Genomic DNA, 55106 nt, shown 5'->3' on the forward strand with positions numbered 1-55106 from the left:
GCTTACGGCGGCGGCGTTCACCTACATTGCGGCGGCTCTGACGGCGCTTCTGACGCTGCTGTACCTGATCCTGATCAGCCGCCAGTAGAACCGTAAGAAGGGCGGGCTCCGGGACCGGAGCCCGCCCTTCTCCCTCGCCTCGCCGGGATGCGGTCTTAGGCCACAAGCCCCTCCAGCCCCAGCTCTCCTCCCCGCTCTCCGAGCTCGTCGAGTGCGGCTCTCTCCAGCTGGCGTACCCGCTCGCGGGAGATCCCCAGACTCTCCCCGATGGCCGTCCGGCTCTCCGGCGCGCCGGAGAACCCGGCGCGCCGGCTCAAGATGGTGCGCTGCCGCTCCGGAAGCGCGGCCAGCGCCTCGGCCAGCCGGCGCCGGGCGTCGTTCCGGGCCGCCACCTCGGCCGGGTCCTCGGCCCGGTGATCCGGAAGCAGCTCCCCAAGCTCGTCTCCGTCCTCCCCGACGAGCGACTCCAGCGAGGCCACCGGCTGCAAAGCCCGGCGCACCGCCCCGAGCTCCTCGTCCGTCCAGCCCTCCCCCGGCGCCCCGTCGTAGAGCGCCCTCCACGCCCTCTCCGGCACCCTCACCGGCCCCAGCTGCGCCACGGCCGCCCGCCGGATGGCCTGCCGCGCCCACCACGCAGCATAGGTGGAGAACCGCATCTCCCGGCCCGGATCGTAGCTGTTCACCGCCTGCACGAGGGCCAGAGCCCCCTCCTGCAACAGATCATCCAGCGAAACACCCCACCTCCGGGCGTACCTCCGGGCCAAAGCCGCAACCATGCCCAGATTCCCCTCTATAAGCCGCCGCCGGGCAGCCCGGTCCCCCGCAGCCGCCCGCCGCGCCAGACGCCGCTCTACATGCTCGCTCAACACCCCACTCATAACCACAACCCTCCTGCAGAAGAATCCCTCGAAACCCGGGAATCTGTTCCCTATATACCCCGTATCAGATCGCTTTTAAACACAGCCTCAGGACAGTAATTCGGAGTATTCTGTAAAAAACATGTTTATAAACTGTATTTGAGAGGTAGAATAGCTGTTGTGGCGGGGCGGGGGCTCCGCCGCAGGCGACCGGAGCTGACCTGTAAGAGAGGGAGGTATCAAATTGGCGACGAGGATGTGTGATGTGTGCGGGGTTCGTCCCGCGACGGTAAGGATTAGGCGCATAGTGCCCGGCGGTCCCAGCAGGGTTGAGCACCTGTGTGAGCTTCACGCTGCGGAGGCCCGGGGCGGGCGGTCTTCTTTGGGGGGAGGCAGTCTCTTCGACGAGTTCTTCTCCCGGTTCTTCGAGCCGTTGGAAGAGCGGGGCTCGGTCCGGGGGTCTGAGCGGCGGGCGGCGGAGCAGGTGGACATAACCCGTTTCTTCTCCGACGCCACCAACGAGCTTTTACAGCGGGCGGCCCGGCGGGCGGCGGAGTGGGGCAGTTCGGATTTGACGAGCGAGCATCTGCTTCACGCGGCGCTGGAGGACAAGGTCGTCCGGAGGGTGCTTGAGGGCATCGACGCCGATCCCGGGGCCATCCGGGCTCAGCTCGAGGAGGAGGCAAGCCGGGGTGAGCGTGCGGAGACCGCTCCTTCGCTGGCGCCGGACGCCAAGCGGACGCTGCTTGCGGCCTATGAGGAGTCGCAGGAGTTGGGGGTCTCCTACATCGGGCCGGAGCACATTCTGCTGGCGCTGGCCCGCGATGGGGAGTCGGAGGCCGGCAGGCTGCTCCGGCGCTTCGGGCTCTCGCACACCCGGCTGCGCGGGGCCGTCGTGCGCGGGGTGGACGAGAGCGGCGCGGCGCGGGAGAGTTCCGGCACTCCCACGCTGGACGAGTACAGCCGGGATCTCACGCAGATGGCTCGGGAGGGGAAGCTGGACCCCGTGATCGGGCGTTCGGAGGAGATCGAGAGCACGATCGAGATCCTCTCCCGGAGGACCAAGAACAACCCGGTTCTGATCGGGGAGCCTGGTGTGGGCAAGACGGCGATAGTCGAGGGGATAGCGCAGCGGATAGTAAACGACGAGGTGCCCGAGACCCTGAGCGGGAAGCGGGTTGTGGCGCTCGATCTTTCCGGCATGGTCGCCGGCACCCAGTATCGGGGGCAGTTCGAGGAGCGTCTGAAGAAGGTCATAGATGAGATAAGGGAGAACTCGGAGGATCTGATCGTCTTCATCGACGAGCTGCACACGGTCGTGGGAGCCGGAGCGGCTGAGGGTGCGATGGACGCCTCCAACATGCTCAAGCCCGCGCTGGCACGCGGCGAGCTGCACTGCATAGGGGCGACCACCATCGACGAGTACCGCAAGCACATAGAGAAGGACGCCGCTCTGGAGCGGCGCTTCCAGCCGGTCCTCGTCGGGGAGCCCTCCGTGGAGGACACCATAGAGATCCTGCGCGGTCTCAAGGACCGTTACGAGGCGCACCACCGGGTCAGGATCACCGAGGAGGCCATAGTCGCGGCCGCCGAGCTCTCTGACAGGTACATAACCGACCGGTTCCTGCCCGACAAGGCCATAGACCTCATGGATCAGGCCTCCGCCCGGGTACGGCTGCGCACCAAGACCAAGCCGAAGGACACCAGGGCGCTCGAGGAAGACATAAAGCGCTTGAAGCGGGAGAAGGATCAGGCCGTGGCCGTCGAGGACTTCGAGAAGGCCCAGGAGCTCAAGAGCCAGCTGCAGGAGCTGCAGGACCGGCTTGGGGCCTTCAGGGCCGGAAGGCAGGCTGTGGCCGAGGTGACGGCCGATGACATAGCCGAGGTGGTCAGCCGCCAGACCGGCATCCCGGTCAGTCAGCTCACCGAGGAGGAGCGCGACCGGCTGCTCAAGCTGGAGGGCCAGCTGCACGAGCGGGTCGTCGGCCAGGACGAGGCGGTTGAGGCGGTGGCCGAGGCGATAAGGCGCGCCCGGGCCGGCCTTCAGGACCCCAACCGCCCGATAGGCTCCTTCCTGTTCTTGGGCCCCACCGGCGTGGGCAAGACCGAGCTGGCGCGCACGCTGGCCGAAGCCCTCTTCGGGGACGAGGCGGCGATGGTGCGCATAGACATGAGCGAGTTCCAGGAGCGGCACACGGTGAGCCGGCTGGTGGGCGCGCCTCCGGGCTACGTCGGCTACGAGGAGGCCGGCCAGCTCACCGAGCAGGTCCGGAGGCGTCCGTATTCGGTCCTGCTTCTGGACGAGATCGAGAAGGCCCACCCGGACGTCTTCAACATCCTCTTGCAGATCCTGGACGAGGGGCGCCTCACCGACGCGCAGGGGCGCACGGTGGACTTCAAGAACACGGTCATCATCATGACCAGCAACCTGGGGGCGGAGAGGATCCAGGCCCACGCCCGGCGCAAGGAGTCCCTCGAGGAGCTCAGGGAGGACATGATGCAGATCGTGCGCCGCTCCTTCAGGCCCGAGTTCATAAACCGGATAGATGAGATCATCATCTTCCGGGCTCTGAGCCGGGAGCAGATCGCCCAGATAGCCCGGCTCCTGCTGCGGCAGACCGAGCGGCGCCTGAGGGCCCAGGGGATAGAGGTGGAGTTCACCGACGCGGCGGTGGAGCTGCTGGCCGAGGCGGGCTTCGACCCGGAGTTCGGCGCACGGCCTCTCAGGCGCACCATCCAGCGCCGCGTGGACAACGCGCTCTCGCGGATGGTGCTCGACGGCTCGCTCGGGCCGGGAGACAGGGTCGTCGTCGGCGCCGAGGACGGCGAGCTCACCTTCGAGGTACTCGAAGGCGCTGCCGCCGGGGCCCCGGAGGAGCGGTAGAGCGGCATGGGCAGGTCCTTCAGCCTGGGGCGGTATCTCGGTATAGAGGTGAAGGTCCACTGGACCTTCTTCCTGCTCCTGGCCTTCTTCGGGGTCCTGGGCCTCACGCAGACCGGCAGCCCGGCCGGCGCTCTCGCGCTGGCCGGGCTCATCGTGCTGCTCTTCGTATTCGTGGTCCTGCACGAGTACGGCCACGCACTGGTCGCCCGGGGTCTCGGCTACGAGGTCGAGGACATAGTGCTCCTCCCCATGGGAGGGATGGCCCGGCTTAAGACCTTCCCCGAGAAGGCTCTTGACGAGCTGAAGATAGCCATAGCCGGTCCCCCCGTGAACGTGGCCCTGGCGGCCCTCTTCTACGGCGCGGCCTACCTGTTCTACGGCATCTCTCCCCTCGCCGTCCCGCATCCGGCCGCGCTCGTAGAGGAGGCGGCGGGCTACTTCCTCTCCTATCTGGGCCTGGTCAACGTCATCCTGGCCGTCTTCAACCTCCTGCCGGCCTTCCCGATGGACGGCGGCCGGGTCCTGAGAGCCTTCCTCTCGACCCGGATGGACCGCGTGCGCGCAACGGAGATCGCCGCGGCCGTAGGCCAGGCCTTCGCTATCCTCTTCTTCGTGATCGGGCTCCTGACTTTCAACTTGATCCTCACCCTGGTGGCCGTCTTCATCTTCCTCGCCGCCGCCGGGGAGGCACAGGCCATGCGCCAGCGGGAGCTGATGCGCGGCCTGATCGTCGCGGACGTGATGCGCCGCGGCTCCCGCACCGAGACGCTCGCCCCTGAACATCCCTTCGAGCGGGTGCTCGAAGCCCTCATCCACGGCCATCAGGAGGACTTCCCGGTCCTCGACGAGCGGGGAAGGCTGGTGGGCATGCTCTACCGCAACGACATCTTCGACGCGGCGCGCTCCCGGGAGCACGCCCCACGCGTGGGCGAGCTCATGCGGCGGCGCTTCCCAACCATCTCCCCGCAGGCCGACCTGTTCGAGGAGGCGCACCGGCTGCTGCAGGAGAACGACTTCAGAACGCTGCCCGTCTGCGACGGCGAGGAGCTCGTCGGACTGCTCAGCATGGAGGATCTGGGACAGGCCAGCCTGCTGCGGCGGCTGCCGGTGCGGGGATACGGAACTCTCGGCTCCGGCGGCAGGCGTCCCCAACCTTAACTTCGTGCTGTAGTGTCATTGAGAAGAGGAGGTGAGAGACTTGCGAAACCGGGTGACTAAAATCGCAGCGAGCACCGAGCTGCGCGGGCAGAGCGAGAAGATCGGGCAACTGGTTGAGGCCGCCGGCGAGTGCCGGCCGGTGAGGAGAGCTTCCGCCAGGAGAGACTGGGAACCTCGCTGGTGGTCTCGCCGGGACGGTTGAGCGAGGGAAGGTTCGCCATCGTCGATCTTCTTGAGGGCGAGGCAGAGGCGAAAGGTCTCTAAAGCGGGCGGCGCGCGCCGCCCGCCGGTCATTCTCAAGGAGGGGGCCCATGAACGTGGTAGAGATCGCCCAGATCGCCACCCCGATTATCAGCGCGATCTTCGTAGCGGTCATAGGACTGGGATACTACGCTCAAGTGAGGGTCAGCCGGGAGACGCTGCAGGAGATGCGCGATGAACGCATCGCCGGCAGTCACCCTCAGGTCATAGTCGACGCCGACTACGGCCGCCTGCCACAGGTCGTCGTGGTCGTGCGCAACGTCGGAGAGGGCGCCGCCAGAGACATCTCGTTCGAGTTCTCGGACCCCGTCGAGAGCTCGGACGGATTCGTCGTCTCGGATCTGCCCTACTTCAAGCAGGGGCTGGACTTCCTCGCCCCCGACGGCGAGATCTCAGCCTACTGGGACGACCTCGACTCCCTGGTGCCCCTCTTCAGAGAGAAGGGCATCACGGGAGGCATCACCGTGACCACCAGATACAAGGACCTGGCCGGCAAATCCTACGAAACCCGCTGGAACCTCAACCCTATCATCTACAAGGACCACCGCTACGTCCAACGCCAGAGCATAGAAAGCCTCGTCCAAAGGATGGACCGGATGATCGATAACCTCGAAAGGATCGCAACCGCCCTGGAGAAAACCACCCCGCCCCGAATACCCGCCGGAGGCCAGCGCCACCGGAGAGAAACCCCCGGCGGCGATAACCGGCAGGCCAGCGCCCCCACCCCCGGAACGTAAGAAGAGAACGACCACACCGGGCGCCCGGCCCTTTCCCCTGCTCCGGTGCGGAGGTATGCCGGCGGGTCTAAAATACCGTTTGCGCGCGAGTTTTCAGGGAGGTGTGGAGCCGCATGGCCAACCGGGGGTTAGACGCGGAGCAGCTCTACAGGCGGTGTGTGCCCGAGAGCCTGCCCTTTGAGACCACGGCCGAGGTGGAGCCTCTGGAGGACGGGCGGCTGGGTCAGTCCCGGGCCGTTCAGGCTCTGAGGTTCGGGGTGGGCATAGAGCATCCGGGCTACAACATATTCGCCCTCGGGCCGCCCGGGACGGGCAAGTTCCCTCTGGCCCGGCACTTCCTGACTCGCCGGGCCGAGAGCCGTCCGGCGCCTCCTGACTGGATCTACGTCTACAACTTCGAGCATCCGGAGAGGCCCCGGGCGATCCGGCTTCCGGCCGGCATGGGGCTTCGGCTGCGCCAGGACATGGAGCAGCTGGTGGAGGAGCTGCGCCCGGCGCTCTCCAGCGCGTTTGAGAGCGAGGAGTACCAGGCGCGCCGCCAGGCGATAGAGGAGGAGTTCAGGGAGCGTTCCAACCGGGCCTTCACGGAGCTGCGGCGGAAGGCTCAGGAGAGGGGGCTGGCTCTGCTGCAGACCCCGATGGGATGGGTCTTCGCTCCGCTGCGGGGCGGGCAGGTGCTCTCTCCGGAGGATCTGCAGGCGCTGCCCGAGGCGGAGCGCCGCCGGATCGAGGAGGAGGTCGAGCGGCTGCAGCAGGAGCTGCAGCAGGTTCTCGCCCAAATGCCGCGCTGGCAGCGAGAGATGCAACGGAGCCTCCGGGAGCTGAATCGGGAGGTAACCAACTTCGCCGTCGGGGCCCGCATAGAGGATCTGCAAGAGAAGTACGCGAAGTTCGCTGCGGTGGTCGAGCATCTCGACGCGGTGCGGCGGGACATCGTGCGGCATGCGCGGGAGTTCCTCTCTTCCGGCGGCGAGGCTCAGGAGCCGGCCGGGGGCGACCGTTCCCAGCCGCCCCCGGCCCGGCGCTACCGGGTCAATCTGCTGGTGGACAACTCCGAGACCGATTACGCCCCGGTAGTCTACGAGGACAATCCGACCTACCAGAACCTGCTCGGCCGGGTGGAGTACGTCTCTCAGATGGGAGCGCTGATCACGGACTTCAACCTCATCCGGCCGGGGGCTCTGCACCGGGCCAACGGGGGGTACCTGATCCTGGACGCCCGCCGGCTGCTTACGCAGCCCTTCGCGTGGGAGGGGCTCAAGCGGGCCCTCCGCTCCCGGCAGCTGCGCATCGAGTCGCCCGGGCAGGCGATGGGGCTCATCAGCACCATCTCGCTGGAGCCGGAGCCCGTGCCGCTGGACGTGAAGGTGGTGCTGCTCGGCGACCGGCTGCTCTACTATCTGCTCTCGGCTCTCGATCCGGAGTTCGGGCAACTCTTCAAGGTGGCCGCGGACTTCAGCGAGGAGCTGGAACGCACCGAGGAGAACCAGCTCCTCTACGCCCGGCTCATCGCCGCGATAACCCGGCGGGAGGGGCTCATGCCCTTCGACCGCACCGGGGTGGCTCGGATCATCGAGCACACCTCGCGGCTGGTCGGGGATGCGGGCAGGCTCTCCATACACCTGGAGAGCATCGCGGAGGTTCTGCGAGAGTCCGACTACTGGGCGCGGGAGAACGGCAACGGCGCGGTCACCGCCGCGGACGTGCAGCGGGCCATAGACGCCCGCATCCGGAGATCCGACCGCCTGCGGGAGCGCATACAGGAGGAGATCCTGCGGGGCACGATCCTCATAGACACCGCCGGAGAGCGGGTGGGTCAGGTCAACGGTCTCTCCGTCATAGAGCTCGGCGGCTTCGCCTTCGGGCGCCCGAACCGCATCACCGCCCGGGTCCGCCTGGGACGGGGCGAGGTGGTGGATATCGAGCGGGAGGTGAAGCTGAGCGGCCCGATACACTCCAAGGGCGTGCTCATACTCGCCGGATTCCTCGGGGCCCGTTACGCCTCCGAGCGGCCACTCTCCCTCTCCGCCAGCCTGGTCTTCGAGCAGAGCTACAGCGGGGTCGAGGGGGATTCGGCATCCTCGGCGGAGCTCTACGCCTTACTCTCGGCGATCGCGGGCGTACCGGTGAAGCAGTCGCTTGCGGTCACCGGCTCCGTGAACCAGCACGGGGACATTCAGGCTATCGGGGGCGTGAACGAGAAGATAGAGGGCTTCTTCGACATCTGCCGCGAGCGGGGATTGACCGGGGAACAGGGGGTAATAATCCCGGCTTCTAACGTGCAGCACCTGATGCTGAAGCAGGAGGTAGTCGAGGCCGTCCGAGCCGGGCGCTTCCACGTCTATCCGGTCGAGCGGGTCGATGAGGGTATAGAGCTGCTGACCGGCCTCCCGGCCGGGGAGCGGGATGAGAGCGGCGGCTACCCGGAGGGTACGGTCAACGGCATGGTCGAACGGCGGCTGGCGGAGCTGAGCAGGAAGCTGCGCCAGAGCTCGCCGCCGCGCGCTCCGGAGGAGAGCGAAGAGGAGGAACAGCGATGAACGATTCCCCCTCCATCCGGAGGGTCCTGGTGCTGCTGAGTGCCTCGCCCGAGAATCCGGCCGCGATCAGGACGGCGGTCGGATTGGCCGAGGAGCTGAAGACCGAGCTCACCGCCCTCTTCGTCGAGGATCCTAACCTGGAACGCCTGCCGCGCCTGCCGTTCCTGCGGGCGGTGGATCCCTTCTCCGGCGCGGTCCGGGAGCTGAGCGGCGAGGGCCTGCGGCGGGGGGTGCACGCCTACGCCAGCCGGGCGCGGGCCGCGCTCTCCGAGACCGCCCGCAGCCGGGTCCCGTGGGCCTTCCGGACCGTACGAGCCCTGGCGGGCATCTCCGGAGGGGATCTCCTGATCCTGGGGGCCCCCTCTCAGCTGGCATCTCCGGGCGTTCGAGAGGCGCTTGCCCGGGGCGACGCTCCGGTCCTGGTGCTCTGCGAGCACGGCCGGTCCGGGGGGCCGGTCCTGGTGCTCTACGAGCAGCGCCCCTCCTCCGGAGTCATGGAGATGGTCGCCGGCCTGGCGCGGCTCCGGAGAAGCCCGCTGGTCTTTCTGGCTCCGCCGGGCGCGCCCGGAGTGCCGCCGGAGCTAGCCGAGAGGCTCGGGGCGCGGGTGCGGCGGCTGCACGCCGTGGAGCTGCCCGCCATCCTGAGCGCTCTGCGGGAAGAGGGGGGGAGCCTTCTGGTCCTCGCCGCGCGGGGCGAGAGTGCCGCCGGGCTGCCGCTGCAGGCGCTGCTGGAGGAGAGCCGCTGCCCCGTCCTGCTCGTGAGGGTTCCAGATGTAAAAGCGTGAAAGAAGCTGAGAGAATGGACATCTTCAATCTGTTGTGGCTGTTCTTCATCCTGGCGGCGCTGCAGCCGCTCCTTCAGCGGAGGTTTCTGGAGACCATGCGCCAGCGGGCCCTCTCGCGGTTGGCCGCCGAGCGGAACTCCACGGTGATCACGCTCATACACCGCCAGGAGACCATGTCGCTTCTGGGATTTCCGCTCATCCGGCACATAGACATCGACGACGCCGAAGGGGTTCTGAACGCCATCCGGGCCACGCCACCGGGGACGCCCATAGACATAGTTCTGCACACCCCAGGAGGGCTGGTCCTGGCGGCGAGCCAGATCGCCTCGGCACTGGCCGAACATGAGGGGCCGGTGCGGGCGATCGTGCCGCACTACGCGATGAGCGGAGGTACGCTCATCGCTCTGGCCGCCGACGAGATAGTCGTGGACCCGCACGCGGCCCTCGGCCCGGTAGACCCCCAGATCGGGGGGTATCCGGCGGCCTCCATAGTCGCGGCTGCGCAGAGATCCAGCTCCCCCGAAGACCGCACCCTCATCCTCGCGGACATAAGCCGTAAGGCGCTGTGGCAGGTAGAACGCTTCGTCACCGGATTGCTGGAGAAGCATATAGATCCGGAGCGGGCGCGCGGTGTCGCCCGGCTGCTCTCCACCGGCGTCTGGACCCACGACCACCCTCTGGAGCCGGAGACGCTCCGGCAGCTCGGTCTGCCGGTGCGAGTCGGGGTCCCCAAAGAGGTGCACGCACTTATGAAGCTCTACCCGCAGCCAAGGGGCAGGCAGACCTCCGTGGAGTACGTCCCCTCGCCTCCCCGCCCGGCCGAACGTCCCGCGGATGGCAAAGGTCCCTGAGAGATGCCGACTTGCATCTCGCTTCCGGCTCGCTAATACCTAAAGCGGAAGGGAAGGTAACAGCCGAAAAGGAGGTGGTAGCATGGCGCTGACGCCGTTCCGTGGGTTCTGGGATCTGCAGAGTGAAGTAGACCGCATGTTCAACGACATAATGCGCGGCTTCTTCGGCGAGCGTCGCGGAGAGGCGGCCGGGATCTGGGCTCCGCCGGTGGAGGCGTTCGCCCGCGACGGTGACCTGGTGATCCATGCCGATCTGCCGGGGGTCGCGCTGGAGGACGTAGACGTGACGGTGGACGGCAACACCCTGACCATCAGCGGCGAGCGCAAGCCACTGGCGGGTGAGGAGGTCAGCTACTACCTGCGCGAGGCGCCGGTGGGGGCCTTCCGGAGGAGCATGGCCATCCCCGCCGAGGTGGATGCCGACTCCATCAAGGCGACCCTGAAGGACGGCGTGCTCGAGGTGGTGCTGCCCGGCGCCGTCGCCGAGGTCCAGCCGAAGAAGATCGCCATAGAGACCGGCGGGGAGCAGAAGACCATCGAGGGCGAAACCTCCTGAGAGCTGCTCTCGCGCCGGGACCTCGGAGTCCGCGGCCGGCAGGACGACTTTCTCGGAAAGTCGGCTCCGGCGAGGGGAGCCAGGCCCGGCCCGGCCAGAGAGGGCTGTGGAGATGCCGGCCGCGGAGATCCGCCCCCCGACCGGGGGGTTCTTTTCGTCCGAGCCGGCCGGATCAATGAGACTCCTTCCGCCCGTTCCCCGTGCCGGGGTGAGGCGGCTCAATACCCCGGCACGGGGACTTCGTCGAACTCTTCCCGGGGAGCTCCGCACTCAGGGCACCTTTCCGGAAGCTCTCCTTCGGCCCTGTATCCGCACCGGGTGCAGGCCCACAGAACGGGGACCGCGTCCGGCTCGTCGTTCCGGTCGTCCGGCATAAGTTGCGCCCCTTCCTGGCTCGCTGCCACTGATATCCGGTCTTGTACCCGGTGAGAGGGCCGGTTATGCCTCCACAACCGGCTCTCAACCCTGGATGTTGGTCTCGCGCCAGCGGGTGTGCGGGCCCAGTCCCGCCACCTCGGGGAACGGCTCTCCCCTGGAGAGCTGGACGTAGACCGGCGGCAGCATGGTCCCCCGGTCGCACACGTACGTGCCCGAGAACGGGGCCCGGTCGCCCGGCTTGAAAGTCGGGGCGTACGGGCGGTAGCGGGAGATCACCCGCTCCAGAACCCGCGCTGCCACGGTGAGCCACCTCCTCTCGGCATCAACAAACTCCCCTACCCCTCCTATTAGCGCGGGGTCCGGCCGGGCACAAGGGCCGGCTACCGGCCCTCCAGATCCCGGCGCATCCGGAGCAGGGCGGCCTCGGGGTCGGTGCCCAGCGCCGCGTGCCACTCGGCGAAGGTCCGCAGATCCTCCCGCAGGCGCTCCTGGGTGTCGTCCCGCAGCAGCTCCCGGTCCTCCTCGCCGAACAGCCCCGGGGCCGCCTCTCCCCGGTCCACCAGCTCCAGTTTCATCCGGGCCAGTATCCTGCGGGACGCCAGGAGCGCCCGCGCCTGAGATTCGGTGTCTCCGGGCTCCATGGTGCCCTCATATTACCAGCCAGCGGACCCGCTACCCGCCTTTGGAGACCGCCACGTCCACCCGGCCGTCCTTTATGGTGACGGTGATGTCCCCGTGCAGATCGTTGCGGAAGACCCGCGCGCCGACGGTCTTCAGGCGGCGCAGTGTCTGGGGCGTGGGGTGCCCGTAGGAGTTCTCGCCCACCTGGATCACGGCGATCTGCGGCCGGAAGCGGCTCAGAAAGAGCGGCGTGGTGCTGGTATTGGACCCGTGATGATTGACCTTGAGCACGGTCAGCGGTCCGGCGTAGGGGCCCTCGGCCATGTAGCGCTCCTGCGCGGCCTCGGCATCGCCGGCCATCAGCGCCCGGGCCGGGCCGAAGGTCAGCAGGATGGCCACGGAGTTGTCGTTGGGCTCCTCGGAGAGCTCGCCGGGAGGCGGCGCGATCACGTCCGCCCGCGCCCGGCCCCACTCCATGCTGTACCCCTCGCGCACCCGCTCCACCCTCGCGTCCGAGTCCCGGACGGCGCGCAGGAACTCGTTGAAGGTGGTGGTGCCCTTGCTCTCTCCCGAGAGGTAGACGGTCTCCACCGGGAAGGAATCCAGCACGTCCGCCAGCCCGCCGATGTGATCTGCATCCGGGTGGGTGGCGACTACGCCGTCCAGCTGCTCGACGCCCCGGCTCCGCAGGAAATCTACCACCTTCGGGCCGGCCTCGGGTCTGCCGCCGTCTATCAGGTAGTTCTCGCCGGCGCTCTGCACCAGGATGGAGTCTCCCTGCCCCACGTCTATGAAGTGGAGGACCAGAGCCCCGGCCGGCGGGGGCTGGCCCATGACGGGCAGCTGCGCGCAGCCGACGAGCAGCGCCGCGAGCAGGGCCGGGAAGAGCAGGCGCAGGCCGCTAGCGATCCTCATCCGCCGGGGTGAGGCGGTCGATCCACTCGTCGGCCTCGGCGCGAGTGAGCTCGGTCAGGGACTTCCCGATCCTCTGCTCCAGCCGCTCGACGCCGTTCTCTCCGCGCAGCTCGACCGCGAGCGTGCGCAGGAGGTTGATCTGGCTCGGACGCGCCGCCGCGGGGCGGGAGGACCTCTCATCCTTGGCCTCCTCCACGGGCCGTACCGGGCGGTTGCGCCCGTCCGGCCGGGAGCTCTCCCGGCCTCGCGGCGGCGGGAAGCTCGCGGGCGGAGCGTCGTCCCCGTCGGAGAGCTCCTCGAGCGCCGTGGCGCCGACGTTCACGGCGTCCCGCAGAGCGCGCGCCTTCGCCCGCGTTTCGGCCATGCGGATGATGTGCGGCGTGATATTGCGCGCGACGTTCTCGGGGTTGGCGTCCCCGATTCCGGAGAAGGTGCGGCCGTCCTCCATGGTGACGGTGGCCTTGACGATGGCGGTGTTGCCGTTGGACTCGTCCGGGACCTGCAGAAGCTCGGTGTCTATGCCCGAGAGCCCGCGGCTGTGAGCCTCGTCCAGAAGCCCCGCGAACAACACGTACTGCTTGCCCTGGCGGGTTATGAGGAACTCGTCGCGCATCTCTCCGTCCTCTTCCTAGCGTCCTCCCCGGGCCGAAACTTCCCGGTAGTCCGGTCCGTCCAGTTCTATGCCCTCGCACATGGAGACGATGCGGCTCGCCGTGCGCGCGCCGAGTTTGTCTCCCAGGTCCCGCGGCCCGATGTTGGAGGTGATGATCGTGGGCAGCATCTCCCGGTACCGGTGGTCTATGACCACGAAGAGCCGCTCCTGCACCCACGGGGTGGGCTTCTCGCTCCCCAGATCGTCCAGCACCAGCAGGTCCGCGCTCTTGACGCTGTGCATCCACTCGTCTATGTCCTGCCCCGGGTCGTTGTACGCCAGGCGCAGGTTGTCCAGGAGCTCGGGCACGGTCACGAAGAGCGAGGGGACCCGGCGGCGCCGGATCAGCTCGGTCATCACGGCGACGGCGAGGTGCGTCTTGCCGGTCCCCACGTCCCCGCAGAGGTAGAGTCCCCGGCCGGCTTCCCGGTTCTCCTCCCAGCCGTCTATGTACGCCGTGACCTTCTCAAAGGCCCGGGTGGCCGCGGTGTTGGAGAACCGGTTGAAGTTCGAGAGGGTGCAGCGCTTCAGGCGCTCGGAGAGACCGCTGCGCTTCAGCAGGCTCCTGATGCGGGCCTCCCGGCGGGCGAGTTCCCACTCCCTGCGTTCGTTCTTGCGCTCGCACTCGGGGGTGCAGGGATGCACGTACCACTCGCCCGGCCGGCCGTACTTCTTCTGCAGGGCGGGGGGGAACTCCACCCATTCAGACTCCAGCTCCCGGCCGCAGTGCGGGCAGACGTTGTCGTCGAGCCGCAGCGCCCGGGCCTCCCGCCTACTCCCCGAAGAACCACTCATAGCCTTCCTTGCGTCGGGCAGCAGCCGATCTATTCTCTCCATAGCTCACCCCCTTCCCGCCCTCGGCAACGAGCTTGAGCCGCCGGTCCTCCTCGAACCGCCGCACGTCCTCTACGGTCCTCACGCCCCGCTCGACCCACCGCTCCAGAATGGAGCGCACGTAGCCGACCCGCCGGGCGTCGCGCTCGCTGGCGATCCTGAGCGCCTCCCGCACGGCGTCCGGCGTCATGCCGTCCCGCTCGCAGTAGCCGTTGAGGAACTCCAGGATATGCGGTGCGGGCAGGGTGCCCATGTACCTGAAGTAGTCGTCCGGCGTGACGCCCTCTGCCCCGGCCTGCACGACCTCGATGCCGGAATCTCCGGAGCCGCCGGCGGCCACCGGCGGGTGTTCGGCGACCTCCAGCCAGCCGTCGCGCTCGGCCACGAAACCGGCGTTCTTCAGCGCTTCGAGCGAGCGCTCCACCGACTCTGGGGTAGATCTCAGCAGCTCGGCGAGCTCTTCCAGCTCCGGGGCGTCCAGCCCCACATCGGGGAGGACGCGCAACAGCTCGTAGAGGGCTACCGCCTCGGCTCCGAGGTGCGGCATCCAGCGGATATAGAGCCGGGCGCGGGCGCCCCGCGCCCCTCTCTGCGCCGGGGGTGTGAGCCTGATCTTCCGCATCACCGGTCAGTATAGTCGCCAACGGGGCCGCTCTCCACGGGCAGCGGCAGAACTACCATGGTTGCCACCCCGAGTTCTTGACGCAGCCCACCACGCCCGGCGGGCCGAAGACCGCGGGCAGGATGAGGACGGCGAGCACGCCGGTCACCGGTTCAGGGCATATACCCGCAGCGAGACTGTATAATTCCTCTCCCGTGAGGTTCGAGCGCAAACTTCCGGCCCCGAACGAGGTCTTCGACGCGGAAGGCAGCCCGCGCCCGCCCTACCACCCGGTCCTGGAGGAGCTCGAGAGGATGGGCGCTTGCGGGTGGCGGGAGAGGGCCGAGAGAGCGCACGAGCTGTTGCTTCGAGAGCAGCACGAGCTCGGCATACCGGAGGGTGACAGGACGCACCCCACGGACTGGGTGCCGCGCATAGTCCCGGCGGAAGACTGGGAGCGGCTGGAGCGGGGCGTGGAGCAGCGGATGCGCGCCATCAACGAGTTCCTGCGCCGGCTAGAGGCCGGAAAGGAAGAGGTCGTCCCGCAGGAGATCCTGGAGTCCAGCATCCTCTACGACACGACCACCCCGAACCGCTTCGGGGAGGTCCCGGTACGCCAGGTGGCCTTCGACATCGTGGCGGTCGAGCGGAACGGCCGGTGGGAGTATCAGGTCATCGAGGAGAACGCCAAGATGCCCGTGGGGCTGGCGCCGATGACCCGGCGCCGCAGAACGGCGGCTGGGGTGGTCTTCCCAGAGTCGCACTCGCGCCTTCCGGTACGCCCTCTCGACGGCTGGCTGGAGCGGCTCGGGGAGTGCCTGCGGGCGGCCTCCCGGGCTCCGGAGCCCGTGCTCGCCGTGGTCTCCGGCGGCCCGGAGGACCAGTTCTACCTGGACCACAAGATCTACGCCCGGGAGATGGACGCCATTCTGGCCGAGACGCACGAGCTCGGCTTCGACGGCGAGGGGTATCTGGTGCACAGGCCCACCGGGCGCCGGATAGACGTGGTCTACGAGCGCGTAGACGAGGACCGGCTCTACGCGGAGCTGCCCGAGCTCATCGAGTGCCACGTGGAGGGGAGGGTGCACGTGCTGTTCGCGCCCAATTCGGAGGTGGTGGACGACAAGGGCGTCTACGCCTTCATACCGGAGATGATCCGCACCTACCTCGGGGAGGAGCCCATCCTGCAGAACCCGAAGACCCTCTCGCTCGCCGACCCGAAAGACAGGAAGTACGTCCTGGAGCACTTCGAGGAGCTCGTGATCAAGAGCCGGGGCGGCTACGGCGGCAAGGAGGTCATGATCGGGCCGGAAGAGTCCGGGGAGAACATCGAGCGGTTCCGGCGGCTGGTGGAGGCCGACCCGGTGGAGTTCATCGCTCAGGAGGTGGTGGACTTCTCGACCCACGTCATCTGCACGGCCGAAGGCGACGAGCTCCTGCTGCGCGACTCGTATGCGGACTACCGCGTCATAGCGCTCGCTCCGGACCGGGACACGGTGGAGGTAGTGCCCGGCTCCCTGGCGCGGGTCGCATCCCCCGGCAGGCGCCTCACCAACATCTCCAGCGGAGGCAAGATGAAAGACACCTGGGTGCTGGCCGGTTGAAGTCTCCCCGCGCCCGAAGGCTCAGTAGCGGGCCTCGAGCAGGATCGGGGAATCGCTCTCGCGTCCGTAGCGCTCGGCGCTGATCAGCAACCTCAGCGACTCCACGGCGACCTCCAGCTCCCCCAGCCGGGGCTCGGCGGTGGTGAAATAGCGCTGGAAGAAGTTGCCGACGGCTATCGAGGGGCGGGTCTGCCCAAAGACGAACCATGCCTCGGAGATGAGCAGAAACTGCAGGATGGCGTAAGGCCACCAGCTCACGAACGGCTCGATAAGCGAGGCGGCGAGGATGTAGATCAGGATGTTGGTGCCGCAGCGGGGGTGGATGCGGCTGGACCTGCGGGCCTCCTCCAGCGTCACCGTGCCGGTCCGCTCGTAGGCCGCCACCGCCTTATGCTCGGCGCCGTGGTAGCGGCCGAGCGCGGTCAGGCGCATCACGGCGAAGAGTACGAGGAGCAGCGGCAGGATGGGGAAGGTCGCCAGCAGCTCCAGCGCGCCGCCCGGAAGAGCTCCCCCGGCGGCGGCCCCGAACTCCAGGATCCGCAGGAGGGCGAACATTCCGGCCAGAAGGGCGAGGAAGGAGAGCAAAGTCTTCAGGGAGCCCAGGACCTGGAGCAGGAAGTTCGCCCAGAACAGCAGGGAGCGGATCACCGGCCAGCGCGAGATCCGGCGCAAAGCCCCGCTCCCGGGCCGCCACCCGCCGGAGCGCTCCACCCAGACGCAGATGTTCCGGTCGCGCTTGCGGGCCGCGCTGCGGTAGTTGGGGCCGAAGAAGTCTATCCCGGCGGGGCGGGCCATCCCACCCAGCGTGAGACCGGGCCCGCTCTCCAGTCCGGGTGCTCGCTCACCGCTCAAATAAGCCCGCGCTCCTTTCCAGGGTATGCTCTCTAAGCGCAGAAGGATAGCACGCCGCACCGGGCCGCGGACTCCTGAAGAAGTTGCGAAGCTGGTAGACTCTAACCACACGCAGAGCTTTGTTTGAGAGGAGCTTTGAGCTTGAAGGATCCCGAGGCCGGGTCCATCTACCGGGCGGTCTACGTCGGGGTGGCGCTGTTCTTCGCCGTCCTATTCTCCGCGCTCTTCATCTACCAGATCCGGGGGATCGTGCTGGCGCTGCTCCTGACGCTCCTCTTCGCGATCATCCTGAGCGCCCCGGTCAACTACATGGCCCGCAGGGGCGTCCCCCGGGGACTGGGAGTCGTGATAGTCCTGGGCGCTCTGGCGCTCGTGTTCTGGATCACGGGCGTCTCCATAGCCCCCGTCGTCCGGGAGCAGGCCGAGCAGCTCGCAGAGGAGTTCCCGGCCCTGCTGGCGGCGACCCAGAACTTCGTTCAGGACGTTCAGACCCGCTTCGGGCTGGAGGTCGGCTTCGAGCTGAACATGAACGAGCTCATGAGCCAGGCTCAGAACCTGCTCTCGATGGACACGCTGGCCGCCGCAGCGGGGCTCGGGGTCAGCGTGGTGACCGTGATCTCCATGGCGCTCGTGATCGCGATCGGCACCATATACCTCTCCATCAGCCCGATGCCGGTCGTCAACGGCTTCGTCTCCCTCTTCCCGGCCGGCTGGCGGCCCCGGGTCCGCGAGGTTCTCTCCAGAACCTACAGCACCGTCCAGCGGTGGTTTTTGGGCCAGCTCACCGCCATGATATTCATCGGGATCTTCTCCGCTATCGCGCTCTCGATCATCGGGATCCAGTTCGCGGTGTTGCTCGGGGTCTTCTCCGGGCTCATCTCTTTCATCCCGTTCGTGGGGCCGGTGATCTCGGTCATCCCGCCGGTGCTGCTGGCGCTGGTCTCGGGGGACCTGATCTCAGCCATCTGGGTTATCGTGGCCTACACCGCCATCCAGCAGATAGAGTCGAACATCCTCCAGCCGGTGGTGATGAGCCGGGCCGTGGCCCTGCACCCGGCGGTGGTCCTCTTCGCGATCCTGATCATGGGCACGCTCTTCGGACTCGTGGGGCTCCTGCTGGCCGTCCCGCTGGTCGCCGCGATTCAGGTGCTGGTGCAAGAGCTGTGGGTCCGGCGCATGGACGAGATGGGCGAAGACCCGGACTCCCCCCCGCCCCCCGGAGGAAAGGACCGGACGAAGCTCAGGAAGCCGCTCGCGCGGCTGCGGAGAGCCGCAGCCGGCCTTCTGAGCTCTGGAAGCTCCGGGCGGCGAGAAAACCGGTCGGGACCCCGCCGCGAGCGAACTCCTCATCCTCCAGAATAGCCATGTGCAAAGGGATCGTCGTCTCCACCCCGGTGAAGGCGAACTCCTCCAGCGCCCGCAGGCTGCGCCGGACCACCGCCGCCCGGTCCTCGGCCCACACCACGAGCTTGGCCAGCAGCGAATCGTAGTACGGCGTGATCGTGTACCCTGTGTACAGGTGCGAGTCCACCCGCACCCCGGGGCCGCCTGGCGGGTTGTAGAACTCTACCGGCCCGGTCTGCGGGAGGAAGTTGCGCCGCGGGTCCTCGGCGTTGATGCGGAACTCCATCGCGTGCCCCACCGGCTCCAGGTTGTGCTCTCCCAGCCGTTCCCCGGCCGCAACCCGGATCTGCTCGGCCACCAGATCCGCGCCGGTCACCATCTCCGTGACCGGGTGCTCCACCTGCAAACGGGTGTTCATCTCCATGAAGTAGAACTCGCCGTCGGCCAGCACGAACTCCACGGTCCCAGCACCCTCGTAGCCGATCTCCTCCGCCAGCGCCACCGCGGCATCCTGCATCCGGCCGCGCAGCTCCGGCTCAAGACCCGGCGCCGGAGACTCCTCGATCAGCTTCTGATAGCGCCGCTGAACAGAGCAATCGCGCTCCGGGAAGGCGACCGTGTTCCCGTGCGCGTCGGCGAGCACCTGCACCTCCACGTGCCGCAACCGCTCCACGAACCGCTCCACGTAGACCGCACCGCTCCCGAAGGCGGCTTCGGCCTCCGCCCGGGCCGCCGTCAGAGCCGCCTCCAGCTCCTCCTCCGAGCGTACGACGCGCATCCCCTTTCCCCCGCCGCCGGCGCTCGCCTTGAGCACTATGGGGTAGCCGACCTCACGGGCGACCCGGCGCACCTCACCGGCGTCCGAGCAGACGCCCTCGCTGCCGGGCGTGATGGGAACACCCGCCTCCCAGGCTATCCGGCGCGCAGCGGCTTTGTCACCCATCTTCGAGATGACCTCCGAGCTCGGGCCGATAAACTTTATGCCACAGCGCTCGCAGATCTCGGCGAACCGCGCGTTCTCGGCCAGAAATCCGTAGCCGGGGTGGATCGCATCAGCCCCGGTGAGCTCGGCGGCGGAGATGATGGCCGGGATGTTCAGGTAGCTTCTCACCGCCGGCGGCGGGCCGATGCACACCGCCTCATCGGCCAGCAAGCGGTGCATGGAGTCCGCATCGGCAGTGGAGTAGACGGCCACGGTCGGTATCCCGAGCTCCCGGCAGGTCCGGATTACCCGGAGCGCGATCTCCCCCCGGTTCGCTACCAGAACCTTGTTTATCATTCCTCCGGCTCTATGACGAACAGCGGCTGGTCGTACTGGACCCCCGAGGTGTCCTCGACCAGGATCTCCCGGACCACCCCGGCCACCTCGGAGGGAATCTCGTTCATCAGCTTCATCGCCTCTACGATGCACAGCGTCTGGCCCGCAGAGACCCTATCCCCGACCTCCACGTACGGCTCCTCGCCCGGCGCCGGGGCCCGGTAGAAGGTGCCCACTATCGGGGAGCGGACCACGTGCAACCCCTCCCACTCCGGCCCGGAGTCGGGCGTCTCCGGAGCCGCGGGAGCCTCAGAGCGCTGGAAGGCCGGCTGCACCACCGGAGCCGCCTCGCCCTTCGCCTTCACGCTGACCTCCAACTCGCCCCGGCGGACCGTGATCTCCCCCACCCCGCTCTCGACGAGCAGCTCGACGACCTGCCGGACCGTCTCCAGCGGCAGGCTCTCTTCCTGATCTCCCTCGGCCCCGGCCCGCTCCCGGGCGGTTCTCTCTCTAAGCTCCGACATGGAAGTAGATTGTAACAGGTCAGGTCGCCGCCTTCCCCGCAACACCCCCATTCGTCCGCGCGACTCAAACCCGAGAGCGAAGGATGCCAAGAAAGACAAGTTCAGTGGTTGTTTTTTGACCACTGTCCGGTTAATCTTCCACCCCTGCCTCCGACAGTACCCGGCGGTAGCGGCTATTCCCTGCCACGGCCTACCTCGAAGACCGCCGCAGGAGGATTACGCGGCTGACGTAGCCCGCCAGCAGCGGAACCGTCCACCACAGTTGCCACCATCCTGCCAGCTGCAGAGCACCCCAGTCGGTGGTGCCGACGGCGAGGCCGATCACCAAGCCTTATCGGAAGGAGCCTGCCAGGAAGAGTATCAGCAGCCAAGCTGCTGCCGGCAAGAGCGCGACTATAGCCGCCTGCGTTCGCGACGCTGAGTGAAGTCTTCTGACACCCGCAAAGATCAAGTAGTATCCGTAGGCGTAGGCGAGGTACCCGACTACCGGGATCCAACTCAGAAGCAGTACTGCGGTGGAATACGCGTATATCCTGAAGGTGACCTCAAACCCCACATTGCGGGACCTCAGAACGATAGCGACCAGGATGTGGTAGAAGCCAGCGGCTATGCAGAGCAAGACCGCGACAAACAGGGGGGCCAGGATCACGGCGAAGAACAGTACGGCCGCTATCGTTGGCAAGTCACCGAACCCGATTGCCTGGGTCACCGCTCCGTCTAGAACCGGGACACCGGTTGCCGCAGACAACAAGAAGTAGACCAGGACGCATGCAAGCCCGAACGTGAATGGTGCCCTGATGTCGCTATCCCTGCCGACGCCACGGAAAAACGCATTCGGTTTTGTCATCACCTTCCAGGCGGTCGTCAAGAAGCTCCGCAACGGCACGGAAAGGTCGAACTCATTGCTGGACCTTTGTGCTCCGGCCTCCATATACTCCTCCCTGGCTCTGGTTAGCGCCGCTTGAAGGAGGCCCTGGATCGGGCCTGCTCGGCGACGTAGTAGAGGTCTGTACCCTTCAGGATCTCCCACCACATCCTGACCTCCAGCCACAACCCCTTGACCAGCCCCGACCTATCTATCCGGGGCCGGTACTCGCTCCTGATCTCCTCCCGAACCTCCCGGCTTCTCTGTCGGTACCATCCTGTGGAACGGAGCCTCTCTTCACCGTCCGCGACGATAGTCTCCTTGCGTTCCGGCACCTTCGTGTATCTTCTCCGCCGGAGCATGAGCAGGAGCCAAGCCCCCAGGATCACCGAAAACCTTGACAAGGCTTGTCAAGCGGAGAAGTAAGCAACAGTATGTACGACGACCGCTAACAACCCGAAAATAACAGCCACCGCTGTTATCAAACCTACCGCAATCGCAGCAACTATGAGTACGCCGCGTCCGGCTTCCTTCCTACTTCGATAGACTTCACTCAAAGACAAGCCTGAGAAGCCCAGATACTGCTCGGCTAGTTTGTCAAGTATTACTCCTCCGACCCCCAACATGAACCCTCCCAAGAAGCTCCCGAGCAGGTTTTCTTCGCTCACGATCAGAGACAGGAAGCCGGTGACAGGCTCGGCTACCACCAATACGGACCCGAGTACCAAGATAATCCAAAGCACACCCAAAACAGCCGCCACGGATCTACCCCACCTTTGCGAAGAGGTGGCGAGGTATACCAAGCCACCTCCCACAAAAACTCCGCTCAAAAGTGCCAGGAAACTCAGCATTCTCCGACATCCGGGTAGTTCGCTTCTGTCTGCGCTATCCTCTACGCGCGCAAGTGCTGTTGGCGTACGCTGCGCATCCTCCTCTGCACCCCCGTACGGCTCTACCGGCGATCGAACTACAAACAGCTCTTACTACTGCTCGTCCAACAATTCCGCCCACAACGAGACCGAAAGCACCACATCCGCCTCTCCGAACCACGAACAGACATATATCATAGTATTGCCTGCGACAAGGCGTGCAAGCAGCTTGGGGGCAGTCGACACAGTAAAGATTCGACTGAATGGTGAATTCTGGCTCCTCGTTTTCCCTTACGAATTGCTCGCTACTGAGTCTGCGCCCGTCAGCATCAACGACGTAGTCGCTATCGAGGAGTATGTGAGAGTCGGCCTGATTCTGGTTGCCCAAGTAAGTGGTTAGCCTCTTCTTGTCCTGAACGACGGACGTACTGACCACATGATAGTAGTAGGAAACCTCGCTATTCTGCAGATCAATAAGAAACGTGGCGACTACGGATCTTGCCTCGTTTACAGCCGGCACCGTAACTACTGCGAAAGTCATGTCGTCTGCGAATGCGACATCGGCCCAGTCAAACCGAAATCGACCACTCCGAACACTACCATCCATCTGTATCAGAGCTTGCCGATGCGCAGCGGCCAGACGCCTGAACTCCTGCGAAGAACGGACTATCTGTTTCGCTCTCCTCTGCTGTGCCGGGCTACCATGGGAGATTCCTACTCCCTCTGCGGCGTCGGCCGTGGAAGTAAGCCTTCCAGCGCCCGACAATACGGACATGGCTAGTGCCATGCCACCCACACCCTTTATGAACTGCGCCCGGCTAAGACTCCTACCACCCATAGCTGTTGCATCTGCTATGACTCCAGAGTTCATCTCGCCCAAAACCTGCATCACCCGCCAGGTGTCCTTCGGTCCCAACGCCCGGCTCAGACGAACCCCCATGCGCATCCCGGTCCAAGCCTTGACCTCTTCACCTCCAACCTCGATCAGCGTCGGAGCCCAAAGAGCATCCTCGCCCAGAGCCTCCTCGCGCCAGCGGTGCACCTGCGGGTCGTGCAGGCTGCGGACCTCCAGCCTCTCGCCTACCGCGTCCTCGATGCTCTTCGCCAGCTCGCTGCAGGTCATGCACCCGGCGTCGAAACCCAAAACCAGTCGCGCGTCCTCCGAAGAGCGACCAAACAACCTGCCCATTATCGACTCCTCCTCTTCTCCGTCGTTTACCGGGCAAACGGTCAGTACCGATCGCACGGTCAGTTTGCCATGTTTGATCTCTTTGTCAAGGTCGAATCGGATAAAATTAGCCGGGCGGCCGGTAGAAGGTGCCGGCCAGCGGAGAAACGGTGTCCCGGTGAGAGAAGGAGCAGGGTTGGCCGAGCCTCTGGAGTTTCGGGAGAAGAATTCGCGCAGGGAGGAGATCCTGGAGGTCGCGCTCCGGCTCTTCCGGCAGCGGGGCTACAGCGATACTCCGACGCGCATGATCGCCGAGGAGATCGGCACGAGCAAGGCAAACGTCTACCACCACTTCCGGGCCAAGGACGACATCCTGCGCGCCATGGCCGAGCCGCTGTTCGGGAGGGTGGAGGAGTTCCTGGAGAGACACGAGGCTGCCGGCTCGGCCGACCGGCAAGCGTTGTTGGAGGAGTACTTCGACCTGATCCTCGAAGACCGGGAGCTGGTGGCGCTCCTGGGCGGCGACCCGACGGTGCTGGGGCGGCCGGGGATCGGGGAGCGGGCCGTGGAGCTCAACGACCGGCTCATGCGGCTCCTCGCCGGGGAGGAGTCCGACTGCGAGGGCCGGGTGCGGGCGGGGTGCGCGCTGGCGGCGCTGCAGGCGGCGGTGATCCGCTTCCCGGAGGAAGACCCCGAGGCCGTGCGGCGGGCGGGGCTCGGAGCGGCCCACGGAGCGCTCACCGGCTAACCGCTGTAGTAACGGCTCCGCCAGCGTGTACAATCTTCCCCCAGATGAAGATACACGTCCTGGAACCTCAGATAGCGCAGCAGGTCGCCGCCGGGGAGGTGGTGGACCGGCCGGCTTCGGTAGTCAAGGAGCTGGTCGAGAACGCCCTGGACGCCGGGGCCGGGCGCGTCGAGATAGAGCTTGCGGCCGGAGGGACCTCCCGCATCCTCGTGCGGGACGACGGCTCCGGGATGGGCCCTGAGGACGCGAAGCTCAGCGTGCAGCGCCATGCGACGAGCAAGATCCGCTCCGTGGAGGACATAGAGGCGGTAACTACTCTGGGGTTCCGGGGCGAGGCCCTGCCCTCCATAGCCAGCGTCAGCAGCTTCCAGCTCCTGACCTCCACCGGGAGCGGAGCCGGGACGAAGGTGGTGGTCGAGGGCGGCGCGGAGGCCGAGGTCTCCCCCACCGCCCACCCGAAGGGCACGACCGTGCTGGTGGACCGCATCTTCTACAACGTCCCGGCGCGGCGGGCGTTCCTGAAGGGCACCCGGCCGGAGCGAGCCGCGATCCTGGACGTGATGCACCACATAGCGCTCGCCTACCCGCAGGTGGCCTTCCGGCTGACCGAGCAGGGGCGGGATTACCTCTCGCTTCCGGCGGCCGGCGGTCTGCGGGAGCGGCTGGCCCAGCTCATCGGGGCGTCCAAGGCGCGGGCGCTGCGGCCGGTGGAGTACGAGACGGGAGCGTTCAGGATCGCGGGCTACGCTGCGCTGCCGAGCCTGACCGAGAGCGGCCGCGGTGCCCAGACGGTCGCCGTGAACCGCCGGTGGGTCCGCAGCGAGAGTCTCTTCCGGGGCCTGGACGACGCTTACCGGGCCACAGTCCCGGCCGGCCGGTACCCGCCGGTGGTGCTGCACATCGAGGTGGACCCGCGCCGGGTGGACGTGAACGTACACCCCACCAAGCAGCTCGTGCGCTTCTCGGACGAGCGGGCCGCGCGCTCGGCGATCTCGGCCGCGGTGCGCAGCGCCATAGAGTGGACCCCGAGCCCGCCGCGCGCCGCGCCGCGCTCCCCGGAGCCGAGCTTCACCCAGGACCGGCTTACCGACCAGAGCCGGTGGACTCCGCCCCGGGTGGCCGAGAGCCGCGACCCGTACCCGGCCCGGCCGCACCGCGACCTGCGGGAGGTGCGGGAGAGGCTCTCCGAGATCTCGCCGCCGGCCCGCGGAGAGGCACAGCCGGAGCTGCCCGAGCGCGGAGCGCTGCCGAAGCTGGAGGAGCTGCGCGTGATCGGCCAGCTCGCCGCCGGGTACATCCTCGTCGAGGAGCCGGGAGCGCTGTGGATAGTAGACCAGCACGTAGCCCACGAGCGCGCCATTCTCGACCGCCTCACCGCCGCCGAGGAGCCCGCGGGCATCCAGAGCCTCCTCACCCCGGAGGTGGTCGAGCTCTCACCCTCAGAGGCCGAACTGGCCGCCGAGCACCTGGACGAGCTCGGTGTCTACGGCTTCGAGGTGGAGCCGTTCGGGCCGCGTTCGTACCGGATAACGGGCGTGATCTCGACCCTGGCCGACCGGGACGTGGCCGGGGCGTTCAAGGAGGCCGTCTCGGCGCTCTCGGGCACCGAGCCGGGCCACCGGCGGGAGGAGAAGATCCTGGCCACCATCGCCTGCCACTCGGCGGTGAAGCTGGGCGACCGGCTCTCGCAGCCCGAGATGGAGGCCTTGATCCGGGACTGGCTCACCAGCCGCCTGCCCGCCACCTGCCCGCACGGGCGTTCGATCTGCTACCGCATCGGCGTCAGCGAGGTGGCCCGCAAGCTCGATCGTCATTAGGCAGCAGGGTCATCTCTGCTCCTCCGGGACGGGCGGGCTCTCTACCCCCGGAGTCCGCTCCTCCGCCCGGTAGGCGGGTCCCCCTTCGCCGATACCGGCGTAGACCGCCGGGCTCCGGGAACGCAGGAAGAGCGCCGTCAGAAGGCCGACGAAGCCCGCTCCGAGCACCACGGCGGGCAGGACGACGGCCAGCGGGTCCAGCGGCGCGGCCGGATCCCCCGTCAGCAGCACGTTGAAGTTCAGCACGACGAGCACCAGGACGACGATCAGCACCGCGCCCGCCAGCAGGGGGGCGATCAGGCGCTTCGCGCGGCTCTCGCCGCGGCCGTCACTCAGGAAGAAGGCGACGACCGAGAACGAGAGCAGGCTCAGCAGAGCCACCACCCCCAGCGCCCCCGTGTTCGTGAGCCACGTGAAGAGGGTGAGCACCGGGTCCAGACCGAGGACGGCGAAGACCGCCACGATAGCCAGGGCCAGAGCGGTCTGCGTCAGAGAGGCCGCGTATGGAGCCTCCGTGCGGGGGTTCACCCGGCTCAGGAAGGCGGGCAGAACCCGCTCACGGCCGAGGGCGAAGATATACCGGGCTACCGCGTTGTGGAAGGAGAGCAGGGCGGCGAACAGGCTCGTGGCGAAGAAGAGCCCGCCCACGTCCGCAAACCACGCGCCGAGCCTCTCGGCCCCGGCGATGAACAGCACGGTCGTGGGATCCGGCGCCCCAGCCGTCGTGTACCCCTCAGCGGCCAGCCGCTCCGGGGACGTGATCGTCGCCGGACCGGCCGCCACGGCGAGGAGCCAGCTGGAGACCGCGTAGAAGATGGCGACGAGGGCCACGGCTATGTACGTGGCCCGCGCAACGGTCCGGCGCGGGTCCCGTGCCTCCTCACTGTAGAGAGCCGCCGACTCGAAGCCGACGAACGAGGCGATGCCGAACACCAGAGCCGCGCCCAGAGTTCCACCCTCCAACGCGGTGGTGGGGAGAAACTGGGACCAGGTAAGCCCCTGCGGGCCCGGATCGGTGAGAATGGCCAAGTCGAACAGGACGACCACGAAGACCTCGGCGGCGAGCACCACGCCCAGAACCTTGGCGTTGAGGTCGATCTGAAGCACCCCCAAAACCCCGATTATCCCGATCGTCAGCAGCACCACCACCCACCAGTCGATGCTGGTGCCGAGCTTGAGGTTGAGGTAGCCGGTGAGCGCCACGCCGTAGAGGCCATAGATCCCGATCTGCATGGCATTGTATGCGACGAGGGCTATGAAGGCGGTCCCCAGCCCGGCAGCCCTGCCGAGCCCCCGGGCGACGTAGGCATAGAAGGCCCCGGCCCCGGTCACGTAGTGGCTCATGGTCGCGTAGCCGGTCGCGAAGAGCGCGAGCACGATCCCGTAGAACAGGAAGACGGCGGGAAGCCCCTGGTTCCCGGTCACCAGATAGGCTACCGCCTGTCCCCCTGCAACGGCGGTGAGCGGAGCCGCGGCGGCGACGATGAAGAAGACGATGTCGGAGACGCCCATGGCGCCCCGGTGCAGATGCTCCCGTCCCTCTCCCGAACTTCCCCCGCGGACGGGCGTTTCCCCCTGATTCATGCTCACTCCTCTCTTCCCCCGGTGAGTTTCAAGCCTGGCCCTAGAGATGCCCTACGGCGGCCGGGGCAGCCGGTCTTTCATCTCACGCTGCCCTCCAGGATCTGGAGGGTCTTCAGGTCGGAGTAGAAGTCCAGCGCGTAGTCACCGCCCTCGCGCCCGATGCCGGAGATGCCCATCCCGCCGAAGGGGGCGGTCAGGTCGCGCACCAGGAAGGTGTTGACCCACACCACGCCCGCGCGCACAGCCCTCCCGACGCGGTCCGCGCGCCCCATCGAGGAGGTGTAGATTATCCCGGAGAGACCGTACTCGGTGGAGTTGGCCAGAGCGACGGCCTCCTCCTCGTCGGCGAAGGTCTGGAAGGTGAGCACGGGCCCGAAGACCTCGCGCTGGACGATCTCGGCGTCGTTGGAGCGCGGCTCGATGAGGGTGGGCTGGTAGAAGAGCGGGCCCGCGGGCGAGCGCCGCCCGCCGCGCAGCACTTTGTGCCCCTCCTCGCGGGCGCGCTCGACGAAGCCCTCGACGCGCCTGAGGTGGTCGGGGTGGATGAGGGGCGAGACGGTGGTGCGCTCGTCGCGCGGGTCGCCGAGGACGTGATCGTCGGCGTGGCGGTGGAAGAGCCGGAGGAACTCCCCGGCCACGGACTCCTGCACGAGCAGGCGCGTCCCGGCGAGGCAGACCTGCCCGGCGTCGTCGTACTGGCCGGCGGCCTTGCGGGCGGCGGCGTCGAGGTCTGCGTCCTCGAAGACGATGAGCGGCCCCTTGCCGCCGAGCTCGGCGGTAAAGGGCACGAGGTTTTTCGCGGCGGCCACCCCGATCAGGCGCCCCGTCTCCGGCGAGCCGGTAAAGGAGACGCGGCGCACCAGGGGGTGCGCCACGAGCGCCGCCCCGGCCTCCTCCCCGAGCCCCTGCACGACGTTGAAGACGCCGGGCGGGAAGCCGGCCTCCTCGAAGAGGTCGGCGAGCAGCGAGCAGGAGAGCGGCGACCACTCGGCGGGCTTGAGGACGACCGTGCAGCCGGCGGCCAAGGCCGGAGCGGTCTTCCAGGTAGAGAGCATGAACGGGGCGTTCCAGGGCGTGATGACCGCCGCCGGCCCGGCGGGCATCCGCTGCACCCGGTTCCAGGTACCCTGCGAGCGCCAGTCGCGCTCCTCGTAAGAGGCGGCGAGGTCGGCGTAGGCCCGGTAGTTGCGGGCCCCGCGCGGGATCACGCGCGCCCGCAGGGAGCGCAGGAGCATCGCCATGTCCATGCACTCGACCGCGGCGAGCCTCTCGACGTTGGCGTCTATGAGGTCGGCGAGGCGGTGCAGGTAGGGGGCGCGGCCGGCGGGGCCCAAAGCGGCCCACTCCGGGAAGGCGTCGCAGGCGGCGCGCACCGCCGCGTCCACCTCGGCCTCCCCGCCGCGCGAGATTTCGGCGATGACCTCGTTCGTGATCGGGGAGATGTCCTCGAAGCGCTCCCGGCTTGCGACCCGCTCTCCGCCGATGTAGTGGTCGGGGGAGACCTCCACGCCCGCCACCCGGATGCGCCCGGCGGCCGCTCTCATGCGAGCTCCTTCACGGTCTTCAGGTCGTCCACGGTGTAGCCGAAGGTGAAGCGGTAGCCGCGGTCTATCCTCACGGGGGCCAGAGAGTCGTGCTCCTCGCCGGGAGCCGGGTGCAGGGCGAGGGTGGCCGGCCCGGCGAAGACCCTGGAGATGGCCCGGTCGCGGCTCACGGCGCGCACCAGCTCGTGCACCTGCGGGTCGCCGTGGCGGCCGGCGGCCAGGCGCGGGAAGTGGCGCACGTTGATTATGGGCGGGGCGTTGTGGCGCGGCCCTTCGGCGCTCTCGCCCTCGATGGTGAGGGTCATCTCGGCTATCTGGCGCCCGCGGGCGGAGCAGGTCGCGCCGTGGCGCCCCCCGGGCTTTAGGCCGGGGTCTGCGGGGACGTCGAGGCCGAAGGTGCGGGTCATCCAGATCGAGCCAAGTTTCTTGGGGAAGCCCTGGATCCAGCCCCGCGCGAGCGCGAAGTCCTGGTCCACCCAGATAAACGGGCAGGTGGTCACCTCCTCGCCCTCGAAGAGGGCGTTGACCACGATAAAGAACTCGCGGTAGTGGGAGCGGATGGGGTCAAGGATCTCCTCCCCGCCCTCGGAGCACGACTGCCAGTCGGCGAAGACCGCGGCGCACCTTCCGGGGTCGGGGTGGGGGTCCAGCCCCTCGGGCAGGACGGCGCGCACCGCGTCGGGGTCGGCCCAGTAGTCCACGACGAGGAAGTCGCCGACGTAGTGCCACGGCGGCGGCGGGACGAGGCTCGCCTTCCCGGTGCTGGTGCGCGGGACGGTGTAACCCTTCAGGCTCAACTGGAGACCTCCTCGGGTAGCGGGTGACCTAGCATCTCCAGGCTCTCGCGCTCGGAGGCGACGGCCGCCTCGTCGAAGCGGAAGTAGGAGCGGGGCGGCAGGGGGCCCCAGGTGTTGGAGGAGAAGCGGTTGTCGGGCCAGCGGCGCGCCTCGTGGTCGGGCTCGAGCTGCTCCATGTCGCAGTAGAGCTCGACGAAGCACTCCTCCTCGACGATGCGAACGTAGGAGGCGATGTTGCCGCCGATGCCGTGGCGCACCGGTCCCCACCCGAGCCAGCGCCCGTGCCGCCCGAGGTGGTCGAGGGCGGCCCGCATCTGACCGATGTCGACCACGTCGAAGGCGAGGTGGTGGAAGTGGGGGTAGCCCTTGTCCACGAGCGCCATGACGTGGTGGTCGCTGCTTATGTGGAACCACACCCCCCCGTCGCCGAGCCGGTCGGTGATCCGCATGCCGAGAACCCGGGTGTAGAACCCGACGCCCTCGGCGAGCGCCCCGGTGAGGAAGTTGACGTGCCCGAGCTTGCGCGGGTGGCCGACGACCTGGTCGGTGGCCGCCCGGGCGTGCGAAACCCACCTCTCCCGGGGCTCCCGGTAGGGGAGCACCAGCACGCGGTTGCCCTCCGGGTCGGCGACGCGCAGGCCGCCGGCGTGCTCCTCGTACGGCACGCCGAGGTCCTCGAAGTGCCGCCGGGCGTCGTCGAGGGTGCAGGAGCGCCGCAGCTCGTAGGCGACGTGCTCGACGCCGGGACCCTCAGCGGCGAGGAGCTCCAGCGAGAAGGGCTCGTCGTCGCAGGCGAGGCGGGCGCGGCGCCCGTCCTTCTCGCGTACGGCGAGGCCGAACTGGAGAGCCCAGCGGCGGGCGGCCTCCTCGACGTCGCGGACCCGGAGGCTCACGTGGTCTATCCGGCGCAGCGAGATCACACCGCCTCCACCCTGACGGGCATCCGCTTTATGCCGTTGAAGAAGTTGGATCGCAGGCGGTCCACCGGCCCCGCGAGCTCGACGGCCTTGAGGCGCGGGATGAGCTCCTCGAACGTCACCCGCACCTCCATCCGGGCGAGGTGCGCCCCGAGGCAGAAGTGCTTGCCGCCGGGGCCGAAGGTCATGTGCCCCCGGTGCCGGCTCGGCTCCCGGCCGACGTCAAAGACGTCCGCCTTCTCGAAGACCGTCTCGTCCCGGTTGCCGGAGGTGAACCAGGTCGTCACCTTCGCCCCGGCCGGTATCTTCGTCCCGGCCAGCTCCGTCTCCCGGGTGGTGGTGCGCCGGAAGTGGTGCACCGGGGTCGCCCAGCGGAGCATCTCCTCGGCCGCCGACGGGTAGAGGGAGGGGTCGCGGCGGAGCCTCTCGAGCTGGTCGGGGTTCTCGATGAGGGCCAGGAGGCCGTGGGTGATGGTGTGGCGGGTGGTCTCGTTCCCGGCGGTGGCGAGCAGCACGAAGTTCACGTCGAACTCGCGCTGGGTGAGCCCGCCGAAGGCCATCTGGGTGATGATGTCGTCCCTGGGGTTCTTGCGGCGCTCCGCGGCGAGCGCCCGCCCGATCCTGAAGAGCTCCAGCGCGGCCGGGCTCGAGAACGGAAGGAGCCGGTGCTCTGGCTTCTCCGGGGGCCGGGCGAACTCCGGGTCCTGGTTGCCGAGCAGGTGGTCCCCGATCTCGATGATGTAGCGCCGCTCCTCCTGCGGGACGCCCAGGATGTCCGCAAAGATCCGCATCGGGATCTCCGAGGAGATCTCGCGCACGAAGTCGAACTCGCCCTTGGGGAGGGCGGCCTCGATCACCTCGCGGGCGACCCGGCGCACCTGGTCCTCCCACTCCTTCACCGACCGCGGGGAGAAGCGCCCCCTGATGAGGCGCCGGATCTCGTCGTGGCGCGGCGGGTCGAGGTCTATCATGGACTTGCGCGCCTCGATCTGGTCGGGCTCCAGATCCTCAAGCGAGGTCCCACCGATCTCGGAGGAGTAGATCTCCCAGCGGCGGTGCACCTCCCGGATGTCCTCGTAGCGGCTTATGACCCAGAAGCCGGGGCCGTCGGGCTCGGGGTTAAAGAAGACGGGCGCCTCCCGGCGCAGCGTCCGGAACCACTCGTGGGGCACCCGCTCGACGAAGGCGTCGGGGTCCGAGAGGTCTATCTCCTCCAGCGGAACCGTCTCGACTACTCTCGTCATCTCCCTCCTCCTAAAGGTGGTGCAAATACTCGGAGATCTCCCAGTCGGAGACCCAGGTGCGGTGGCGCTCGATCTCGTACCTCTTGAGCGCGAGGAAGGTGTCCACTATCTGCGGCCCCATCGCCTCACGCAGCACCTGGTCGGCCTCCAGCGCGTCCAGCGCCTCGTCGAGCGTGGCCGGGAGCGGCGGCCCCGCCTTCTCCCCGGCGAGGGTGTAGGCGTCGCCCCCGACCGGCGGGCCGAGCGGCAGCCGCTCGCGCACCCCGTGCAGCCCGGCAAAAAGGGTCGCCGCGGTCGCGAGATACGGGTTCGCGCTCCCGTCCCCCACCCGCACCTCGACCCGCGTGGCCCCGCCCCGCTCGGGCGGGATGCGGACGAACGCGGTGCGGTTGTCCCAGCCCCAGTTGGCGTGGGTCGGGGCGAGCGAGTCGGGCACCAGGCGCCTGTAGGCGTTTATCGTGGGGTTGAGGAACGCCATGAGCCCGGAGGCGTGGGCGAGCACGCCCGCCACGAAGTGGCGCAGGAGGTCGGAGACGCCGTCCGCGCCCCCGGCGAAGGCGTTCGCCCCGTCGCGCTCGAGCGAGAAGTGGATGTGGAAGCCAGATCCCCCCTGGTCGTTGAACGGCTTGCCCATGAACGTGGCGACAAGCCCCCGCATCGCGGCCACGTCCTTGACCGCGCACTTGAGGCGGAAGGCCCGGTCGGCGGCGGTGAGCGCGGGGGCGTGGTGCAGGTTTATCTCGTACTGCGAGTTCATGAACTCGTGGTTTGCGGCGAAGGCCCCGAGGCCCATCCCGGAGAGCATCTCGGCGATCTCGCGCACTATCCCCCGCGGGTCGGCCTGTGGCCCCACGGTGTAGACCATGCTGAGGTTGTCCACGTAGCGGCGCACCCCTCCCGCCGCCTCGCGCTCGCACAGGAAGAACTCGAGCTCGGGCCCCACCACAGGCGAGAGCCCCACCTCCTCGAAGGCCGCGACCGCCCGGCGCACCGCGCCCCTCGGGTCGGCGGGCGGCGCGTGGTCCCCGGCCGGGCGCAGGTCCGCAAGGCAGCACGCCACCCCCGGCTCCCAGGGCACGAGCGTCATCGTCGAGAGGTCGGGGCAGGCCACGAGGTCGGGGTAGCCCTCCTCGCCGCCCACCACGGGGGTGTGCCGCAGGTCGGTGCCCATGATCGCCGAGCAGAACGCGAGCCCGTGCTCCACGGCATGCCTGAACTCCCTGATGGGCACGTCCTTGCCGCGCGCCACGCCGTGCAGGTCGGCATACAGCACCCGCACCGACGTGACGGAGGGGTCCTCCAGCTCCGGAGGCAGCACTGCCGGATTCTCCTGCCTGATCATCTTCTCTCCTTCCCGCCGGTCTCATCTGCCGGCTCTCCTGCACCACCCTCCCGGATGTGCTCCAGAAACGCGTCGAAGAGACGGAAGGCCGCCTTCCTGGCCGCCTCCCGCTGTCCGGGCGGAGCGGCGAGCAGTCCCGACCCGTCCTCTATCCCGAAGCGGCCTAGCCGTCCGGACTCCCGGTCTTTGCGGGCCCACTGCGCCACCACCTCCACCGTGCTCTCCGGGTGGAACTGTATGCCGAGGTGCGGCCCGTACCTGAACGCCTGCGCGGAACGCTCCGTGCGAGCCAGCAAGGTGGCACCGGCCGGCACTGTGAACCCTTCGAAGTGCCACTCCAGCCACGGCCCGGGCGGAACCGACTCCGGATCGCGGGTCTCTATCTCATGCCAGCCGAGCTCGGGATGCGGCAGCGGCTCCGTGCGCCCGCCGAGCACGGCGGAGAGCACCTGCCCCCCGAAGCAGAGCCCGAGCACCGGGACTCCCTGCTCCACCGCGTGTTCGATCAGCTCCAGTTCGGCAGCTACGGCGGGCTCGTGCGCATCGCGCGGACTGAACCTGGAACCGAGCGAGGCGACGAATGAGTACCGCCGGGGATCCGGCACCCGCTCCCCGAGCCAGGAGCGGCTGACCTCGTACTCCATCCCCCTCTCCCGCAGCCAGTCGGCCAGCAGAGCGGGCGGAGACGAGGGTCCGTGCTGCCGGATGAGCGCGGGCTTGATCTCCTCCTTCATACGACCCCCTCTTCCACCCTGCTCTCCGCCTCCTCCTCCGGAATGGCGAGCGCAACATGCAGCGTGCTGGCGGAGACCTCGGGCCGCTCGCCGGGCCCGGAGAGGTCTGCCTCCCACTCCTCGACGGTGTTCGAGAGGCGGCCTATGCCCTCTATCTCTACCTCCACCACATCCCCAGGCTGCATGGGCCGGGAGTTGGCGGGCGTCCCGGTGAGGACCACGTCGCCGGGCTCGAGGGTGATGAAGCGGCACAGATCCGCGAGCTGGTAGGCGACGCCGAAGAGCAGATCCCCAGCCCCTCCCTCCTGCACGACCTCGCCGTTGAGGTAGGTGCGCAGCACGAAGTCCTCGGGGTCGAACCCGCTCGCCGGTACCACCTCCGGCCCGAGCGGCAGGAACCCGTCCTGCCCCTTTACCCGCAGCATCGAACCCCGGTCGGCGTGCCGGAAGTCGTGCAGCCCGACGTCGTTGGCGCAGGTGTAGCCCGCCACGTACGAGAGCGCCTCCTCGACCCCCACGCCCTTCATCCGCCGCCCGACGATGACCGCGAGCTCCCCCTCGTAGTTGAGGAAACGCGTCCCCGCCGGCCGCCGCACCACCCCCCGGTGCCCGTTGAGCGCCGAAGGCGGCTTCAGGAAGTAAGAGGGCTCGGGCGGGATGCGTGCCCCGTACTCCTCAACCCGGCTCCGGTAAGTGAGGTGTACCGCGATGATCTTCGTGGGCTCCGCCGGAGCCAGATACCGCGCCTCAACCTCCGGGATGCTCTCCCCGCTGTCCAGCAGGATCTCATCCCCCACCCGCCACCCCCACGCCGGCGCACCCGCATGTAAAACCCGTACTACCCGCCCCCGGCCGACGAGCTCGGAAATGCTCATACCCATAACATACACCCCATGTCAGTACCAGATCTCTGAAATGGATACATTATCCATTGGACTGTGCTCTGTCAAGTGGTGTCGTTGAATAATGTATCCAGGGAGCTTAAGATAGGTTTGTGAGCGATTCTCGATCTCGAAGGGCGTCGGATCCGATCCGGGTCGATTCGGTGGTGGATCTTGCATACCGGCGGATCCGGGATCTGGTCTTGAGTGGCGAGTTGGCGCCGGGGGCGCGCCTCGGGCAGATCGAGCTCGCTGAGCGGTTCGGGATCTCGCGCACGCCGGTGCGGGAGGCTCTGCGGCGGCTTGCGGGCGAGGGGCTTGTGGATCCCCTTTCGAACCGGGGTTTCAGGGTTGCGGACTTTGGGCTTGAGGGGGTTTTGCGGCGTCTGGAGGTGCGGGCGCTGCTGGAGCCGGGCATAGCGAGGCTAGCAGCCGAGCGGCGGGGAAGGGGCGACATCGAGCGCATGGAGGCTTCGATAGCGCGTGAGGAGCGGGCTCGCAGTGGGGTGGAGGCTCACGATGCCAGCCGGGACTTCCACGTTGCGCTCGCGCGGGCCACCGGCAACGAGGAGCTGGTGCGGGTGCTGGAGTCGCTGTGGCTGGTCGAGGTGGGGCGGCGGCTGCTTTCGCAGCGCTATGCGGTCTCCAACTGGCAGGCCGAGGACGTTGCGGAGCACCGGGAGATCCTGGCGGCGGTGGCGGAGGGGCGTCCGGGCGAGGCCGAGCGGCTCATGGCCGAGCACGTGCGCCGGGCCGTCCATCACTGGGAGCGGCCCGGCGAGCGCCGGGATCCGGCGGCTCGCCCGTGAGGGGCGTCGAGGCGGACGGCGCCGGTGGCGAGGATCATGAGCGCGGCCGAGAGAGCGAACGCCGGGCCGAAGCCGGCCGCTTCGACGATGAAGCCGAACGATGCGGCGCCGAGCCCCGTCCCGGCGTCGAAGGCCACGTTCCACAGGGTGCTAGCCAGCCCGTACTCTCCGGGCGGGACGCGATCGAACATCACCGCCAGCGTAGCGTTCTGCATCGTGCCGTAACCCGCGCCGAACAGCAGAGCCCCGCCTGCCAGCGCCGTCGCGGAGGCTCCGCTCAGCGCCAGGATCAGCATCCCGGCCGAGGCTACGAGAAGGCCGGGGAGCAGGAGCCTCTGCGGTCCGTGGCGGTCCCCGAAGCGGCCGGCCCACCAGCGCGCGGCGGTCGAGGCTGCTCCCATACAGAACAGCCCCGCGGCCGCGGATCCGGTCCCGGAAGCCGCGAGCGGCAAGAACGTGATCACGACGCCCGCCGCGATCGTGACGCTCGTGAACGTCGCGGTCGGCAGCAGGAGAGCTCTGCGCCCCATGCCACGGAGGACGTGCCCGTTCCCCGTCCGCGCCTCTGGAGTGCGGATCGAGATCCCGGCGGCGGCGAGGAGCCCCAGCAGGGGGGCTGCTGCACCGAGCAGGAAGACCGGACCGAAGCCCGCCGCTCCGGCCAGCCAGACCCCGAGCGGCAGGCAGAAGAGCGCGGGCAGGCCGACAGCTATGCCGTAGAGGCCGATACCCTCCCCGCGGCGCCCGGCCGGGAAGAGATCTGCGACTGCCGCGCTGCCGACGACCGTAACGATGCCGAACCCGAGGCCCCGTACGAGCGTCACCGCCAGCAGCGACGCCAGGCTCTGCGTCCAGAGGTAGAGGAAGGCCGGCAGCCCGAGAAAGATGAGTCCCAGGGCCATCGCCGTCCGGTATCCGGTCCGGGGGAGCAGCCAGGGCATCGCCAGCTGGGCGGAGACCGTCGAGAGCATGAAGGCCCCGGTCGCCAACCCGGCGGCCGGACCCCCGCCGTCCGGCCGCGCCGCGTAGAGCGGGACCACCGAGAGCAGGAGGAAGCCCCCGGAGAACGCCGCCAGCGCGGTCAGGAAGAGCCGGGCTGCCGGCGAAACCTTCTGAGCGCGATCCGGCATGGTGCAAGTAGTAGTAGTAGTGTGCACCCCCCGGGAGGCGGCGGGCAAGGCGCGCCGGGTCTCAGGAGGTGCGCAGACGCGAGAGCAGGGCGTCGAGGCTGAAGCGTCCGGCCGAGGCGTAGACCAGGTGCAGGCCGAGTGCGAGCAGGCCCACGTCCCGCAGGAAGCTCAGCCAGAGGTTGGACGGTTCTCCGTCCGCCGTGGCGCCGAAGCAGCCGCAATCTATCTCCAGCCCCCGGATTGCGCCCTGAAGGAGGGCCAGGATGAAGATCGCCATCATCCCGCTCACCGCCGCGGCGGCGAAGCGGGTAAAGAGCCCGACGAGCAGGTAGAAACCGAAGAGCACCTCCAGCCAGGGGAGCGCGTGGGCTGCGAGGGTCACGAACCACTCCGGCAGGTTAAGCTCGTAGGTACGGATCGAGGCCGCCAGAGCGCCCGGGTCCAGCGCTTTGACCGTTCCGGCGTAGAGGAACAGCCCCCCAAGCAGCAGGCGCGAGGCCAGGGTCACATAAGAGCCGGCCAGCAGAGATTTTACGGAGCGGGGACGTTTGTAGCTTTTCATTCCCGAACCGGATACTATACTATCGCGAACCAGTCGTGCCGGCTACGCAGCGAGATCTATGGCTGACAAAGATTGGATGAGGGAGAAATCCGGCGGCAGCAAGTCCTCTCTGCCCCTGATCCTGGCCGGGATAACCGGGATCGCCATCATTGCGATCGCGGTCTTCGCCATCGTACAGGCCTCCGGCGGTCAGGGTGAATCCTTCACCCCCAACTCCCAGGGGCTTCTGCCCGCCGGCTCTCAGGCCCCGGACTTCACCGCCGACACGGTCAACGGCCGGGGAGAGGTCTCTCTGAGCGAGACCGGCGGCGCGAATGCGACCATGCTCGTCTTCTTCGCGAGCTGGTGCCCGCACTGCCAGAACGAGGCTCCGGTCATTGCGGATCTCAAGCGGGACTACGGCGAGGACCTGCGTGTGATCATGATCGGCATAGACAGCGTGCAGGGCGACGATCCCGCAGCGGTGCGCGGCTTTGTGGAGGAGTACGGCATAGACGCTCCGGCGATCTACGAGCCCTCCCTCGGTGCCACCTATCAGGTGTCCGGCTATCCCACAACCTACGTGCTGGACGGCAGCAACGAGATAGTCGCCGCTCACGCCGGCGAGGCTCCGGAAGAGGCATTCCGCAGCTGGATAGAGGAGGCTCTAGCCTAGAGGGAGACGGCCCTCCCGAGCAGATGAGACAAGGGGCGCCCCGCAAGCACCACGAGGATAGGAGACGCCTATGCCGATCGAGTTCAAGGGCAGCGAAGGCTTCACCCTGGGGGTCGAGGAAGAATTCCAGATAGTCGACGCCAGCACGGGTGAGCTCGTACCCAAGGCGGAGGAGGTCATGTCGCGGCTGCCGGAGGACCTCGCGGAGCACATCTCCTACGAGCTCTTTCTGTCCGTGGTGGAGACCAAGACCCCGGTCTGCGCCTCGGTTCCGGAGGTGCACGCCAATCTGCGCGAGCTGCGCAATCGTCTGGGCTCCTGGGTCGCCGCCTGCGGGGCCTCGCTGGCCTCCGCGGGCACCCATCCTTTCTCCCGCTATCAGGATCAGGAGATCACCCCGCAGCAGCGCTATCTGGACGTCGTGGAGCGGCTGCAGTGGGTGGCCCGCCGGGAGGTCATCATGGGGCAGCACATCCACGTCAGCGTCCCGGACGCGCACCGGTCGATAGAGGCAACCAACCGGCTCGCCGAATATGCCCCGCTGCTGTTGGCGCTCTCGGCCAACTCACCGTTCTGGCACGGCGCCCTCACCGGCTTCGAGTCCACTCGGATCAAGGTCTTCGACGGCTTCCCGCGCGCCGGGCTGCCGCCGGAGTTCGGCTCCTGGGAAGATTTCGAGCGCTACGTGGAGAAGATGGTGGCCGCCGGGGCCATCGAGGACTACACGTTCTGCTGGTGGGACGTCCGGCCGCACGCCAAGTTCGGCACGGTAGAGGTGCGCATACCGGACGCCCAGACCCGGCTGGAGCCCGCGGTGGCCCTCACGGCCCTCATCCAGTGTCTCGTCGCCCGGGCGGTGCGCGAGGCCCCGGAGACCGTCCGGCGCTACGACCGCGACCTCACCAGTGAGAACAAGTGGCGGGCCGCCCGCTACGGGATGGAGGCCGTCTTCTACGACTTCGGGGCTCAGGAGTCCGTGCCGGCGAAGGAGATGGCGCGCCGGCTGGTGGACGAGCTGCGCCCGCTCGCAGCCGAGCTCGGCTGCGAGAGCGAGCTCTGCGGCATCCTGGACATCGTGGAGCAGGGCACCGGCAGCCGGCGGCAGCGCCGGATCTACGAGGAGAGCGGGGATCTGCTGGAGGTAGTGGCGGACCTCATAGAGGGCACCCGCCCCGCGCTGGCGGAGACTTAGAAGAGCCAGCTACTCCTCGAACCCCAGAGACCACATGCGGTCGAGGTCGTAATTGGAGTAGCAGCGGAAGGCCACCAGGGTCTCGGTGCGGGCAACGCCGGGTATCTGGGCCAGCTGGCCGGGTACCACGTCGGCCAGCTTCTCGAACTCGGGGATACGCACCATCGCCACCAGATCGTACTCTCCGGTCACGGAGTAGACCTCGGTGACGCCCTCCACCTTCAGCATCGCCTGGGCGGCCTCCTGCACCCGCTCGCCCTCCGTCCTGATCAGCACTATCGCCGTCACCAAGGCGCCACCACCTCCTAGATCCCGAACGTGACCGTGCCCGTGAGCGTGTTGTTCTCCAGAAACTCCTCGTACTCGACCGGGCCGACCTCCACCGTCACCTCGGCGGTCTCGTTGATCTGGCCGGGCCGGAAGCCCGAGACCTCCACCAAGGTCGTCTCCTGAGCCTCCAGCCGCCGGATCGTCGCCGTCTGCGACTGGCGCTCCATGGCCGTGTTGATAACGACCTCCACGGGGACGTCCCCCTCAGGGACCTCGCCGCCGTTTCTGACGCCCACGGTGAAGACCGGCTCGTCGCCGCCCGAGAGCACCACGTTCCCGCCGGGATAGAGGGGCTGGCCGGCCACCAGAACCTCGGTTATCTCCACCCCGTGTACGGCGTCGGGGCTGGCGGGCGCGGAGGAGGCGGAGGCCGGAGCCTCGAGCTCGACCCCCAGCGCCGCGTAGTCCATGAAGGCGGCCGGCTCGTAGAGGTAGCTCTGATCGCTCTCCTGCTCCAGCCGGCGCAGTGCCTCCCGGGAGGCCGGGAGATAGTGCTCCTCGATGATGCGGTCGCTGACGATGAAGTCCTCGACCGCGGCAGTCAGAGCCTGCCGGTACCTCTCGGGCCCCTCGCCGGCGGCGCCCGCCAGCCGCTCGGTGGCGGTCACCCGGATGCCCAGAGCGCTCACCATGTAGGGGTGGGCGTCGGCGAACTCCGGCGGCACGTCCTCGTTCATCATCGCCTGCCGGTAGAGAACGCGCTGCTCGTCAGCGACGGCCTGCAGCGCCTCGGCGTCCAGATTGGCGGGGTCACCGCCCGCCTGCTCCAGAAGCGGCTGCAGCCGGGTAGCCCCCAGAGCGGCCGAATCACTCAGGATGCTGTCCGAGCCGGTGATGTACTTCCGGATCTCGGTCGCTTCCTGACTCGCCACGCAGCCCCGGGCCACGAAGAAGATAAAGGAGAAGGAGACGAAGACCATGACCACGAAGAGGATCGCGGTCAGCCACGTCGGCAGCGCCCGGACCCTGCCGCGAACCGGTCTTCGGCCCTCGCCGGGGCGCCGGGACCGCGCAGCGCTCGGGCTGCGCGGCTTGGTGCTGGATCTGCGAGAACGCCTCTCCGCCAAGAATCTCTTTCTCTCTCCCCCAGAGCCGGTCGCCGCAGAGTGCGGGAGAGTGGGCGAGGGGAGACTCGAACTCCCACGGCCTTGCGGCCACTAGACCCTGAACCTAGCGCGTCTACCAATTCCGCCACTCGCCCGTTTTGCGTCTCAAGAGTATACCAAGCGTATCCGGATGTGGCCATCCCTCCGCCGCATGTAACGGGCAGCGTCAAATCCGTTCCGATTGACGATACAATTACCCGCGGCGGGATGGCCGAGACGCGCTACATAGAGGGCAGGGAGAGCTACATGCTGGCCGAGGTGGTCGGCCGCGGCGGGTTCGCGACGGTCTGGCGCGCCCGCCCGCTCACCGGCGGTGAGGACGTGGCGATCAAGGTCATCCCCGTCTACTCCCAAGGCGAGCGTTCGCGCGCGCTGCGCGAGGGGCAGATAGCGCAGGGTCTGAAGCATCCGAACATCGTGGAGACGCTGGAGGTAATCCCCGGCGAGACCGAGGTGTATCTGGTGACGGAGTTCATCCGGGGCGTGCCGCTGGACGAGGCGGCCCGGCACTACACCGTCCGGGAGACTACCGACGCGATAGCCCAGATCCTGCAGGCCCTGGACTACGCCCACGGCCAGGGCATCATCCACCGGGACGTCAAACCCCAGAATGCCCTCATCGACCGGCGGGGCCGGGTCAAGCTCACAGACTTCGGGGTCGCCTACCGGGCCGGGGACACGCGCCTGACCCGGATAGGGTTCGCCGTCGGCACGCCGGGCTACATCGCGCCGGAGATAATGGACGGTGCGGAGCCCACCGCCCTGACCGACATCTACGCCGTGGGGGCCACGGCCCGGGTGCTTTTGACCCGCAATCACGACGAGCTCCCCCCGCGCCTCTCGGAGTTCATAAACCGGACGACCGCCCCGAACCCCGCCCACCGGCCGCAGAGCGCCCGGGAGGCGCTGGAGCTCCTCACCGGCCGCAGGGCGCCCGCCACCCGAAGCCGAGGCGAGGCCGTCCGGGAGGCTAAGAAGCCCGCCCGCCGTCCGGAGCAGCTCCTGAAGGCGGTAAACGGCGTCACGGCCGCCATGCTGGCGTACATGGGGAGCGGTCTGGTGCTCACCAACGGCGCGGAGATGCTGGGTTTGGCGGCGGGCTTCGGGGTAGCGGGGTATCTGCTGCCCCGGCTGGCGGCTCTGGGTGTGATCGTGGCGCTCGCCGTGGCGCTGATGCAGGCCACGGGCAGCGTCGTGGGGTTCGCAGCCCTGGGCCTCGTGCTGGGCACCTTCTGGGTCGCCGGGGTGCGGGGTAGCGCGCGTCTTTTGCCGCTCGGACCGCTGCTCGCCGTCCCGCTCTCCTGGGTGGGGCTGGGAGCCGGGCTGCCGGTGCTGCTCGGGGCGCTCATGCGCCCGGTAGGAGCAGCGGCGGCCGCCGCTGCGGGAGCCATAACGCTCGCGGGCTACGACCTCGCGCGCGGCACGCCCGACCCGGCCACCGGGCTGGTCGAGGCGCGCTACACGGGGCTGGAGTTCCACGCGGGCAGCTTGAACGTGCCGGCGGGCCAGCTCGCGCCGCAGATCCAGCTCATACTGCAGCAGGCTCCCGAGATTTTGTGGCAGGCGCTGCTCTGGGCGGCGATAGCCGGGATCCTGTCCACCGCCGAGAGGGCCGGGCGCTGGGTCTGGGGAGCGGCCGCGGCCGCCGTCGGCGGCAGCCTGGGGTACGCGTTGCTGGTGGCCCAGACGCCGCAGGCGCTGGCTACCGCTGTGACTTCGCTGGGGCTCGCAGCTATAATATATTCTGTGGTCCGGGTACTGGAGTCTAGAACTGTCAGGTAGGTCTCTTGGGCTTTCTTAAAGGTATAGAGAAGCGCATGGAGTCTCTTGTGGAGGGTGTCTTCGGACGCGCCTTCAAGCGTCAGATACACCCGGTTGAGATCGCCAAGGGCCTCACCCGTGAGATGGACGACAACCGGATGGTGAGCGTTTCTCGCACCTACGCGCCCAACGACTTCACCGTTCATCTCTCTCCGCAGGATGCGGAGGCCATAGAGCCGTACAAAGAGTCGCTCAAGGAGGAGCTCATCCAGTACGTCTCCGCCCACGCCCGCAACCACAGCTACCACATGGTCGGACCGCCCCGGGTCGAGTTCGTCACCGAGGACTCGCTCAACCTCGGAGAGTTCGGGGTCACCGCGCGGCTCACGGGCAGCGACGACCGCCGGAGGCGCGAGGAGGGAGCGCCGGAGGACACCTCGGGCGAGACGCGCATCTTCAAGACGGCCGTTATCGAGCAGGGGACGGCGGCCATCTCCGCCGAAGACGTGCGTCAGCACGGACTGGTCAGAGAGATAGCCGAGCTGGAGGTCGAGGGCCGCAAGTACCCGCTGGAGGGTCAGGGGCCCTGGATCATCGGCCGCTCGGAGAAGAACGACATCGTGATCTCGGACCCCAACGTTTCGCGGCGGCACGCCCGGCTCTCGCGCTCGGGCGACGGGTTCGTGATAGAGGATCTGGACTCCACCAACGGAACCCTGTTGGACGGCGCTCCCATCAAGCGGGAGCGCATCGAGGACGGCGACGAGCTGACGTTCGGCCAGAGCCGGGCCCGGTTCATCCGCCGCGCCGTCGGCCCCGGGGAGGACTAAGACCGTTGATAGATCTGCAGGTGCCGCTGCTCGCGGCGAAGGCTTTACTATTGTTGCTGCTTTTCGCCTTCGTATACGTGGTGGTGCGCCGGGCGGTCGGGGATCTGCGCTCGTTGCCCAGGAACAGCGACACCTTCGTCGCCGGGGGCGGCCGGGAATCGGTGGTGGACTCGGGTTCGGAGCCGGTGTTCGTGGTTGAGGACTCGGAGAGTCTGGCGCCGGGGACCAGGTTCGCCATCGGCGGCGGGGTGACGGTCATCGGCCGCTCCGGGAGCAGCGACATAGCCCTCCGGCACGACGATTACGCCTCCGGCGAGCACGCCCGGCTTATGCGACGGGGCGGCGTTCTGTATATAGAGGATATGAACTCCACCAACGGCACGTTCATCAACGGCGAGAGATGTACCGGAGCCTCGGCCCTGCAGCCGGGGGATCTGGTAAAGATCGGGTCCACGACCTTCCGCTACAAGGAGTAGGGCCGTGGTCTCTCTGGAGTACTTCGGAGCCACGGACCCGGGCAAGGTGCGGCAGAACAACGAGGACTCGCTGCTTCTGGGTGGCGGGAAGGATCCCTCGCTGCTGGCGGTCGCGGACGGCATCGGCGGGTTCGAGGCCGGTGAGGTGGCGAGCCGCATCGCCATAGACGTGCTCGGGAAGTTGGACCCCGGCGACTCGCTGGAGGAGGCCATCCGGCGGGCGAACCGCAAGATCCTCAACATCGCGCGGCAGGACCGGCGGTACGAGGGCATGGGCACGACGATCGTGGCGATCAGGTTCTCGGGCCCGACGGCCGAGATAGCGCACGTGGGCGACTCGCGGGCGTACCTCGTACAGGAGGGGGAGCTGAAGCCGGTGACCGAAGACCACTCGCTGGTGGCGGAGCTCATCAGGAGCGGGGACATAACCCGGGATCAGGCTCAAGATCACCCGCAGAAGAACCTCATCACGCGGGCTCTGGGCGCCGAGGAGACGGTCGAGGTGGACGTGAGCGTGCTGCGGGTGCGGCCGGGGGACCGGCTGCTGCTGTGCACCGACGGGCTTTCGGACATGATCTCCGAGCGGGAGATAGAGCGCATCCTGCGCGAGAACCGGGACCCTGAGATAGCCACCCGCCGGCTCATCTCGGCGGCGCTGGAGGCCGGTGGGGCGGACAACGTGACCGTGATAGTCACGAACGTCACGGAAGACGCGGGGACCCCGGTGCCGGACATCCGGCGGGATCGTTCCGGCGACACGGAAGAGATGGCGGGCGTCGCCGGGGCGGGTGAGCCCCCGCCCCCCATCCCCCGCACCCGTCCGCGTGGCAATCCCCGGCGCAAGCAGAAGGCCCGACCGGCCCTCCGGTTCCTGAAGGGGCTGGTGCGGGGTCTGGTGGCGCTGGCGGTGGTCGGCGTCATCCTGATGCCGGCGTATCTGTGGGGCAGCAGCCGGTACTTCCTGGGCGTGGATGACGGGGTGGTCGTCGTTTACCGGGGGCTCCCGTACGAGCCGTTGGGCCTGCGGCTGAACGAGGAGTGGCGGCGCACGGATCTGCGGGTCTCGGAGATAGACGAGCCGTACCGGCAGCAGCTGGACGATCGGCGGCTCTACTCGCGGGAGCGGGCCGAGGCCGTGGTCAGGGATCTGAGGGAGGAGTAGAGCGGGTATGGCGCAGAGAGCGACGCTCCCCATGCTCCTCGCCCTCGCGACGGTGGCGCTGGGGTTCGCCATCTTGCTCGCCGTGCAGCAGGAGACCAGCCCGCCGCTAATCTACGGCGGGGCGTACGCCGGGATGATGATCGGGGTCTACGGCTTCGTGCGGCTCTGGCTGCCGCGCTCCGACGCGCTGCTCATACCCGTGGTCACGCTGCTCACCGGGACGGGGTTGATCATGATCTACCGCCTCACCTACGGCGTCGAGGGCGTGGAAGACCTGGCGATCAGCCAGGTGATCTGGATCCTCACCGGCAGCGTCTTCCTGCTGCTCACGATCGTCTTCCTCAGAGACTACCACCGCCTGATGCAGTACAAGTACCTGCTGGCGCTTCTGGCCATCGGCCTGATAATGCTCACCTTCACCCCGTTCGGGTACGAAGTGAACGGCGCCCGGCTGTGGGTGCAGATCGGGCCCGTCAACTTCCAGCCCTCGGAGTTCGCCCGCATAGGGCTCATCATCTTCTTCGCCGCGTACCTGGCGGAGAAGCGGGATCTGATGGCGGCCACCAGCAGAACCGTACTTGGGGTTCAGATCCCCTCCCCCAAGTACTTCGGCCCGGTTCTGGTGGTGTGGGCCGCCTCGCTCGGGCTGCTCGTCTTTGAGAAGGATCTGGGCAGCAGCCTGCTCTTCTTCGCCGTGCCGCTCCTGATGCTCTATGTGGCCACGGGCCGGGCGGCGTACGTGGGCATAGGGAGCGTGCTCTTCGCCATCGGGTGCGTGATCAGCTACCACCTCTTCGCGCACGTGCGGGTGCGGGTGGCGGCGTGGTTGGACCCGTGGGCAGACCCGGACTTGATGGGCTTCCAGATACTGCAGAGCCTCTTCAACATCGCCGACGGCGGGATAGTCGGAACGGGGCTGGGCGAGGGCTTCTCCCAGACCATCCCGGAGGTGCACACGGACTTCATCTTCTCCGCCATAGCCGCCGAGCTCGGGCTGCTCGGCGCCTCCGCGATCCTGCTGACCTTCCTCATCTTCGTCTACCGGGGGATGAAGATCGCGCTCCTCTCCGGCGACGACTTCTCCAAGCTGCTGGCCGGGGGGCTGACCGTGATGTTCGCCCTGCAGACGCTGGTGATCATCGGGGGGGTTACGAAGGCTATCCCGCTGACCGGGATCACGCTCCCGTTCGTCTCCTACGGCGGGAGCTCGGTGGTCGGGAACTTCATCCTCACCGGGCTGCTGCTCGTGATATCCGAGAAGGCCGGCCGGCGGCTGGCCGGAGAGGAGGTCCGGTGAACACGCAGCTGAGGCTCCTCTTCTACACGTTCACCGCGATGTTCGTGGCCCTGATCGGGGTGCTCGCCTACTGGCAGGTCTACGCCCGCGAGTCGCTGGCGAACAACCCGCACAACGGGCTGCAGACTCAGCGGGAGGTGCAGGTCCCGCGCGGACTCATCACCGCGAGCGACGGCACCGTCCTGGCCCGCAGTGTCCCGAGCGGCGAGAACTCCTACGACCGCGTCTATCCCGAGGGAGCGGTGTACGCCCCGGTGGTCGGCTACTGGAGCACCAGATACGGGGCGACCGGGATAGAGATCGGGATGAACACCGAGCTCTCCGGCCGGGGCGAGCCGGCCACCCTCGACGAACTGATAAACCAGCTCTCTGGCCGGCCGCAGGGCGGGAACAACGTCGAGCTGACCCTGGACCCGGAGCTGCAGCGCCTCGCCTACGAAAGGCTCGCCGCCAGCGCCACCGGCCGCGGGTCGGCGGTGGCCATAGACCCGCAGACCGGTGAGATCCTGGCGCTCGTCTCCCATCCGTCCTACGACCCGAACAACATAGACGAGACCTTCCCCGAGCTCCAGCGGGCCGAGAACTCGCCGCTTCTGAACCGGGCCACGCAGGGGCTCTACATCCCGGGCTCGGTCTTCAAGGTGATCACGGCCGCCGCCGCGCTCGAAGCCGGGGTGAGCCCGAGCCGGAGCTTCGTGGACACCGGCAGCTACACCGCGGGCGGCTTCCGGGTGACCAACTACGGCGGCGCCTCCTACGGAGCCCAGGACTTCGCGCACGCGCTGGCGCTCTCGATCAACACCATCTTCGCCCAGATCGCCGTAGAGGAGGTGGGCGCTCAGGCGCTCGCGCAGAAGGCGCTGGAGTTCGGCTTCGGAGACGGCTACGAGGACTTCGTGCTGCCGGTCGCCCCCAGCACTCTGGGCGAACCGCCCTCCGAGTGGGACGCCGCCCTGCTGGCGAGCAACGGCTTCGGCCAGGGCACGGTGCAGACCAACACCTTCGAGATGGCGCTGGTGGCCGCTACCATAGCGAACGGGGGCACGATGATGCAGCCGCAGCTCGTGAACGAGGTGCGCTCGCAGGACGGCATCATCCTCGACCGCGCCACCCCCCAGACCCGCAACCGGGTCATGCCCTCCGAGCAAGCCCGGCAGCTCACCTCGATGATGGAGCTGGTCATGACCGAAGGAACGGCACAGAGCGGCCAGCTGCCCGGCGTGGAGATAGCCGGCAAGACCGGCACGGCCGAGACCGGCAGCGGTCCGCCGCACTCCTGGTTCATCGCATTCGCCCCGGCGGACGATCCCACCATCGCGGTCGCCGTGCTGGTGGAGAACGGCGGTGACGGCGAATCTGCCGCGCTTCCCATAGCGCGGGACATGATCCGGACGCATCTGGAGGACCGTAATGAAGACCAAGGGTAAAGAGTGTAACCTGAGCCCGTGCAGCAGGTAATAGACAACCGCTACAACATCATCCGGCCGCTGGGCAGCGGCGGGATGGCCGATGTCTACCTGGCACACGACGAGGTGCTGGACCGCAACGTCGCCCTCAAGGTGCTCAGCCGCCGCTACGCCGACGACGAGGAGTTCGTGGAGCGGTTCAAGCGCGAGGCCCAGAGCGCAGCGGCGCTCTCGCACCCGAACATCGTCTCTATCTACGACCGTCGCGAGACCGAGGACGACACCTACTACATCGCCATGGAGTACCTGCCCGGCGGCACGCTCAAGGAACGGATTCTCAAGAAAGGTCCGCTGCCGCCGGACGTGGCGACCGAGGTCACGATCCAGATCGCCGAGGCGCTGCAGGTGGCACACCGGCGGGGACTCGTCCACCGGGATGTCAAGCCGCACAACATCCTCATAACCGAGTCCGGTGACGTGAAGGTGGCGGACTTCGGCATAGCCCGGGCCGCCTCCTCTTCCACCATGACCCGCACAGGCTCCATCCTGGGCACCGCACACTACATCTCGCCCGAGCAGGCGATGGGCGAGGGCGCAACCCCCCGGAGCGACCTGTACTCTTTAGGGGTCGTGCTCTACGAGATGCTCACCGGCGAGCTGCCGTTCGACGCCGAGACGCCGATCGGGATTGCTCTGAAGCACGTCAACGGCCATCTGAGGCCGCCGAAGGAGATAAACCCGGAGATCCCGGACGGGTTGAACGCCATCTGCGTCCGGCTGATGGCCAAAGACCCCGCCGAACGCTACGGGAGCGCCGGGGAGCTCATAGAGGACCTGCGGCGTGTGAAGTCCGGGCTCGAGCCCTCGGGAGAGACCACGCAGGCGATGACCCGCATCATGGCCCCGGCCGCCGCGCAGCGGACCGCCCGTACCCGGCCCGTGGGAGTCGGAGCGCAGCAGACCGGCCGGATAGAGGAAGGCCGCCGCCGGCGCGGTCTCTTCCCGTTCGTGATGGGGCTCGTCGCAATCGCCGCGCTGGTGCTGCTGGGCATCATCGGCTGGAGCCTCTGGCAGGGAATCCAGAGCCTCCAGGAGCAGCAGGCCCCCGTCGAAGTGCCGGACCTCCGGGGCATGACGCTCGACGAGGCCCGGGCCGAATACGGCGAGGACTTCACCATCACCGTCGACGACCGGCAGAGCGGCCGGGAGCCGGAGGATACGATCCTGGATCAGGACCCCGCGCCGGGCGAGATGCTCCAGCGGGGCGAGACGATCCTGGTCACGGTCAGCACCGGCCGGATCCCGGTCCCGGACGTGACGGGCATCCCTGAGGACGAGGCGCGCCAGACGCTCGAAGACGAAGGGTTCCGGGTGCGCGTGCAGTCCGAGGAGACCGACGAGGCCACAGAAGGTACGGTCTTCCGGCAGAGCCCCCGGGGTGGCGAGGAAGCCCTCTTCGGCTCTACGGTCACCATCGTGGTGAGCGCCGGACCGGAGACGACGACGGTGCCGGACCTCTCCGGCAGCACCGTCTCACAGGCAAGCAGCACCCTCTCCGGTGCCGGACTCACGCTGGGCTCCACGAGCGAGCAGCCGAGCGACAGCGTTCCGGAAGGACTCATCATGAGCCAGAGCCCGGGACCGGGCAGCGAGGTTCCGCCGGGCAGCAGCGTGGACGTCGTGGTCAGCTCCGGACCCGAGGAGCCGGAGACGGTGACCGTGCCGGACGTCTCCGGCCAGAGCACGAGCGCCGCGGTCTCCAACCTGGAGGCCGCCGGCCTGGAGGTGGCGAGCCAGGGGATACAGCGCCCCGACCCGAGCGTCCCGGAGGGCTTCGTCATCGGCACCAACCCCTCGGCCGGCTCCGAAGTCCCCGAAGGGACGGTCGTGACCCTGATCGTGAGCTCGGGAGCCCCGGCGCAGAGCCCCGCCCCCCCGGACGACGATGATGACGACTCCGCCGGCCCCACACCCCGCCCCGGTGATGACGATGATGATGACGACAACGACAACGCCGGCCAGCCCGGCGGCAACGACAACACCGGCCAGCCCGGCAGGGGTGGCGGCCAGCCCGGCGGCAACGACAACACCGGCCGGCCCGGCGGCAACCGAACCGCGGAGGGGGGGACTAGATCTCCACGCTGACCGCGCGGACTATGGCGGATACGTCTCTGAGCCGGGAGATGAAGTTCTCCGAGTCGCTCTCGGTCACCACGGTGTATCCCGCGCCGAACAGGTAGAAGCTGCGCATGCCCCCGGCACCCTCGGTGTAGAAGATCGGGGGCGCCTCATGCGGCCCGAGATGCGAGAGCAGGTCCAGAAAGTCCCGCGGCTCGCACCGGATCCGGGGATTCGAGGACAGCCTGCCGGTCACCCCTCCCGGAAGGGTCAATCCCTCAGCTCCCGCTCCACGTACTCGCGCAGACCGGAGGCGGGGACGCTTCGCGGTGGCCTTACCTCCGCGAACTCGTGGCGCCCGATGGCATTTTCGTACATCCAGCGCTCCTCGACCGGCTTCGAACGCTCCAGATCGTAGCCCGTCTCGGCGTAGACCGCCCGGAGCCCGCCGGATGCCGGCTCGACGATCAGAATGTTGTACCGCCCCGGCGAGTAAGCCCGGAGTCTCAGCGTAGAATCGCTCATGACGACCAGTTTATAAGATGACGCCGCCTCCCGCCCGGCGGAGCCCGACCACCCCCATGATAGAATTTGAGAGAGATGAAGGGTATTAGAAGCGAAAATAACACATCGGAAAGGAGTCGCTGTGTCAGATCCTATACCCAGAGAAGACAGAATTGAAGAGGATGAAACCCCTGCAAACACCGAAGAAACGCAGCCGAGTCTGCCGCCGGAGGGGTTTCCGGAGGAGCTCATACTCCGCCGTCTCGGGCGGCTAGACACCCGCCGGGCGCTGGCCGAGCTGTGCAAGAGCGTACCCGGGCTGGACGAGGTGTTGCTCCCTCCGGCCATCCGGGCCGACGCTCTGACGCGCAGGTCTGGGAGTCAGAAGATCATCAAGAGCATCGCCCGCCGGGTGCTGAACGAGCCTGCGGCGTGGAGGGCTTTCCGGACGGCTATTCACGAGCAGATCCCTTCCGAGACGCTGGCGGCCGTGGAGGATCTCTCCGAGGAGAAGCTGGAGGGGCTTGCACGAGCTCACACCACGGAGGGGCTCATCTACGCCGCCATCAGCGGTGAGGAGGAGGTCGACCCTGGGCTCATAGCCCGGCTCATAGAGATGTGGAAGGAGGAGAACCGGAAAGCTGAGCGGCAGGCGCACAGGGATGCCCGGCTGAGCGAGCTGGAGGGGGAGCTGGAGAAGCTCCGGCGTGAGAACGAGCGGTTGACGTTCGCGGCGCGGGCGGCCGACGAGCGGGCTGCATCCCTGCAGCGGGGTCTGGAGGAGCTTCAGAGCGAGCGCAACGACGTTCTCTCCAAGAGCCGCAAAGCTGAGGAGCGGATCGCGGCCGCCGAGGAGCTGCGGGAGCGGCTCCGCGGCCGGCTCTCCGAGCTGGAGGACGAGGTCGAGCATCTCAACCGGGTGCTGAAGCGGGAGCGTCAGCAGTATTCGGCCGCGGCCCGCCGGCTGGAGGAGATGCACGAAGAGCTGAACCGGGTCGTGCGGGAGCGGCGTGCGCTCGAGCAGGCCCGCTTCACGGACGAGAGCTTCGGCAACCTGCTGATGCGGGCCGTAAAGAACGAGATCCGGGCCATACCCGACACCCTGGAAGACGCGGCCCGGACGGCACGCCTGCTGGAGCTCATGAGCGAAGTGGTACGGGCCCGGGGAGAATTCGCCTCCGGAGGCAGCGGAGAGCCGTCCGGGCCGGATGAAGAGGTCGGGGAAGCACCGGCGGTCCGGGGAAAAGCGGCCGCCCCGGAGGTGAGCGTGGGGGCGAGGCCTACGCTCGCCTTCCGGGCGCTCGGAGGAGCGGGAGAGGTCGGCGGCAGCAGCCACTTTATAGACTTCGGCTCGACCCGCGTTCTCGTTGACGCGGGCATAAAGCCGGACGGGCGGGGCATCGTGGCTCCGGACTTCCGGGATCTGGGCGAACTGGACGCCGCGATAATAACCCACGCACACCTGGACCACTGCGGGGCGCTGCCGCTCCTGTGTCAGCAGCATCCGGAGCTTCCCATCTACTGCACGCCGCCGTCGGCCAGGCTCATCATCTCGGCGCTCAACGACCACGCGGCGATGGGCGGGTCGCTCTCGGGCGGGGCCTCCATCCGCCGGGTGCAGCAGCAGCTCAGGCCGGTACCGTTCGGGGAGCCGGTGAAGATCGGGGGTGCGGAGGTGACCCTCACGGAGAGCGGGCACATTCTGGGAGCGGCGAGCGTGCTGCTCAGGTCCGGGTCGGCGATGGCCTTTCACACCGGAGACATCTGTCTTGAGGATCACTTCTCCATCCCTTCGGCGCGCCTGCCGGAGGTAAAGAACATAGATCTGCTCATCATGGAGGCCACACTCGCCGACCGGCAGCACCAGCCGTTCTCCGAGTCCATCCGGAAGATGATCCGGGTCATAAACGAGGTCACGGGCCGGGGCGGCACGGTTCTCATCCCGACCTACGCGCTGGGTCAGGCGCAGGAGATCATCCTCGGACTCAAGCACCACAGCAGGGAGTTCGGCCTGGACAGCGAGGCTTTCATCTACGTGGACGGCTCGGTGGTGACCACCTCCGAGCGGCTCTACGCCGAACAGATCGGCTACCTGAAGCCGTACCTGCATCTCTCGGACCCGAGGGAGATCTTCTCCAGCGAGAACATTCGGGCCGTCTCCAACGATGACAGGGCCCGCGAACGCATCCTTGCCAATCCGTGCGCCATAATCGCATCGCCGGTCACCATGCAGGGCGGGGCCTCGGCCTTCTACCGGCGGCACCTGCAGAACGACCCGAAGAATGCCGTGATCCTGCCGTCCAACGCCGAGGCCTCTTACGGAGCGTTCCGGGCGGGTGAAGAGAGCGGCGCCGGATGGCAGGTGGAGCGCGTGAGCTTCGCGGCCCACTGCACGCAGGACGAGCTCGTGCAGATAACCGAGCGGCTCATGCCCCGGCAGGTGATCCTGGTCCACGGCTCGCGGCGCAGGATAAACGATCTGGCCCACCGGCTGGCACCGAACCACAAGATCTACACCCCGGCCGTGGGCGAGACCGTGCGCACGATACTGTAGTAGGGATGGCGGGCGTAATCCCGGAGGTAACCCGGCTGGAGGACCGCCGCCCGGAGCGTCCGGAGAGCGCGGCGGGGGCGGGGGATTTCTGGTACGAGCCGGAGATCTGGCAGCTCCCCCTCTCCCCCGCCGGCCGCGTGCTGTACGCCGCCCTGTGCTCGTTTCTGGGGCACGGGGAGATCAACCGCCAGGATCTGCGGGGCGCTCTTAAGGGCTCCACCGACGAGGAGATAGCGAACGCGCTGCAAGAGCTCGTCCGGCACAACCTGCTGGATCCCGTAGAGGGCGGGTACGCGGTCCGCTCGGTGCGGGAGTTCGCAGGCTAGCGCGGCCAGCGAAGGTCCGTAGGGGGTTTTGTGCCCCTCAGGTAATCCTCCGGCGGGAACTCCCCGTCCGTCCAGCGGCGCCCCGCTCCCTCCGTGAGCGCCGCGAGGTCTATGATCCGGCCCAGAATGCGCAGGCAGAAGCCTCTCATCACCTCGTCCGGATCGCCGAGGTGTCCCCGCGAGCGGATGACGAAGAGCCCGTCCGTCTTCCACACCCCGTCCCGGTAGACGGCGAAGATCTGGCACGGCCTCTCCCCCGCCGCGCTCGACCACCCGAGTACCCTGGCAGAGTAGCCGCCGGGATGCTCGGGCCAGCCGGAGAGCTCTTCGTGCATCAGGGTCTCCTCCGTTTCGGCCGCGGCCCCCGGAACGAGTCCGAAGAGGGCCGAGCTCTCCATCCCCGGCCGCACCGCAACCTCCACCCTCAGCGCGTCCCCGACGCGCTCAGTCCTCAGGCCGTCGAACCCCGCCCGGCGCGCCAGAGTGGCCGTATACTCCAGCCCGCCGAAGAGGCGTCCGGCGAACCGGCGGGCGGCGCGCTCCACCTCACCCACCAGCCGCACCGTCTCGTCGGCCGCCCGCCGGTAGCGCCGGAGCCGGGCCAGGGCGTTCTCCTCGAAGCTCGCCATCCTAGCTCCCCACCCACCGCTCAAGGGCGCGGTCGGCCGGTCCCGGCGCGAGCGTCGCCAGCGCGACGAAGAGGCGGTCGTAGAGCGTCACGTAGGCGTCCCGCTCCCGGCGCTCGATCGCGCGCACTATCCTTTCGGCCACCTTCTCCGGAGGAACTCCCCGCGGCCGCCAGCCCCTCTTCTCGTCCCCGGTGCGCAGGGAGTTCTCGGAGAATCGGGTGCGGGTGGTGCCGGGGTAGACGGTGGTGACCGCTATCCCCCGGCCGGCGAGCTCGACCCGCAGGGCGTCAGATACGGCGTTCAGGGCGAACTTGGCGGCGCAGTATCCACCCCGCTTGGGGATCGAGCGCTTCCCGATCACGGACGAGACGTTTACTATGCTGCCGCCCGGGCGCATGTGCGGCAGCGCGGCCTGGATGCAGCTCACCGCCCCGAAGAGGTTCACGTCGAAGACGTAGCGGAGGTCCTCCATCCGCAGCTCGCCGATCCTGCCCGAGAGCCCCACCCCGGCGTTGTTTACGAGGATGTCCAGCCGCCCGAACCGCTCCACCGTCCTCTCCGCCAGCTCCCGGGCCGCTCCCGCGCGGGAGAGGTCCGCCGGAACCACCAGCGCCTCGCCGCCCGCGGCCAGAACCTCGCGCTCCGCAAATCGGAGCCTCTCCTCGTCGCGTGCGGAGAGGACCACCGCCGCGCCCCGGCGGGAGAGGGCGAGCGCCGTCGCCTCCCCGATCCCGCTCGAAGCCCCCGTGATGACCGCCACCCTGCCTCTGAAGCCGCTCTCCGTCACAACCGTCCATGATAGCAAGCCGGGACCGCCTGAAGGAGCGCCATACTTTACACTTACGGGCGTGGAGGCGAAGAAGATACTCGTCGGGGTGACGGGCGGTATAGCCGCCTACAAGGCTCCGAACGTCATCCGGCGGCTGCGCGAACGGGGATGCGGGGTGAAGGTGATCGCCACAGAGGCCGCCCTCCGCTTCATACCCGAGGAGACCCTCGCGATAGCGGCCGGAGGGCCCATCCACACCGAGCGCACCTGGTGGGAGGAGTCCGGCAGGATCGAGCACATCACCCTGGCACGCTGGGCGGACTTGCTGCTCGTCGCCCCGGCGACCGCGGACGCGCTGGCGCGGGCCGCGATCGGGCTCGGAGACGACCTGCTCTCCGCGACCATCCTGGCCGGGGTCAGAAAGGTGCTCTGGGCCCCGGCGATGAACACCGAGATGTGGTTCCACCCCGCGACCCGGCGCAACCTGAAGACCCTGAAGTCCTGGGGCCATCAGTTCGTCGGCCCGGCCGAGGGCGCGCTGGCTTCGGAAGAAGAAGGCACCGGTCCGGGGCGTCTGGCAGCGGAAGAAGAGATTTTGGAAGCGGTAAAGAGAGCCCTGGCCTCCTGAACTGGCCGGACGCCCGCCCGCAGTGGTACAATAGAGGCCGGTTGCGGACGTAGCTCAGTTGGTAGAGCGCCAGCTTCCCAAGCTGGAGGTCGCGGGTTCGAAGCCCGTCGTCCGCTCTCTTTTCTTGCTGAGGCCCTCTA

Annotated in this window: 57 protein-coding genes, 2 tRNA genes and 1 pseudogene (1 of these 60 running past the window's edge); 26 read left to right on the forward strand and 34 right to left on the reverse strand. The window is 68.0% G+C overall.

The features are described from left to right. Positions 1-155: 155 nt before the first annotated feature. Positions 156-878 carry a sigma-70 family RNA polymerase sigma factor gene (locus E0L93_RS11350; RefSeq protein WP_132692000.1) on the reverse strand — a complete coding sequence of 241 codons (723 nt, stop codon included), beginning with the start codon at positions 876-878 and terminating at the stop codon, positions 156-158. Positions 879-1113: 235 nt separating this feature from the next. Here E0L93_RS11350 and E0L93_RS11355 point away from each other — a divergent pair, with 235 nt between their 5' ends. From E0L93_RS11355 to E0L93_RS11390, 8 genes are all read left to right on the forward strand, one after another. Continuing rightward, entirely contained in the window at positions 1114-3741 is a 2628-nt protein-coding gene (locus E0L93_RS11355; protein WP_207890462.1) for an ATP-dependent Clp protease ATP-binding subunit, read from the forward strand. A gap of 6 nt (positions 3742-3747) precedes the next feature. Next, complete coding sequence (locus tag E0L93_RS11360; RefSeq protein WP_132692002.1) at positions 3748-4899, forward strand: site-2 protease family protein; 1152 nt, start codon at positions 3748-3750, stop codon at positions 4897-4899. Between the two features lie 129 nt (positions 4900-5028). Then, positions 5029-5163 (forward strand): hypothetical protein, encoded by a 135-nt coding sequence (locus tag E0L93_RS11365; protein WP_132692004.1) that lies wholly within the window; start codon positions 5029-5031, stop codon positions 5161-5163. Positions 5164-5210: 47 nt separating this feature from the next. Next, positions 5211-5897, forward strand: coding sequence for a hypothetical protein (locus E0L93_RS11370; RefSeq protein WP_132692006.1), 687 nt, complete (start codon positions 5211-5213; stop codon positions 5895-5897). A gap of 113 nt (positions 5898-6010) precedes the next feature. Then, positions 6011-8437, forward strand: a complete 2427-nt coding sequence (locus E0L93_RS11375; RefSeq protein ID WP_132692008.1) for a Lon protease family protein — start codon at positions 6011-6013, stop codon at positions 8435-8437. Continuing rightward, positions 8434-9222, forward strand: a complete 789-nt coding sequence (locus E0L93_RS11380) for an adenine nucleotide alpha hydrolase family protein (RefSeq protein ID WP_132692010.1) — start codon at positions 8434-8436, stop codon at positions 9220-9222. Before E0L93_RS11375 ends, E0L93_RS11380 begins: the two co-directional genes overlap by 4 nt. A 14-nt stretch (positions 9223-9236) precedes the next feature. Next, positions 9237-10073, forward strand: coding sequence for an SDH family Clp fold serine proteinase (locus E0L93_RS11385; protein WP_132692012.1), 837 nt, complete (start codon positions 9237-9239; stop codon positions 10071-10073). 82 nt (positions 10074-10155) lie between these two features. Next, on the forward strand, positions 10156-10629 hold the full coding sequence (locus E0L93_RS11390) for an Hsp20/alpha crystallin family protein (protein ID WP_132692014.1): 474 nt from the start codon (positions 10156-10158) through the stop codon (positions 10627-10629). Between the two features lie 218 nt (positions 10630-10847). Here the strand turns inward: E0L93_RS11390 and E0L93_RS16650 are convergent, their stop codons facing one another. The 7 genes from E0L93_RS16650 to E0L93_RS11420 form a co-directional block, all read right to left on the reverse strand. Then, the gene (locus E0L93_RS16650; protein WP_424511428.1) at positions 10848-11003 is read right to left on the reverse strand and encodes a rubredoxin-like domain-containing protein; all 156 of its coding nucleotides are present in this window, start codon (positions 11001-11003) and stop codon (positions 10848-10850) included. Between the two features lie 85 nt (positions 11004-11088). Next, positions 11089-11307: a YjzC family protein gene (locus E0L93_RS11395; RefSeq protein WP_132692016.1), complete on the reverse strand. Its 219-nt coding sequence runs from the start codon at positions 11305-11307 to the stop codon at positions 11089-11091. 80 nt (positions 11308-11387) lie between these two features. Then, positions 11388-11648: a hypothetical protein gene (locus E0L93_RS11400; RefSeq protein ID WP_132692018.1), complete on the reverse strand. Its 261-nt coding sequence runs from the start codon at positions 11646-11648 to the stop codon at positions 11388-11390. 31 nt (positions 11649-11679) lie between these two features. Further along, positions 11680-12543 (reverse strand): ComEC/Rec2 family competence protein, encoded by an 864-nt coding sequence (locus E0L93_RS11405; protein WP_132692020.1) that lies wholly within the window; start codon positions 12541-12543, stop codon positions 11680-11682. Next, complete coding sequence (locus E0L93_RS11410; protein ID WP_132692022.1) at positions 12530-13156, reverse strand: hypothetical protein; 627 nt, start codon at positions 13154-13156, stop codon at positions 12530-12532. The genes E0L93_RS11405 and E0L93_RS11410 overlap by 14 nt, the downstream gene beginning before the upstream one ends. A 15-nt stretch (positions 13157-13171) precedes the next feature. Then, on the reverse strand, positions 13172-14032 hold the full coding sequence (locus tag E0L93_RS11415; protein ID WP_132692024.1) for an ATP-binding protein: 861 nt from the start codon (positions 14030-14032) through the stop codon (positions 13172-13174). Beyond that, the gene (locus E0L93_RS11420; RefSeq protein WP_243638213.1) at positions 13968-14651 is read right to left on the reverse strand and encodes a DnaD domain-containing protein; all 684 of its coding nucleotides are present in this window, start codon (positions 14649-14651) and stop codon (positions 13968-13970) included. The genes E0L93_RS11415 and E0L93_RS11420 overlap by 65 nt, the downstream gene beginning before the upstream one ends. Before the next feature lie 194 nt (positions 14652-14845). Between E0L93_RS11420 and E0L93_RS11425 the strand changes: the two genes are divergently transcribed. Next, entirely contained in the window at positions 14846-16234 is a 1389-nt protein-coding gene (locus E0L93_RS11425; RefSeq protein WP_165874319.1) for a circularly permuted type 2 ATP-grasp protein, read from the forward strand. 21 nt (positions 16235-16255) lie between these two features. On the opposite strand, the gene E0L93_RS11430 is transcribed toward E0L93_RS11425, so the two are convergent. Next, positions 16256-17086 carry a DUF1385 domain-containing protein gene (locus E0L93_RS11430; RefSeq protein ID WP_132692030.1) on the reverse strand — a complete coding sequence of 277 codons (831 nt, stop codon included), beginning with the start codon at positions 17084-17086 and terminating at the stop codon, positions 16256-16258. Positions 17087-17275: 189 nt separating this feature from the next. Between E0L93_RS11430 and E0L93_RS16340 the strand changes: the two are divergent. After that, a pseudogene (locus E0L93_RS16340) lies at positions 17276-18235 on the forward strand (AI-2E family transporter); the annotation flags it as partial. A 91-nt stretch (positions 18236-18326) separates the two neighbouring features. Here the strand turns inward: E0L93_RS16340 and accC are convergent. The 7 genes from accC to E0L93_RS15865 all read right to left on the reverse strand — a co-directional run bounded on the left by accC (position 18327) and on the right by E0L93_RS15865 (position 23135). Beyond that, complete coding sequence (gene accC, locus E0L93_RS11440) at positions 18327-19709, reverse strand: acetyl-CoA carboxylase biotin carboxylase subunit (RefSeq protein WP_132692034.1); 1383 nt, start codon at positions 19707-19709, stop codon at positions 18327-18329. Further along, positions 19706-20212, reverse strand: a complete 507-nt coding sequence (accB, locus tag E0L93_RS11445; protein ID WP_165874320.1) for an acetyl-CoA carboxylase biotin carboxyl carrier protein — start codon at positions 20210-20212, stop codon at positions 19706-19708. The genes accC and accB overlap by 4 nt, the downstream gene beginning before the upstream one ends. Before the next feature lie 190 nt (positions 20213-20402). Beyond that, positions 20403-20537 (reverse strand): hypothetical protein, encoded by a 135-nt coding sequence (locus E0L93_RS16470; protein WP_279387493.1) that lies wholly within the window; start codon positions 20535-20537, stop codon positions 20403-20405. A 6-nt stretch (positions 20538-20543) separates the two neighbouring features. Further along, entirely contained in the window at positions 20544-21143 is a 600-nt protein-coding gene (locus E0L93_RS11450) for a YIP1 family protein (RefSeq protein ID WP_132692036.1), read from the reverse strand. 20 nt (positions 21144-21163) lie between these two features. Then, a complete protein-coding gene (locus tag E0L93_RS11455; RefSeq protein ID WP_132692038.1) occupies positions 21164-21412 on the reverse strand; it encodes a hypothetical protein in 249 nt (82 codons plus the stop codon). Between the two features lie 75 nt (positions 21413-21487). Continuing rightward, positions 21488-21928, reverse strand: a complete 441-nt coding sequence (locus tag E0L93_RS11460; RefSeq protein WP_132692040.1) for a hypothetical protein — start codon at positions 21926-21928, stop codon at positions 21488-21490. A gap of 34 nt (positions 21929-21962) precedes the next feature. Continuing rightward, positions 21963-23135, reverse strand: a complete 1173-nt coding sequence (locus E0L93_RS15865; protein ID WP_165874321.1) for a hypothetical protein — start codon at positions 23133-23135, stop codon at positions 21963-21965. Positions 23136-23310: 175 nt separating this feature from the next. Here E0L93_RS15865 and E0L93_RS15870 point away from each other — a divergent pair, with 175 nt between their 5' ends. Continuing rightward, a complete protein-coding gene (locus tag E0L93_RS15870; RefSeq protein ID WP_165874322.1) occupies positions 23311-23862 on the forward strand; it encodes a TetR/AcrR family transcriptional regulator in 552 nt (183 codons plus the stop codon). 44 nt (positions 23863-23906) lie between these two features. Next, positions 23907-25679, forward strand: a complete 1773-nt coding sequence (gene mutL / locus E0L93_RS11470; RefSeq protein ID WP_132692044.1) for a DNA mismatch repair endonuclease MutL — start codon at positions 23907-23909, stop codon at positions 25677-25679. A 9-nt stretch (positions 25680-25688) separates the two neighbouring features. On the opposite strand, the gene E0L93_RS11475 is transcribed toward mutL, so the two are convergent. From E0L93_RS11475 to E0L93_RS11510, 8 genes are all read right to left on the reverse strand, one after another. After that, entirely contained in the window at positions 25689-27263 is a 1575-nt protein-coding gene (locus E0L93_RS11475; protein ID WP_207890452.1) for an APC family permease, read from the reverse strand. A 77-nt stretch (positions 27264-27340) separates the two neighbouring features. Further along, on the reverse strand, positions 27341-28807 hold the full coding sequence (locus tag E0L93_RS11480; RefSeq protein WP_132692046.1) for an aldehyde dehydrogenase: 1467 nt from the start codon (positions 28805-28807) through the stop codon (positions 27341-27343). After that, on the reverse strand, positions 28804-29604 hold the full coding sequence (locus E0L93_RS11485) for an acetoacetate decarboxylase family protein (protein WP_207890453.1): 801 nt from the start codon (positions 29602-29604) through the stop codon (positions 28804-28806). The genes E0L93_RS11480 and E0L93_RS11485 overlap by 4 nt, the downstream gene beginning before the upstream one ends. Then, positions 29601-30524 (reverse strand): VOC family protein, encoded by a 924-nt coding sequence (locus tag E0L93_RS11490; RefSeq protein WP_165874323.1) that lies wholly within the window; start codon positions 30522-30524, stop codon positions 29601-29603. Before E0L93_RS11490 ends, E0L93_RS11485 begins: the two co-directional genes overlap by 4 nt. Continuing rightward, the gene (locus tag E0L93_RS11495) at positions 30521-31765 is read right to left on the reverse strand and encodes a cytochrome P450 (RefSeq protein WP_132692050.1); all 1245 of its coding nucleotides are present in this window, start codon (positions 31763-31765) and stop codon (positions 30521-30523) included. The genes E0L93_RS11490 and E0L93_RS11495 overlap by 4 nt, the downstream gene beginning before the upstream one ends. A 10-nt stretch (positions 31766-31775) precedes the next feature. Beyond that, entirely contained in the window at positions 31776-33107 is a 1332-nt protein-coding gene (locus E0L93_RS11500; protein ID WP_132692052.1) for a glutamine synthetase family protein, read from the reverse strand. Then, complete coding sequence (locus E0L93_RS11505; protein ID WP_132692054.1) at positions 33104-33841, reverse strand: type 1 glutamine amidotransferase; 738 nt, start codon at positions 33839-33841, stop codon at positions 33104-33106. The genes E0L93_RS11500 and E0L93_RS11505 overlap by 4 nt, the downstream gene beginning before the upstream one ends. Then, a complete protein-coding gene (locus E0L93_RS11510; protein ID WP_243638207.1) occupies positions 33838-34716 on the reverse strand; it encodes a fumarylacetoacetate hydrolase family protein in 879 nt (292 codons plus the stop codon). Before E0L93_RS11510 ends, E0L93_RS11505 begins: the two co-directional genes overlap by 4 nt. Before the next feature lie 119 nt (positions 34717-34835). Between E0L93_RS11510 and E0L93_RS11515 the strand changes: the two genes are divergently transcribed. Continuing rightward, positions 34836-35531 (forward strand): GntR family transcriptional regulator, encoded by a 696-nt coding sequence (locus E0L93_RS11515; RefSeq protein WP_132692058.1) that lies wholly within the window; start codon positions 34836-34838, stop codon positions 35529-35531. Here the strand turns inward: E0L93_RS11515 and E0L93_RS11520 are convergent. Both E0L93_RS11520 and E0L93_RS11525 read right to left on the reverse strand, forming a co-directional pair. Further along, complete coding sequence (locus E0L93_RS11520; RefSeq protein ID WP_132692060.1) at positions 35483-36661, reverse strand: MFS transporter; 1179 nt, start codon at positions 36659-36661, stop codon at positions 35483-35485. The genes E0L93_RS11515 and E0L93_RS11520 overlap by 49 nt on opposite strands. Positions 36662-36722: 61 nt before the next feature. Then, complete coding sequence (locus E0L93_RS11525; RefSeq protein WP_132692062.1) at positions 36723-37223, reverse strand: DoxX family protein; 501 nt, start codon at positions 37221-37223, stop codon at positions 36723-36725. A 58-nt stretch (positions 37224-37281) separates the two neighbouring features. Here E0L93_RS11525 and E0L93_RS11530 point away from each other — a divergent pair, with 58 nt between their 5' ends. Beyond that, on the forward strand, positions 37282-37878 hold the full coding sequence (locus E0L93_RS11530) for a TlpA family protein disulfide reductase (RefSeq protein ID WP_132692064.1): 597 nt from the start codon (positions 37282-37284) through the stop codon (positions 37876-37878). A 70-nt stretch (positions 37879-37948) separates the two neighbouring features. Further along, positions 37949-39070, forward strand: a complete 1122-nt coding sequence (locus E0L93_RS11535) for a glutamate--cysteine ligase (RefSeq protein ID WP_132692066.1) — start codon at positions 37949-37951, stop codon at positions 39068-39070. 9 nt (positions 39071-39079) lie between these two features. Here E0L93_RS11535 and E0L93_RS11540 read toward each other — a convergent pair whose 3' ends face one another. The 3 genes from E0L93_RS11540 to E0L93_RS11550 form a co-directional block, all read right to left on the reverse strand. After that, positions 39080-39361, reverse strand: coding sequence for an Lrp/AsnC family transcriptional regulator (locus E0L93_RS11540; RefSeq protein ID WP_132692068.1), 282 nt, complete (start codon positions 39359-39361; stop codon positions 39080-39082). A gap of 14 nt (positions 39362-39375) precedes the next feature. Next, the gene (locus tag E0L93_RS11545; protein ID WP_132692070.1) at positions 39376-40467 is read right to left on the reverse strand and encodes a hypothetical protein; all 1092 of its coding nucleotides are present in this window, start codon (positions 40465-40467) and stop codon (positions 39376-39378) included. 50 nt (positions 40468-40517) lie between these two features. Continuing rightward, a tRNA-Leu gene (locus E0L93_RS11550) sits at positions 40518-40601 on the reverse strand. A gap of 112 nt (positions 40602-40713) precedes the next feature. Here E0L93_RS11550 and E0L93_RS11555 point away from each other — a divergent pair. Genes E0L93_RS11555 through pknB form a run of 7 tightly spaced genes read left to right on the forward strand, consistent with a single transcriptional unit; the run spans position 40714 to position 49583 of the window. Then, positions 40714-42288: a serine/threonine-protein kinase gene (locus E0L93_RS11555; protein ID WP_132692072.1), complete on the forward strand. Its 1575-nt coding sequence runs from the start codon at positions 40714-40716 to the stop codon at positions 42286-42288. A 5-nt stretch (positions 42289-42293) separates the two neighbouring features. Further along, positions 42294-43097, forward strand: a complete 804-nt coding sequence (locus E0L93_RS11560) for an FhaA domain-containing protein (protein WP_279387494.1) — start codon at positions 42294-42296, stop codon at positions 43095-43097. A gap of 5 nt (positions 43098-43102) precedes the next feature. Continuing rightward, entirely contained in the window at positions 43103-43573 is a 471-nt protein-coding gene (locus E0L93_RS11565) for an FHA domain-containing protein (RefSeq protein ID WP_132692076.1), read from the forward strand. A 4-nt stretch (positions 43574-43577) separates the two neighbouring features. Further along, positions 43578-44735 carry a Stp1/IreP family PP2C-type Ser/Thr phosphatase gene (locus E0L93_RS11570; protein ID WP_132692078.1) on the forward strand — a complete coding sequence of 386 codons (1158 nt, stop codon included), beginning with the start codon at positions 43578-43580 and terminating at the stop codon, positions 44733-44735. A gap of 7 nt (positions 44736-44742) precedes the next feature. Beyond that, a complete protein-coding gene (locus E0L93_RS11575; RefSeq protein WP_132692080.1) occupies positions 44743-46032 on the forward strand; it encodes an FtsW/RodA/SpoVE family cell cycle protein in 1290 nt (429 codons plus the stop codon). Then, on the forward strand, positions 46029-47459 hold the full coding sequence (locus E0L93_RS11580) for a peptidoglycan D,D-transpeptidase FtsI family protein (protein ID WP_132692082.1): 1431 nt from the start codon (positions 46029-46031) through the stop codon (positions 47457-47459). The genes E0L93_RS11575 and E0L93_RS11580 overlap by 4 nt, the downstream gene beginning before the upstream one ends. Positions 47460-47477: 18 nt before the next feature. Next, the gene (gene pknB / locus E0L93_RS11585; RefSeq protein WP_132692084.1) at positions 47478-49583 is read left to right on the forward strand and encodes a Stk1 family PASTA domain-containing Ser/Thr kinase; all 2106 of its coding nucleotides are present in this window, start codon (positions 47478-47480) and stop codon (positions 49581-49583) included. Here pknB and E0L93_RS11590 read toward each other — a convergent pair. Beyond that, a complete protein-coding gene (locus E0L93_RS11590) occupies positions 49567-49812 on the reverse strand; it encodes a hypothetical protein (RefSeq protein ID WP_132692086.1) in 246 nt (81 codons plus the stop codon). The genes pknB and E0L93_RS11590 overlap by 17 nt on opposite strands. Positions 49813-49826: 14 nt before the next feature. Next, positions 49827-50081, reverse strand: coding sequence for a hypothetical protein (locus tag E0L93_RS11595; RefSeq protein WP_132692088.1), 255 nt, complete (start codon positions 50079-50081; stop codon positions 49827-49829). Positions 50082-50202: 121 nt separating this feature from the next. On the opposite strand from E0L93_RS11595, the gene E0L93_RS11600 reads away from it, so the two are divergent. Both E0L93_RS11600 and E0L93_RS11605 read left to right on the forward strand, forming a co-directional pair. Further along, a complete protein-coding gene (locus E0L93_RS11600) occupies positions 50203-52614 on the forward strand; it encodes an MBL fold metallo-hydrolase (RefSeq protein WP_132692090.1) in 2412 nt (803 codons plus the stop codon). A gap of 5 nt (positions 52615-52619) precedes the next feature. Further along, positions 52620-52940 (forward strand): hypothetical protein, encoded by a 321-nt coding sequence (locus E0L93_RS11605; RefSeq protein WP_132692092.1) that lies wholly within the window; start codon positions 52620-52622, stop codon positions 52938-52940. Here the strand turns inward: E0L93_RS11605 and E0L93_RS11610 are convergent. Together E0L93_RS11610 and E0L93_RS11615 are read right to left on the reverse strand one after the other, a co-directional pair. Further along, positions 52937-53569 (reverse strand): hypothetical protein, encoded by a 633-nt coding sequence (locus E0L93_RS11610; RefSeq protein ID WP_132692094.1) that lies wholly within the window; start codon positions 53567-53569, stop codon positions 52937-52939. The genes E0L93_RS11605 and E0L93_RS11610 overlap by 4 nt on opposite strands. 1 nt (position 53570) lies before the next feature. After that, complete coding sequence (locus tag E0L93_RS11615) at positions 53571-54329, reverse strand: SDR family oxidoreductase (protein WP_207890454.1); 759 nt, start codon at positions 54327-54329, stop codon at positions 53571-53573. On the opposite strand from E0L93_RS11615, the gene E0L93_RS11620 reads away from it, so the two are divergent. After that, positions 54319-54966 (forward strand): flavoprotein, encoded by a 648-nt coding sequence (locus E0L93_RS11620; RefSeq protein WP_132692098.1) that lies wholly within the window; start codon positions 54319-54321, stop codon positions 54964-54966. The two genes, E0L93_RS11615 and E0L93_RS11620, sit on opposite strands and share 11 nt — an antisense overlap. A gap of 43 nt (positions 54967-55009) precedes the next feature. Further along, positions 55010-55082: transfer RNA gene (locus E0L93_RS11625), tRNA-Gly, on the forward strand. A 21-nt stretch (positions 55083-55103) separates the two neighbouring features. Here the strand turns inward: E0L93_RS11625 and E0L93_RS11630 are convergent. Further along, positions 55104-55106, reverse strand: the final stretch of a protein-coding gene (locus E0L93_RS11630; protein WP_132692100.1) for a succinate dehydrogenase/fumarate reductase iron-sulfur subunit. The gene runs 780 nt beyond the window's last position; the window shows 3 of its 783 coding nt (coding positions 781-783); the start codon falls outside the window, past its right edge; its stop codon occupies positions 55104-55106.

This window comes from Rubrobacter taiwanensis (genome assembly GCF_004337705.1).
Lineage (GTDB): Bacteria > Actinomycetota > Rubrobacteria > Rubrobacterales > Rubrobacteraceae > Rubrobacter_C > Rubrobacter_C taiwanensis.

Excerpts from the sequence above, each read along its gene's own strand:
- E0L93_RS11350 (WP_132692000.1), bottom strand. The coding sequence starts at position 878 with ATGAGTGGGGTGTTGAGCGAGCATGTAGAGCGGCGTCTGGCGCGGCGG.
- E0L93_RS11355 (WP_207890462.1), top strand. The coding sequence starts at position 1,114 with ATGTGTGATGTGTGCGGGGTTCGTCCCGCGACGGTAAGGATTAGGCGC.
- E0L93_RS11360 (WP_132692002.1), top strand. The coding sequence starts at position 3,748 with ATGGGCAGGTCCTTCAGCCTGGGGCGGTATCTCGGTATAGAGGTGAAG.
- E0L93_RS11370 (WP_132692006.1), top strand. The coding sequence starts at position 5,211 with ATGAACGTGGTAGAGATCGCCCAGATCGCCACCCCGATTATCAGCGCG.
- E0L93_RS11375 (WP_132692008.1), top strand. The coding sequence starts at position 6,011 with ATGGCCAACCGGGGGTTAGACGCGGAGCAGCTCTACAGGCGGTGTGTG.
- E0L93_RS11380 (WP_132692010.1), top strand. The coding sequence starts at position 8,434 with ATGAACGATTCCCCCTCCATCCGGAGGGTCCTGGTGCTGCTGAGTGCC.
- E0L93_RS11385 (WP_132692012.1), top strand. The coding sequence starts at position 9,237 with ATGGACATCTTCAATCTGTTGTGGCTGTTCTTCATCCTGGCGGCGCTG.
- E0L93_RS11390 (WP_132692014.1), top strand. The coding sequence starts at position 10,156 with ATGGCGCTGACGCCGTTCCGTGGGTTCTGGGATCTGCAGAGTGAAGTA.
- E0L93_RS16650 (WP_424511428.1), bottom strand. The coding sequence starts at position 11,003 with ATGCCGGACGACCGGAACGACGAGCCGGACGCGGTCCCCGTTCTGTGG.
- E0L93_RS11400 (WP_132692018.1), bottom strand. The coding sequence starts at position 11,648 with ATGGAGCCCGGAGACACCGAATCTCAGGCGCGGGCGCTCCTGGCGTCC.
- E0L93_RS11405 (WP_132692020.1), bottom strand. The coding sequence starts at position 12,543 with ATGAGGATCGCTAGCGGCCTGCGCCTGCTCTTCCCGGCCCTGCTCGCG.
- E0L93_RS11410 (WP_132692022.1), bottom strand. The coding sequence starts at position 13,156 with ATGCGCGACGAGTTCCTCATAACCCGCCAGGGCAAGCAGTACGTGTTG.
- E0L93_RS11415 (WP_132692024.1), bottom strand. The coding sequence starts at position 14,032 with ATGGAGAGAATAGATCGGCTGCTGCCCGACGCAAGGAAGGCTATGAGT.
- E0L93_RS11420 (WP_243638213.1), bottom strand. The coding sequence starts at position 14,651 with ATGCGGAAGATCAGGCTCACACCCCCGGCGCAGAGAGGGGCGCGGGGC.
- accC (WP_132692034.1), bottom strand. The coding sequence starts at position 19,709 with ATGATAAACAAGGTTCTGGTAGCGAACCGGGGGGAGATCGCGCTCCGG.
- accB (WP_165874320.1), bottom strand. The coding sequence starts at position 20,212 with ATGTCGGAGCTTAGAGAGAGAACCGCCCGGGAGCGGGCCGGGGCCGAG.
- E0L93_RS11450 (WP_132692036.1), bottom strand. The coding sequence starts at position 21,143 with ATGGAGGCCGGAGCACAAAGGTCCAGCAATGAGTTCGACCTTTCCGTG.
- E0L93_RS11460 (WP_132692040.1), bottom strand. The coding sequence starts at position 21,928 with ATGCTGAGTTTCCTGGCACTTTTGAGCGGAGTTTTTGTGGGAGGTGGC.
- E0L93_RS15865 (WP_165874321.1), bottom strand. The coding sequence starts at position 23,135 with ATGGGCAGGTTGTTTGGTCGCTCTTCGGAGGACGCGCGACTGGTTTTG.
- mutL (WP_132692044.1), top strand. The coding sequence starts at position 23,907 with ATGAAGATACACGTCCTGGAACCTCAGATAGCGCAGCAGGTCGCCGCC.
- E0L93_RS11475 (WP_207890452.1), bottom strand. The coding sequence starts at position 27,263 with ATGAATCAGGGGGAAACGCCCGTCCGCGGGGGAAGTTCGGGAGAGGGA.
- E0L93_RS11480 (WP_132692046.1), bottom strand. The coding sequence starts at position 28,807 with ATGAGAGCGGCCGCCGGGCGCATCCGGGTGGCGGGCGTGGAGGTCTCC.
- E0L93_RS11495 (WP_132692050.1), bottom strand. The coding sequence starts at position 31,765 with ATGACGAGAGTAGTCGAGACGGTTCCGCTGGAGGAGATAGACCTCTCG.
- E0L93_RS11500 (WP_132692052.1), bottom strand. The coding sequence starts at position 33,107 with ATGATCAGGCAGGAGAATCCGGCAGTGCTGCCTCCGGAGCTGGAGGAC.
- E0L93_RS11505 (WP_132692054.1), bottom strand. The coding sequence starts at position 33,841 with ATGAAGGAGGAGATCAAGCCCGCGCTCATCCGGCAGCACGGACCCTCG.
- E0L93_RS11510 (WP_243638207.1), bottom strand. The coding sequence starts at position 34,716 with ATGAGCATTTCCGAGCTCGTCGGCCGGGGGCGGGTAGTACGGGTTTTA.
- E0L93_RS11520 (WP_132692060.1), bottom strand. The coding sequence starts at position 36,661 with ATGCCGGATCGCGCTCAGAAGGTTTCGCCGGCAGCCCGGCTCTTCCTG.
- E0L93_RS11525 (WP_132692062.1), bottom strand. The coding sequence starts at position 37,223 with ATGAAAAGCTACAAACGTCCCCGCTCCGTAAAATCTCTGCTGGCCGGC.
- E0L93_RS11530 (WP_132692064.1), top strand. The coding sequence starts at position 37,282 with ATGGCTGACAAAGATTGGATGAGGGAGAAATCCGGCGGCAGCAAGTCC.
- E0L93_RS11535 (WP_132692066.1), top strand. The coding sequence starts at position 37,949 with ATGCCGATCGAGTTCAAGGGCAGCGAAGGCTTCACCCTGGGGGTCGAG.
- E0L93_RS11555 (WP_132692072.1), top strand. The coding sequence starts at position 40,714 with ATGGCCGAGACGCGCTACATAGAGGGCAGGGAGAGCTACATGCTGGCC.
- E0L93_RS11575 (WP_132692080.1), top strand. The coding sequence starts at position 44,743 with ATGGCGCAGAGAGCGACGCTCCCCATGCTCCTCGCCCTCGCGACGGTG.
- E0L93_RS11595 (WP_132692088.1), bottom strand. The coding sequence starts at position 50,081 with ATGAGCGATTCTACGCTGAGACTCCGGGCTTACTCGCCGGGGCGGTAC.
- E0L93_RS11605 (WP_132692092.1), top strand. The coding sequence starts at position 52,620 with ATGGCGGGCGTAATCCCGGAGGTAACCCGGCTGGAGGACCGCCGCCCG.
- E0L93_RS11610 (WP_132692094.1), bottom strand. The coding sequence starts at position 53,569 with ATGGCGAGCTTCGAGGAGAACGCCCTGGCCCGGCTCCGGCGCTACCGG.
- E0L93_RS11620 (WP_132692098.1), top strand. The coding sequence starts at position 54,319 with ATGACCGCCACCCTGCCTCTGAAGCCGCTCTCCGTCACAACCGTCCAT.